Consider the following 55,361-nt stretch of genomic DNA (forward strand, 5'->3'; position numbering starts at 1 on the left):
CATTGAGCTCTCTGACGCGATCATGGTTGCGCGTGGCGATCTCGGCGTTGAAATGCCGCTGGAAAGCGTTCCCGGCATTCAGAAGCAGATGATCCGCAAGGCACGCCGCGCTGGTAAGCCAGTTGTGGTTGCCACGCAGATGCTTGAATCGATGATAACTGCACCGGTTCCGACACGCGCTGAAGTATCGGACGTTGCGACCGCAGTGTTTGAAGGTGCTGACGCTGTCATGCTTTCGGCAGAATCTGCTTCCGGTCAGTATCCGGTTGAAGCTGTCGCAACCATGAACCGCATCGCGGAAAAGGTCGAACGTGAGCCGACCTATCCGGGCATTCTCGATGCACAGCGCGCAATCCCAGAACCAACCGGTTCTGACGCGATTGCCCTTGCTGCTCGTCAGATCGCTGAAACGCTTAACCTGTCGGCTATCGTCACCTATACGGCTTCGGGTGCAACGGGTCTGCGCGCTGCGCGAGAACGCCCACGCACGTCAATCATCGCACTGTCGCCGATTGTTGAAACCGCACGCCGTCTTTCGGTTGTCTGGGGTCTGCATTGTGTTGTGACTGAAGATGCACACGATCTGGAAGACATGGTCGACCATGCTTGTCAGGTCGCCTTCAAGGAAGAGTTCGGCAAGGCTGGTGATCGTCTGATCGTCACCGCAGGCGTACCATTCGGAACGCCAGGTGCCACCAACCTCCTACGCATCGCCTATATCGGCGCCGACGGTCAGTCTTCCACTGACTAAACTGTCGGTATTCGGTTTTTAGAGCGCCGTGCGTCCTATTGGACGCACAAAGGACGCTCTAAATTATTGAAACTACGCATCGTGCTTTCCAAAAATCATTTCCGATTTTTGGGTCGATGCTGGATTGGCCTGCAAATGGCGTGATTTTTCGCTTCCGGTGCTCACGTACGTTAAGTACGCTGCGCGCCGGTTCTCAAATCCCACCATTTTCGGCTCACCATAATTCCGAATTCCATCCAGTTTTGTGTGGGCTTCATATAAAAGAAAAAACGCGCTCCTTTCGGGGCGCGTTTTTGTTTGGTCTGTCATGTGAGAATCAGGTGCGGGTGTCGCTTAGCTCTTCCGTGAGATCGAGCAAGCTCTTCTGAGCATCTCGCATCATAGGATTGATCTGCAGCGCCTGCTCATAGGCTTTCAAAGCCTGTTCCTTCAGCCCACGCGCGCGCAGGATCTCCGCCATGCCTGTCAGGGCACCGTAGTGGCGCGGCTCAAGCTCCAGAGTACGATTGATGTCGTACATGGCGTGCGCATAGTCGTTACGCAGGAAATAGACGGTGGCGCGACGGTTCCATGCTTCTGCATAGTCCGGATTGAGCGCAATGGCTTCATTCAGGAAATCGAGCGCCGATGTGTAACGCTTTTCCAGCATGGCAGCACTTGCCCACTGAATGAGAAGATCAATCGTCGCGCTGCCTGACTGCGACCAGATCTGATTAATCTGGACGGTGAGCCGACGTGCCTTGGTTTCGTCAGAGGTGCGCTTGAGATCGGCAAATAGCTTGTCGAGGCGCTCTTCCGGCGTTTGTTCGGCTTGATTTTGTTCTTTGGGAGCAGGCTTCTGGTCGCTGTCAGTGCCAACCTGCACCGGCGTAATCGGTGCTGTCAGGGAAGGCTTGGTTTCGGCATAGGTCGAAGACGCACTGATCAGGGCCGAAAGGCCAAGCGTAATCGGAAGCGAAGAATTGTTCAGATAAGCAAAAACGTTCCGCATGCGCATAATTTTCATTATACGCAGCGGAACGTCAAATGCAAAATCAGAAATAAGATTAGCCCTGACGTGCCTTGAAGCGCGGAGCAGTCTTATTGATGATGTAAACGCGGCCCTTGCGGCGAACGAGCTGGCAGTCACGATGACGGGCCTTGAGCGCCTTGAGCGAATTCTTGATCTTCATGTCAATCACCGGTCTTGGTTGGCCCATCGACATGACATGTCTCGGGGCTTCATAAAAACAGGCGCCCAAGGCGCCAATTGGTTACAGGCAGTATTCCTGCCCGAAGGGTTGGCCGAAATACACAATATTCCAGCCAAATGTCAACTCCTGCGCCGCAGATTCACGAAGTCAGGTTCGGAAAATCTTGGTCTCAGGGGCTGTTCAGGGAAGAATCTGACAGATTCCTCCGTGAAGTTTAGTTTGCACGGGGCTTTATGCGGGTTACATGACCCATCTTGCGGCCGGGGCGCGCTTCTTTCTTACCGTAGAGGTGCAGCACAGCATTCGATTCTGCGAGAATCGCTGGCACCTTTTCGACGTCATCGCCGATCAGATTCTCCATCACACAATCCGAATGGCGCACGGTGTCGCCCAGCGGGAGGCTTGCAACGGCGCGAATGTGCTGCTCGAACTGCGAGATCGCGCAAGCGGCTTCCGTCCAGTGGCCGGAATTGTGAACGCGTGGTGCAAATTCATTGGCAAGCAGTGTGCCATCTGCGAGGACGAAGAATTCGAGACCAAGCACACCGACATAATCAAGCGCATGCAGGAGCTTCTCAGCGGCTTTGCTGGCAGCTTCTGCTGTCTGAGCCGAGATGGCGGCTGGAACCGTCGAGGTTGCGAGAATGCCGTCCTTATGAACGTTCTCCGAAATATCGAAGATTGCGACATTGCCGTCGCGATCACGGGCTGCAATGACCGAGACTTCGCGCTCGAATGCGACAAAGCCTTCGAGAATTGCTGGTGCGTGCTTGATTGTCTCAAGTGCTGCATGCGCTTCATTCTCATCAAGCGACGTCAGGCGAACCTGCCCCTTGCCGTCATAGCCGAGACGGCGGGTTTTCAGAATGCCGCGTTCTCCCAAAGCACCGAGCGCTGCAATGAGCGTTTCTTCATCATCGACAAGGCGCCAGGGCGCAGTCTCAATACCGCTTTCATTGAGGAACTGCTTCTCGGTGAAGCGATCCTGCGAGATTTCAAGCGCTGCCGGTGGTGGGAAAACGAGCGCCGATTCTGCAAGCTTGTCTGCTGCCGATACCGGCACGTTCTCGAATTCATAGGTGATAACGTCGGAGGCCGCCGCAAGCTCAGCAAGAGCAGTGGGATCATCATAGGCTGCAATGATCTGGCGATTTGCCACCTGAGCCGCCGGGCAATCTGCCTGTGGCTCCAGAATGACCGTCTCATAGCCAAGGCGTGCGGCTGCCATGGCCAGCATACGACCCAACTGGCCGCCGCCGATAATGCCGATCGTTGATCCAGCCTTCAGTGCGGAATTTGCCATATCAGACCTCGTCCGATGGGCGTTCAGCGACGCTTTCGGTTTGCGCTGTGCGCCATTCGTCAAGACGGGCAGCCAGTGCATCGTCGTAAAGTGCGAGAACGGCTGCTGCAAGCAGAGCAGCATTGACGGCACCGGCGCGACCGATAGCGAGCGTGCCGACCGGAATACCTGCTGGCATCTGCACAATCGAAAGGAGAGAGTCCTGTCCGGAAAGTGCTTTTGACTGCACGGGCACACCAAAGACTGGAAGAGGGGTCATGGCTGCTGCCATGCCGGGAAGGTGAGCTGCGCCACCGGCGCCGGCGATCACGACCTTGAAGCCCTCAGCCTTTGCGCCTTTGGCGAAAGCGACGAGGCGGTCTGGTGTGCGATGCGCAGAGACGATGCGGGCGTCAAACGAAATGCCGAGAGCCTCCAGTGTGTCTGCTGCATGACGCATGGTTTCCCAATCGGACTGGCTGCCCATGATGATGGCGACGTCTGCACTCACGCTCATTGATCCTTCCTGCTCCGCTTCAATCGTTTGGTGGTTGGTATATTGAAAAACAAAGCCGGGCGAACCCCGGCTGTAAAACGTCTTTTGTCAGATGCTCAGGCGATGATGTCAGGGATGACCTGATCTTCCATTTCCTGCAGCTTGTCCTTGATAGCGAGTTTTTTCTTTTTCATGCGCTGAATGCGCAGCTGATCGCAGCCCACCTGCATCATGGCGTTTATGGCTGCATCGAAATCCGCGTGTTCCTGTTTCAGACGTGCTACGGCCAATCTGATTTCGGCCTGTTCCTGATCGGACATGCGGTTTGCCCCGTATTGTTCCAGAATGATATTACGGGCCGCACCAGATTGGGGCAGACCCGTTTCGAGCGAAGCCTTTATCACATTTTTCGTGATTGGAAAATGCTACCAAAACAAATTCGACTTTCCACCAAACTCATGCCACAGTGTCATTGTTCTGTCATGAACAACGGTTGCCGGAAGTTTCGACTGACAAACTGTTGAATGGCAGCCGGGACTGCGTAATTGGCCAGGATAACAGGAGGTGTACCGGGCGTTTGCGCAGGTGAGAGCGGATGGAGCCATTCTGTTGGCAAAACTGCTACATGGCTCTGTCCTTTGGGTAATCATTCAAAGGAGAATTGATGATGGCTATCGAGTCCCATCTTGCCACGCTTGAACAGAAGCACGGCGCTTTGGAAGAGGAAATCTCCGAGGCTTTAGCGTCACCGGCAATTGATGACCTGCATGTTACTTCTCTCAAGCGCAAGAAACTCGTTCTCAAGGAGCAGATCGAGAAACTTAAAACTCAGGTGACACGACATTAAACACAGGAGTTTTAAACGGTATTTCAATCGCCGTTGGTGATGATCAACAGGATGGTACTGTTACTGATATTGGCGGCTGTGCAACAGCCGCCGCACATCAGCTTTTAAAATCAAATGATTTTGCAAAGGTGCTCACCATAGAGCATTTCCTGTTTTTATCGCATTATCCCACGCAAAACCGCTTCGCAATTTTGCCGAAAATGCTTTAAAAGACACCGAAGAAAGCAGCGAATATTCGCTGCTTTTTTGTTGTCTATCTGAAGCGGGTGCTCAGCCCTCCGCTTCAGCCCTTGGATCAAGGTTCATGGCTTCAGGAGTTGCACTTTTCACAGACGGCATACTCTTGAACTGTTCCTTTTCAGCCTTTGGCACGGATGCCCTCTTGCGTGAGCGGAACAGCGCATAGGCTGTGATGGAAATATGCGAGAGCGCTGTGATGGCAAACAGCCCCGATGGCCAGAAGATATCCATGGCAGCGGCTGCAAGCAGCGGCCCCAGCATCGTGCCGAAGCCATAAAGCAACAGCAATCCGCTCGATACTTTCACAAAGCTTTCCGCCGAGGCATGGTCATTTGCGTGGGCGACGGCAACCGGGTAAAGCGCATAGGCCAGCGCGCCATAGCAGCCGGTCATAATGATGATGACCTTGCCATTGGACGGGCCGATGATGAAGGCCATAAGGCCGACAAAGGCTGCGAGAGAAGCTACACCGGCCAGAACATAACGCCGGTCTATCAGGTCGGAAATTCGCCCGACCGGGATTTGCATCAAGGCACCAGCTGCGATGGTTACGCTGACCATAAGCGCGATTTCGGTGGTTGAAATGCCCGATTTTGCGCCGAAAACAGCGCCAAGTGTACCCCAGGCACCATTCGCTATGCCAATCAGGATGCAGCCGACGAAGGCGGCAGGTGAATTGCGGTAAAGCGCCTTGAGATCAAGCTGTACTTCGGTCAGCGGTTTTGGGCTTACCGCTGTCGACATGGCGGTGGGGATCAGTGCCAGGCAGAAAAGAATGCCGGTGATCATGAACAGATGATCACTCCTGATATCGCCATTTGCCACCATCATTTGGCCGCTCATGGTGGCACCATAGTTGACCATCATATAGAGGCCGAAAATCTTGCCGCGGGACTCATTGGTGGCGCGCTCGTTCAGCCAGCTTTCGATCACCATGAAAGCGCCTGCCATCGAGAAGCCGGTGAAGGTTCGCAGAATGATCCATGAGATTGCATCGATATAGATGCCTGACAAAAGAGCGATGATGGCGGCGGAAGCTGCAAAACAGCCAAAAGCGCGGACATGGCCGACACGTCGCACCAGGCGCGGGGCGAAAATGCAGCCAGCGACAAAACCGCCCGCCCATGTCGTGCCCAGCATACCAAGTGAAGCAACGGAGAAGCCTTCAAGTCCGCCGCGCAACGGCAGCAACAGGCCATGCAGGCCAGAGGCCATCAAGAGAAAGGCTGTGCCGCAAAGCAGCGCCAGAACCTGAATGTAAATACGCAATATTACGTTCCCGGAATTTCATGAAGCCCTATTGAAGTGGCTTTGATTTATCTCTGATACTGAGGCGAAAACGTGCCGCCTCAGCGGAAAAGAGCTTCTGCCTCAGCGGAAAAGAGCTTCTGCGGCCGCGCGGCTGTCGCCCTTTCGGAGCCTTTCTGCTTTCAGACGTTCGATTTCGGATTGTAGCAAAGCGATACGCTGGTCGATTTCGATCACCGACAGCAGAGACAGCTCATCCTCGCTGAGAACGACGCTTTCGCGTGGCTTTTTGACCTCTTCATCAAAACCGCTCATGGCCTTCCTCCGGAGTCTATGGCGTGCTTATAAAGACAGAAAAGATTTACAGCGGTTTCAGTTAAGAAAGAATCGTTGGAACCGCTGTAACTGTTTGTTTTTACGCATTATCCGACGCAAAACCGCTTCGCACTTTTGCTGGAAATGCTATAACACCTTGAATCTTCGCATATATATTTCCAGAAATCGATGATGAATTCTCTGAAAATGAGCAGGATGTATTTGTGCAGTTGTGTGTGCGGTATTTCTGCGACGAGAGATTTGAACAGGAGCTTTGATCATGATGGCTGAATTGCCTTCCCAGATGACCGCAATCGAAATTTCCGAGCCGGGCGACGCCAATGTATTGCGTTCCGTACAGCGCTCGGTGCCCGAGCCGAAGGCAGGCGAGGTGCTGGTGCGGGTTCGGGCGGCAGGTGTGAACCGGCCAGATGTGTTGCAGCGTCAGGGCAGTTATGCGCCGCCACCCGGCGCGTCGGACATACCGGGGCTTGAAATTGCCGGTGACATCGTTGCGATCGGCGAGGGTGTGAAACGCTATCGCATCGGCGATCAGGTCGTGGCGCTGCTTGCCGGTGGCGGCTATGCAGAATATGCAACTGTGAATGAAACTACTGCGCTGCCTCTGCCGTCGGGCTATGGATATATTGAGGCCGCAGCCATCCCTGAGACCTTCTTCACGGTCTGGCATAATGTATTTGAACGCGGTGGCCTTAAAGAAGGTGAAACCCTGCTGATCCATGGCGGCTCGTCAGGGATTGGCACGACGGCTATTCAGCTTGGCAAAGCCTTTGGCACAAGCGTTATTGTAACGGCTGGCTCCCAAGCGAAGTGCGATGCCTGTTTAAAGCTTGGCGCCGATCGCGCGATTAATTATCGCGACGAAGATTTTGTCGCTGTCGTCAAAGAGATGACCGGCGGCAAGGGAGCCGATGTGATCCTCGATATGGTTGGTGGCGATTACGTCGACCGCAATTACAAGGCGGCAGCCGAAGATGGTCGCATCGTGCAGATCGCCTTCCTGAATGGGGCAAAGGCAACGGCTAACTTCGCAATCCTGATGACCAAGCGCCTGACCCATACCGGCTCGACATTGCGATCACGTTCGGTTGAGTTCAAGGCAGGCATCGCGCGCGAATTGGAAGCGAAAGTCTGGCCGCTTCTGGAACAGCGTCAGGTTGCCCCTGTGATGGATATGATCTTCCCGCTTAAAGATGCGTGGCGGGCGCATGATCGTATGGAAGGCAGCCAGCACATTGGCAAAATCGTGCTTGATGTCGCTTGACCTAATAGATTTGCGAGAGAACCTGGGATGTCATGGCAGCAGTTTCTTGCTCTGCGCACAAAAAAAATATATATAGACCGTGATTTCCCGGAATTTGTGGTTTTTCCCACGGCCCGCCCTACCGGAGCGGACGAACAAGAGGATTATATCTAATGGCCACCCAGCTTCTTATGCCGAAGGCAACGGCAGTCTGGCTCGTTGATAATACGGCTCTGTCCTTTGACCAGATCGCGGCTCTCTGCAAGCTGCATCCGCTCGAAGTAAAGGCTATTGCGGACGGTGAGGCCTCGCAGGGTATCAAGGGACTTGACCCGGTTATCACCGGCCAGCTTTCGCGCGAAGAAATCGCGAAGGGCGAAAAGGACCAGTATCATCGCCTGAAGCTTTCCGAGCCAAAGGTTCGCGTTCCAGAAGCCAAGCGCAAGGGCCCGCGTTATACGCCGCTGTCCAAGCGTCAGGATCGTCCGAATGCGATTCTCTGGCTGGTGCGCAATCATCCTGAACTCAAGGATGCACAGGTTTCGCGTCTGATCGGCACGACCAAGTCGACCATTGAGCAGATTCGCAATCGCACTCACTGGAACTCGGCAAGCCTGACTGCAATGGACCCTGTCACGCTCGGCCTTTGCTCGCAGATTGATCTCGACCTTGAAGTCGAGCGCGCAGCGCGCAACCGTCCAGTTGTTGAATCTGACAGCACATTGCTGCCAGCATCGGCGACTGAGAACTTCGACTATCGTGATGAGAAGCCTGAAGAAGAAGAGCTGGATGCGGACAAGGTTTTCGCAAAGCTCTCCTCGCTGAAGGGCTCGAACACCGACGAAGACGAAGAATAATATTTCTTCGACTGAACAAAAAACCCGCCGTTCTGGCGGGTTTTTTTATGTTGCTTGAGAAGGTAAGCGCGACCTTTGAGCGTCTGGCAAGACGCCCGGCGCTCTACAGCATAATTCCTTAAACTTGAATCAGTTTAAGGTAAAATTATGCTGTAAACATAAAGTGTTAGAGCGACCTTTGTGCGCCCAAAAGGGCGCACGGCGCTCTAGTCCTTGAATGCGTTGTACTCGCTCATTTCCATCAGCCGGTAAAAATCCGCCAGTGTTTTGCCGCGCTCGGAGCGGAACGTGCGGCCTGATTTGTCAGCAGCGATAATGCGGTCGGTACGAAACGTGCGGAAAGCATTGCGCAATTCACACCAGCCGATCACAGTCCAGACCTTGCCCCAGAACCACAGACCAAGCGGACGGATATCCCGCTCGCTCTCACGGGCTTCCAGATCGCGATACCGGATGTTGAGAACCGTGCCTTCATCAACTGCGCGCTCGACGGCATCGATGATACGGCGTTCGCTTACGCTGATTGATGCAGACGGTGCATGGATTTGCGTGCCGGTGATGCGCGCGCGTTCTTCTTTGGGCAGAACGGCTTCGATCTTGACCAGGGCTTCTTCTGCACCGCGCGCCATTGAAACGCCGCCCCATGCACGGATCAGTCGGGCGCCTGCAACAAGTGCCACGATTTCATCACGCGTAAACATCAGTGGCGGTAGTTCAAACCCCTGCCGCAGAATATAGCCAACACCGGCTTCACCATCGATAGGAACGCCTGTCGATTGCAGATCTGCAATGTCGCGATAGATCGTGCGTTCTGAAACTTCCAGCCGCTCGGCAAGCTGCCGTGCGGTGACAAGCCTGCCGCCGCGAAGATGCTGAACGATTTGAAAAAGGCGGTCTGCTCGACGCATGGTGATCTCAAGTATATTCGCGTGCGAAAAGCGCACGCATTTCGCCAATACGCTCCCGCTCGGTTGGAAACAGTGTTTCCAGAAAAGCGGCAGCGAAGGTGCCGGGCGCTGTACCCGGCGCCGAAACGATGCGCTTATCCGCAACAGCATCGGGCACGTCCTGATAGCGGCTGGCACCCGCATATTGCGGTGCGCGTTCTGCGATCCATTCGCGGCCATTGCTGGTGTGATTGACCCCATTGAAGAGGCCTGCGCGAGCCAGTGCAAGTGTTGCGCCGCAAATGCCACCAACCACACCGCATTTTTGTGCGATAGCGCGCAAGAGTGCAGTCAGATCGGGAGCCTCCGGCGTCGCCCAGATATCGGAGCCGATGACAGCAATAGCATCGAGATCAGTGTTTTCTTCGGGGTCCGTGCTGCGATCCGGCGTCAGCCGAAAGCCGCTGAGCGAACGGACTTCCGCACCTGCAGGAGCAAGTGAGACGGTGTTTACGCCGAACCATTCGCGTGCCGATGCCGATAAAAACCCATATTCCCAATCAGCAAAGCCTTCAACGAAGACGAAGCCGACCATTTTGGTTTCCGCCATGGTGTTATTTCCTCTCATCGGCAGCGTTACGGCGCTGTTCGAGATAACGGTCCGGCCAGCCCATATCCTTGCGCAGGTCGCTTGGGAGGTTGTCGAATGCGCGTTGCGTGCGCACGAAGCGCCGACGTTCGTCCTGTCTGCGCTTATATTCTTTCAGAATTGCGAGCAGTGGTGCGATTGCGAGTGCCATGGTGAATCCCTCATCTGTAAGAATGCACTATGACACAGGCCTCCTGACAGCTGTCTGTCAGGAGCAATGTTAATTATTATCTTCCTGATATACGCAAACGGCAACTATTTCATCAGGCCTTGAAAGGCGGTTCTGCGGTATAGCTCAGCGGTAAGCGTCCACCATCGGCATAGATCGTCTGGCCTGTCACATAGCTTGAATCACGCGATGCGAGAAATGAGGCTATTGCTGCAATTTCAGATGCTTGTCCGATTCTACCCAATGGCGTGCGCGCGAGTATCTTTTTGCGTGCCTCGGCATCGTTGTTCACGGCGGACAGCATGTCAGTGTCGATTGAGCCAGGGCCTATTGCATTGACGCGAATGCCCCATTTTGCCAGCGCTACCGCCATCGTGCGTGTCAGTTGGTTCATGCCACCCTTTGACACGGAATAGGCAAGCTGATTGGGCAGACCGAATATCGCGTTGATCGACGACATATTGATGATGCTGCCAGCCTCGCCGCCTGCTTCCACGCGCGCAACCATGCGTTTTGCGACAGCTTGACCGCAGAGAAAAGCGCCCTTGAGGTTGACGCGCATCACGCGGTCGAAGTCATCTTCTTTCAGGTCGAGAAACTCTGCCTGATGCACGATGCCTGCATTGTTGACGAGGATATCGATCTCACCAAGATTGGTCGTGGCATAGGTCAGCAGATTATGAATATCGAGTTTGTCGCCCACATCGCAGGCAATGGCGAGAACCCGGCCATATTGCTCCAGATCCCTGACTGCTTTTGTGGCGCCTGCGCCATCGACATCCGACAAAACCACACTTGCGCCATCCATCAAGAAGCGCTTGGCGATGGCATAGCCAATACCGCGGGCAGCACCCGTGACGATTGCCACCTTGCCTTCTAACTGCATTGATCATTCTCCGATTTTTGACGGAGAGTGGACCGGCGGCTTGCGCCGGTCAAGCGCTCTAGATGCGCGGTAATAAAAGGTCAGGCAAAGGCCAGGCCGATATGACGCTCGCGCAGAACTGTGCTGATTTCATCGAGAATCACCGGATCATCGATGGTGGCGGGCATTTTCCAGTCCTCACCATCAGCGATTTTCTGGATTGTTGAGCGCAGTATCTTTCCGGAACGGGTTTTTGGCAGACGTTTCACAGTCAGGGCGAGCCGGAAGGCGGCAATCGGTCCGATGGCGTCGCGAATCATGCTCACGCATTCCTTTTCAACCTCGTGCTCATCACGGTCGATGTTGGATTTCAGCACAAGGAAGCCGCAAGGCACCTGTCCCTTGACGGAATCGGAGATGCCAAGCACAGCGCATTCCGCAACATCGGGGTGGCTGGAAAGCACTTCCTCCATAGCCCCTGTCGACAAACGATGTCCTGCGACATTGATGATGTCGTCGGTGCGGCTCATGATGTAGAGATAGCCATCTTCATCCATGTAGCCCGCATCGGCGGTTTTATAGTAGCCGGGAAACTCGTTGAGATAGGCTTTGCGAAAGCGGTCATCGGCGTTCCACAGGGTTGGCAGACAACCGGGTGGCAATGGCAGCTTGATGAGGATATTTCCAAGTTGGCCACGTTCGACTTCATAGCCGGCATCGTCGAGCACGCGGATGTCATAGCCGGGCAGACAGACGGCAGGCGAGCCGTATTTGGTTTCAAGCAGTCCAAGGCCAAGTGGATTGGCGACCATCGGCCAGCCGCTTTCTGTCTGCCACCAATGATCGATCACCGGACAACCGAGCAGATTTTCCGCCCAGTGGATCGTGTCGGGATCGGCACGTTCGCCCGCCAGATAAAGCGCGCGGAATTTTGAAAGATCGTATCGGCGCACGAAATTGCCGTCGGCATCTTCTTTCTTGATCGCACGCAAGGCAGTGGGGGCTGTGAACATCACTTCCACACCGTGCTCGGCGATGATGCGCCAATAGCTGCCTGCATCGGGCGTACCGACGGGTTTGCCCTCAAAGAGGATGCTGGTGGCACCGGCAATGAGCGGAGCATAGACAATATAGGAATGGCCGACCACCCAGCCGACATCGGATGCCGCCCAGAACACCTGTCCCGGCTCGATGCCGAACACATGCTTCAGCGACCATGCAAGAGCCACCATATGCCCGCCATTGTCGCGCACGACACCTTTGGGTTCACCGGTAGTACCCGATGTGTAAAGCACATAAAGCGGATCGGTGGCAGCAACGGGCGTGCAAGGGACATGACGGCCGCGCGCCGCATCCACAGCGGTACGATAGTCGATATCGCGGCCTTCAACCGGCTTATGCGGATGCTGCTCGCGTTGCAGGATAATGCAGTGCCTGACCGTGTGGCGGGCAGTGGCAATCGCCTTGTCGAGCATTGCCTGATAGGGCACAACGCGGGTTGGTTCGATGCCGCATGAACCGGCAATGATCATCACCGGCTTTGCATCATCTATACGCGTTGCAAGTTCATTGGCGGCAAAACCGCCAAACACCACCGAATGCACCGCGCCAATGCGGGCTGAGGCCAGCATGGCGACAGCAGCTTCCGGCACCATGGGCATATAGATAAGAACGCGGTCGCCTTTGCTCACACCATTGTCGAGCATGACCGCCGAGAGGGCTTCCACCTCTTCAAGCAATTCGCGATAGGTGAATTTGCGTACAGAGCCTGTTACCGGGCTTTCGTAAATGAGCGCAACCTGATCGCCGCGCCCATTGGCAACATGGCGGTCGAGTGCATTGTAACAGGTGTTGCATTCAGCACCTTTAAACCAGCGACCATAAACTCCTTCATCGCTTGCGAGAACCTGATCCCATGGCTTGAACCAGTCTATGGCCCCGGCTGCTTCGGCCCAGAAGCCTTCAGGGTCTTGCTGCCATGCGGCATAGGTTTCGGCATAGTTTGATGTCATGCTGTTCCTCCCAGAAGCACGCGCTTAATCGGATCAGATGATCCGTTAAAGCATCGTGATAGAGTGGTTTTAGCCAATGCTGAGTCATTGAAACCGCTCTATCTATTTGTTTTTAAGCATTTCCGGACGCAAAACCGGTTCCCACTTTTGCTGGAAATGCTCGAACACGCTGGATGAAAGCGCAAGACAGGGCTGATTAGCCTGGTCTCCTCCACGCGCTTTTCATCTCCTCCGGGGTTAAGTCTACGCCCAAGATCAAAGCTTCGTCCATGAAACTTAAGATGAATAAGTGTATCACAAACACAGCATAAATTGATGAGGCTTGCAGGATGCTGATTGCTGGGCCAAAAAGATGGGTGAGAGGTGTTTTGTGTTCAAAGTCCTGCCTGTGCTGCTTATGGCCCTGATGGGCTTGCACATCATCAAGCCACTTGGCTGGCCGGGATTGAAGAAGCGTGGCGATTTTTGGAAGATCGCGGCGTTTGCGATCTTTGCCATGGCGATGGCGGTCGGTTTTCATTTCACTGAAAACTAAAAAGCCCGGTCGGATCATGCGCTAAACCGGGCCTTTTATTATGCAGCATCGTTCAGGCTGCTTGTTCGAGGTCTTTCTTCCAGCCGCCAGTTGCAGCAAGGCCGTTCATCTTGGCGCGATGCGCAAAGGCACGCTGGCCAGCGGCAACGTTCTCATCCTTGCCGCCCCAGGCTTCCAGAGAGGCTGCCTGCAGCGCACGGCCATAGGAGAAGGTCATTTTCCACGGCATATCGAAGCTGGCATTCATTGCCGACAAATGCGCGGTTGCTTCTTCGCCGGTCTGGCCTCCGGAAAGGAAGGCAATGCCCGGCACCGCGGCAGGGACTGTGTTGCGGAAGCAGCGAACAGTCTTTTCGGCCACTTCTTCGACAGAGGCTTTGCGCGCCTTCTTGCCGTCGATAACCATGTTCGGCTTCAGGATCATGCCTTCAAGCCTGACGCGCGCGTCGTAAAGTTCGGTGAAGACGGTCTTGAGCACCCATTCGGTGACTTCATAGCAACGGTCGATGGAATGATTGCCCGGCTTGCCATCCATCAGCACTTCCGGCTCAACGATCGGCACAATGCCTGCTTCCTGGCAGAGTGCTGCGTAACGGGCGAGGGCCTGCGCGTTTTGCTTGACCGCTCCCCATGTTGGAAGCCCATCAGAAATCGAGATTACGGCACGCCATTTCGCAAAGCGGGCACCGAAACCATAATACTCGTTGAGGCGCTCACGCAGACCGTCGAGACCTTCGGTGATTGTTTCACCCTCAAAACCTGCAAGCGGCTTGGCACCGGCATCCACCTTGATGCCCGGCACCGCACCTGCCTTGCGAATAAGATCGACAAGCGGTGTGCCGTCCTTGGCTTTCTGGCGGATGGTTTCATCGTAAAGAATGACGCCGGAAATGTAGTTCTTCATCGCTTCGTCAGAGCGGAACAGCATTTCGCGATAATCGCGGCGTGAATCCTCGGTCGAGGCGAGGCCGATGCTTTCAAAACGCTTTGCAATGGTGCCGGAGCTTTCGTCCGCAGCCAGAATTCCTTTGCCGCTTGCGACGAGTGCAATTGCAATATCTTCAAGACGTTCGGTCATGTGTTAGCTCCTTAAGTCCCCGCAAGGGGGCAATATTGGGAAGCTGGGCAAAGAGCCTCAGCCGCTCTCAAGACACATATTCATTTTCGATAGCAGAAGAGTTAGGCCAACAAAATGGCAGCACAAGTGGTTGAAACGATTGAAATTTTTTCAAACGATTTAGCCGGGACAAGTTTTCTTACCGGCTGTCAGAACTCTGCTCTAATTGGCGTGCAGAATGAATATTCCAGATTCGACAGACGAATATGCGATTTCAAACCCATTTGGTTTTGACATGACGCCTGAGAATCCCATCTAAAGGATATCAATTATAAGGAGGAGAGATGCGAAGTGCCCTACTAAGCCTGCCGTTCATTCTGGCTGCATCGATGATCGCCCTTCCGGCTCAGACCGCCTTTGCGGAGAGCATCAATGCAGGAAGCAGGGAGGCCACCACTGAATTGCCTTTCAATGTGGCAGCAGTGGCGGAATTTGACACACCATGGGCGATTGCATTTCTGCCGGGCGGCAAACTGATCCTCACCGAGAAGGGCGGCAAGATTTTCGTCGTAACCGAAAAGGGTGAGAAGACGGAAGTTGCAGGCGTACCGGAGGTTTTGTTCAGCGGCCAGAACGGTCTGCTGGATGTTGTTCCTGCGCCTGATTTTGCCAAGAGCAAGGCGATCTATTTCACGTATGTCATGCCGGAAAATGGTGGCGGCGCGCTCATATTGGCGCGTGCAACGCTGTCTGAAGGCAAGGGCAAGGCCGAGCTTAAGGATCTAAAGGCAATCTGGCAGCAGGCGACACCTGCCAAGGGAGGGCAACCCGGTGGCAAGATCGCGTTTGCGCCTGATAAGAAGCATTTGTTCCTGTCGGTTGGCGATCGCATGTCGCCCGCAACCGCACAGGATGACAATGCGCCGATGGGCAAGATCCTGCGTATGAACCTCGATGGTTCAACCCCAAAGGACAATCCGAAGGCTGAGGAAGGTGGCATCAAAGCGTTGACCTGGACGACGGGGCATCGCAATCCCTATGGTCTGGCATTCGCGCCGGACGGCAAGCTGTGGGAGCATGAAATGGGACCGCGCGGCGGCGATGAGTTCAATCTCATCAAGCCGGGTCTCAATTACGGTTGGCCGGTTGTCTCCAATGGCGACAATTATAGCGGCCGTCCGATCCCGCGCCACAGCACACGCCCTGAGTTTGAAGCGCCTATGCTGTTCTGGACGCCGGTGATCTCGCCGGGCGGCCTGGCATTCTACAAGGGCAAGATGTTTGCCGACTGGAATGGTTCTGCGTTGATCGCAGGCCTTTCGTCGATGGCGCTGATCCGTGTGACGATCAACAGCGATGGTCAGCCGAATGAAGCCGACCGTTTTGCGATGGAAAATCGTATCCGTGACGTAGCCGTCGGGCCAGATGGTGCGATCTGGGTGATCGAGGATGACAATCCTGGGCGTCTTCTAAAGCTGACACCGAAATCATAAAGCAAAAGCCCGGAGGAAACCCCGGGCTTTTTCGTTTTCTTACTTCTTCAGCACATCAACGCCGGGAAGTGGTTTGCCTTCCATCCATTCAAGGAAAGCGCCGCCAGCGGTCGAGATATAGGTGAAGTCGTCTGCAACGCCTGCATGGTTAAGCGCTGCAACGGTGTCGCCGCCGCCGCCGACCGATACCAACTTGCCAGCCTTGGTGCGGGCGGCAACATGCTTGGCGGTCTTGACGGTTGCTGTATCGAACGGACGCAGCTCAAATGCGCCGAGCGGGCCGTTCCAGACGAGCGTTGCGGCATCATCGATGGCTGATGCAATCAGGTCAGTCGAAAGCGCGCCTGCGTCGAGAATCATGCCGTCGCTTGGCACCGACTCCACGCCATAGGTCTGGTTTGGTGTATCGGCAGCAAAGTGCCAGCCCACGACCGCATCAACCGGCAGGATGATGGCGCATTTGGTCTTTTCAGCCTTGGCCATTATTTCGCGTGCGGTATGGGCAAGATCATGCTCGCAAAGCGACTTGCCGACATCGTGGCCCTGGGCTGCGAGGAAAGTGTTGGCCATGCCGCCGCCGATCACCAGTGCATCGACCTTTTCGATCAGGTTCGACAGGAGGTCGAGCTTGGTCGAAACCTTGGCGCCGCCAACGATTGCTACAACGGGACGGGCTGGTTGGCCGAGACCCTTTTCAAGCGCTTCAAGTTCTGCCTGCATGGCGCGGCCTGCATAGGCTGGCAGCACATGCGCCAGACCTTCGGTCGAAGCGTGTGCGCGGTGTGCCGCCGAGAAGGCGTCATTGACATAGATGTCGCCATTGGCTGCGAGTGCTGCCACGAATTCCGGATCGTTCTTTTCTTCGCCCTTGTGGAAGCGCGTGTTTTCGAGAAGCAGAACGTCACCGTCTTTCAGCGCATCGACTGCGGCCTTCGCCTTGTCGCCAATGCTGTCTTCAGCGAAGTGCACACCGTGCCCGAGCACTTTCGAAAGCGGCTTTACGACATGCTTCAGAGAGTTTTCATCGGACGCAACGCCTTTTGGTCGACCGAAATGGGCGAGCAGGATGACCTTGGCACCCTTTTTCGACAGTTCCGCAATGGTTGGAACAATACGTTCGATACGGGTGAGGTCGGTTACTTCGCCGTTTGCCATCGGCACGTTGAGATCAACACGAACCAGAACGCGCTTGGATTTGACGTCGGCATCATCGAGGGTACGGAAACTCATGATATTTCTCCCGGGGCTTTTTCCGGCGGCCTGCATGTTTTCGTCTTTTAGACAGGCAGGCGCTGGAACAGGGTTGGGTAATCAGTGACAAGCCCGTCTTCATCGACAGGCAATTCAGCGGTGAACGTGCGATCAGCGGCAGTGTAACGGTAAAGCTTGCCTTCCTTAAGACAAGTATATCGTTGGCTGTCTCGCAGCGGGCGGAAACTATTGAACGGTACATAAAGCATGTCGAGCTGTACCGTGCCGCTTTCGGGCGTCAGACCCAGACGGCGGATCGGCAGACTATTGGTGAAGGGTGTCCCTGCCAGATCAATGTCCATGCAACCATCAAACTCAGGTAATGCGTCTCCGGCCATGGTCGTCCAGTGCCCATTTCCATCGGATTTGAGTTCGAGCATTAAGCCGGATGTCGTTTCGATGAGGAAATGGAATACGCGCCAGTCGCTTGCGCAATCGATGCTATAACGTACACCGTAGGGAACATCGCCACGCTCGCCGATGATAACGCCAGTGGCGTTGAAAGTGTTACCGGCGGGCGTGATATTGAGATGTTCGAGCCCTTCTCCTTCCAGCGAACGCCAGCGCGCAACGGTGGGGAGAAGGGAGCGAAACATTGAAGCTGCTTAGATCAGCTTGCCGAAAGCGACTGCAGTGTCGCTCATGCGGCTCGAGAAGCCCCATTCATTGTCGTACCACGACAGGATGCGCACCATGGTGCCGTCCATGACCTTGGTCTGGTCGGTGTGGAAGATCGACGAATGCGAATCGTGATTGAAGTCGTGCGAAACGAGTGGCTCATCGGTGTAGCCGAGGATGCCCTTGAGGCGGCCATTGGCAGCTTCGCGGATCGCATTGTTGATTTCTTCAACAGTGGTCGAACGCTTGGCAACGAAGGTCAGGTCAACAACCGATACGTTCGGGGTTGGAACGCGGATTGCAACGCCGTCGAGCTTGCCCTTGAGTTCTGGCAGAACCAGACCAACAGCCTTTGCAGCACCCGTCGAAGTCGGGATCATGGAAAGAGCTGCTGCGCGTGCGCGGTAGAGATCCTTATGCATGGTGTCCAGCGTCGGCTGGTCGCCCGTGTAGGAGTGGATCGTGGTCATGAAGCCCTTTTCGATGCCGATTGCATCGTTGAGAACCTGAGCCACTGGCGCAAGGCAGTTGGTGGTGCAAGAAGCGTTGGAAATGACCTGATGGTCCTTCGTCAGCTTGTCGTGGTTGACGCCATAGACAACGGTAAGGTCAGCGCCATCGGCAGGAGCCGAAACGATAACGCGCTTTGCGCCAGCTTCAAGATGAAGAGCTGCCTTGTCGCGTGCGGTGAAGATGCCGGTGCATTCCAGAGCGATATCGACGCCTTCTTCCTTCCACGGCAGTTCAGCCGGGTTGCGAACAGCGTGAACCTTGATCGGTCCGTAGCCGACGTCGATGGTGTCGCCAGCGACTTTCACTTCCTTTGGAAAACGACCATGAACGCTGTCATAGCGCAGAAGATGCGCGTTTGTTTCCACTGGGCCCAGATCGTTGATCGCAACGACCTGAATGTCGGTGCGGCCCGACTCGACGATAGCGCGGAGGACATTACGGCCGATGCGGCCAAAACCGTTAATTGCGACGCGAACTGCCATTTTCTCTAAATCTCCCGAAAGGGTTCTGCATATGCAGTGGCTTGATAAAACAGTTGAACGCGTTTGGGAACGCCCACAACTGGAAAGGTAAACGCCGGCGTGTTTAACGCCGGCGTTTGATTATTATGCGGCGGCGTTGAGTTTCTTTTCCGCGGCTTCAGCAGCATGTTCAGCAGTAATGCCGAAATGCTTGTAGAGATCGTTGATCTCGCCCGAAGCGCCGAAGCCCTTCATGCCGATAAAGATGCCGTTTTCGCCGATGAAGCGTTCCCAGCCGAGTGCAAGAGCTGCTTCGATTGCAACCTTGACCGGTGCATCGCCGAGCGTTGCCTGCTTGTAAGCATCGCTCTGCTCTTCGAAGAGTTCAAAGCAAGGAACGGAAACAACGCGGGTGGCAATGCCCTTGGCTTCGAGAAGGTCACGAGCCTTGAGCGCGATTTCCACTTCCGAACCGGTTGCGAAGATCGAAACCTTTGCGTCACCTTTTGCAGCAGCGAGTTCGTAAGCGCCGAATGCGGAGAGGTTTTCTTCGCGATGTTCGGTACGCACAACTGGCAGGTTCTGGCGGGTCAGAGCGAGCGTCGAAGGAGTGCCCTTCGAATGCAGTGCAATCTGCCAGCATTCAGCAACTTCCACAGCGTCTGCCGGACGGAAGACATTGTGGTTTGGAATGGCGCGCAGAGCTGCAAGATGCTCAACCGGCTGGTGGGTTGGGCCGTCTTCGCCAAGACCAATCGAATCATGGGTCATGACGTAAACAACGCGGATGCCCATCAGCGACGACAGACGCATGGCCGGACGGCAATAATCCGAGAAGCACATGAAAGTGCCCGAGTAAGGGATCAGACCGCCATGCAGCGTGATGCCGTTCATGGCAGCAGCCATGCCGTGTTCACGGATACCGTAGTGGATGTAACGACCACCGTAGTTTTCTGGCGTAACAGCCTTGGTCTGGCTGGTCTTGGTGTTGTTGGAACCGGTCAGGTCGGCAGAGCCGCCGAGCGTTTCAGGCACAACGCCGTTGATCACTTCCAGAGCCATTTCGGACGACTTGCGGGTCGCAACCTTTGGTTTTTCTGCGGAAAGCTTCTTCTTGTATTCGTTGATCGCGTCATCGAAGTTTGCAGGCAGGTCGCCACGCATACGACGTTCGAATTCAGCGCGGGTTTCTGCGTTAGCCGCAGCAAGACGCTTTTCCCATTCCAGACGCTTCTTCGCAGCATTGAGGCCAGCAACGCGCCATGCGTCGAGAACTTCAGCAGGAACGACGAAAGGTTCAGAAGTCCAGCCGAGTGCCTTGCGCGTTGCAGCGATTTCTTCTGCACCGAGTGGCGAACCGTGGACTTTGTTGGTGCCAGCGCGGTTTGGCGAACCAAAACCAATGGTGGTCTTGCAGGCGATGAAGGTCGGCTTGTCTGAAACCTTGGCAAGTTCAATTGCCTTGGCAATCGCGTCCTGATCATGACCGTCAACAGCAAGCGTGTTCCAGCCGGAAGCGGCGAAACGTGCAGGCTGGTCGGTGTTGTCGGACAGCGAGATCGGGCCGTCGATGGAGATGTTGTTGTCATCCCAAAGAACGATCAGCTTATTGAGCTTCAGGTGACCTGCCAGCGACAGGGCTTCCTGGCTGATGCCTTCCATGAGGCAGCCGTCACCAACGATCGCATAGGTGTAGTGGTCAACGAGGCTGTCACCGAACTGTGCATTCAGGACGCGTTCGGAAAGCGCCATGCCAACAGCATTGGCAATGCCTTGTCCAAGTGGACCAGTTGTGGTTTCGATACCAGCGGCATGACCGTATTCAGGATGACCTGCGGTGCGTGCGCCGAGCTGGCGGAAATTCTTGATTTCATCAAGGGTGATGTCTTCGTAGCCCGAGAGGAAGAGCAGCGAATAAAGAAGCATCGAGCCGTGACCTGCAGAAAGCACGAAACGGTCGCGGTCCGGCCAATGCGGATTCTGCGGGTCGTGCGACAGGAAACGGGTGTAAAGAGTCGTTGCTATGTCGGCTGCGCCCATAGGCAGGCCTGGGTGGCCTGAATTAGCCTTCTCGACCGCGTCGATCGAGAGAAAGCGGATGGCGTTGGCCAGCTGGTTTTGCTTGTCGGAATTCGTCATTGTCTCAGCCGTCTTTCCAGAGTGGTTTTAACGGGGTTGCGGCGATGCCTCGGGACTGAAGCACGAGCTCCTTATACTAAACGATTTAATCAATTTAAACCGATTAAATTCTGTAGATGCTCGCGCGACAGAAGGCTTTGGGACACATAGCACCTGCTACCGAGGAGTCAACAAAACGATGGCTTATCGGCAATAAACAGTCTGCGATTGATTGGGTAACGTGGGCAATTTATGGGCTGACAATCACTGAAAAGCCTTTTTTGCGCTGATAACGGTGCATGAACGGCCAGTCTGGCTCGTCATTTGTTGCTTATCGGGTGGTCGATTATTACAGTCTTTTCAAAGATGCCCGTCCGGCAGGCGCGATTCGATGTCTGTGATCTGGCATTGGAAAGGATATGGATGGCACCCGAAACGACCCTCAGGCAGGTCCTCGAACGGCTGGAAAAGGCACTCAGTACGCTTGAACAAGCGGTGGACCTGCGGCTGGACAAGGAAGGCGATTTCGCCGAAGCCGAGGAAGAGGTACAGCGCATGAATGCTGACCGCAGCCGTCTAGCCCAGGAACTCGACCAGTCAGAAGCCCGTGCCGAGCGGCTTGAAGCCGCAAACCGCGAAGTTTCGCGACGTCTGGTGACGGCGATGGAAACCATTCGCGCCGTGCTGGATCGATAGGAGAAGGGATCTATGGCGACTGTAACCGTTACCATTGATGGCAAAGCATATCGCATGGCTTGCGACGAAGGGCAGGAAGAACATCTTTCCGGGCTTGCCGATCGCTTTGACCAATATGTTACCCATCTCAAATCATCTTTCGGCGAAATAGGCGATCTGCGCCTCACAGTGATGGCCGGTATCATGGTGATGGATGAGCTTGCGGAAACGCAAAAGCGCATCAAGGGTCATGAAAACGAGATCGAGACCCTGCGCCGCTCTCGCGACGAAGCGCTGACCAGTGCCGATCAGAATGACGCTGCCCTTACTGGTGTGCTTTCTGATTTGGCCGAACGTATCGAGCAGATTGCAAAGCGTATCGCTCCCCGTCCGGGCGCTGTCTGATCTACGAAAAGATTTCTGTATCTCGGGCTGACGCCTCTGGCGCTAAGGTCTGACTGCGCCTATATAGGTTCTCGGCGTACTGCGCTTCCCGACAGGTGTAACAGCATCCCCGGGGCCTTATTGATCTCTAAGGGAGCTGTCCCTGTGAAGGCCTGTGGGCTTTCGCATATGGCGCCCACCTACGTTGTAGGTTCCCGGGATCAAACACTACCATCGGTCGTCGTGGTCGCCACTTTTCAAGCTCTTGCTATAAAGTAAGCAAAGCTATTTGTTATTTAAGACAAAAATGTTCTAAAACGCCTTATCCTTCAAAGATATGTGCGTTTTAAATGACATCCTCTCCCCCAAATTCTCCTGGCTTTTCCGAACGTTTACGTGTCGCAGTTCCAGTGGCTGTGGCTTACGGGCTTACGCTCTATGTCCTTATCTGGGTGAACTCGGCGCGGGAATGGATGCCGTTTATCGCGGGGCTTATGCTTTTGCCTATGGCGATATCGAGCCTTGCTTCGAGCCTAAGCGACCCGCGCGCCGAGAAGGGTCTCTGGCGCCATGTGAGAATGAGCTGGATGATTATCGGCGGTCTCATTGTTGTGAGCATGGCTTTGTTCCGGGAGGGCGGCATCTGCGTGATCATGGCTGCGCCGTTTTTCGGCGTTTTCTCCGCAGTGGGCTCCTGGCTGACGCTTTCGCTGATCCGCCGCTTCCGCACACCACGCTCCACAATGCTGGTGATCGCACTGCCATTGATGTTCTATCCGTTTGAACCGCTGCTGCAATATGAGCCGCATGAAGGAGCGGTTACGACCGTCATTGATATTGCAGCCTCGCCTGAAGTCGTCTGGCAGCAGACCACAGAAATCCGCCATGTTCGTCCGGATGAACTGTCATGGACATTCAGCCACGGGATTGTCGGTGTGCCACAGCCTGTCGATGCACGCCTTGAGGGCGAGGGTGTCGGCGCTGTACGCCAGCTTGAATGGACACGCGGCGTCAAATTTCAGGAGATTGTGACACGCTGGGAAGAAAACCGGCTGCTGTCCTGGGATTTTAGGTTTGGCACCGATTCCATCCCCGCGGCCGTCGAAGCCCATATCAATGTGGACAGCTCTTACCTGAAGCTCACGAATGGTGATTATCACCTCGAAGCGCTGCCAAATGGTCATACACGTCTCACGCTCACCACACGCTACCGGATTGCAACGCCGATCAATTTCTACTGCGATCTGTGGGGCAAGGTTTTCCTGAATGATTTCCATGGCGTTGTGCTGAAAGTCATTCGTGATCGTTCGCAACGGATTGCAGCTGCTTCTTGACGGATGCCGCCATTCCGGGTCCACTAGCAGCAATTGGTGGAGGCGTTTGATGAATGACAATGGACAGCCGCGAGGCGATGACAAGCAGGCGTTGAGGCGAGAGGTGCTTTCGCGTCGCGATGCACTTGATCCGCGCTTTCGGTTTGAGGCGTCATTGGCTGCAGCAAAAAAGGCTGAAACCGCGATATTGATTCCCAAGGAAACGATGGTCGCAGGCTATTGGCCGATCCGCTCGGAGATTGATCCACGTCCGCTTCTGTCAGCCATGCGCGACAAGGGTGCGCGTCTATGCCTGCCGGTGGTTCTCGATAAGGAAACAATCGCATTTCGTGAATTTCTGCCGGATGCGGAACTGGTTCAGACGGGTTTCGGCACTATGGGGCCGGACAAGACCGCACCGCTGGTTGATCCTGCCATCCTGTTTATGCCGCTTGCCGGTTTCGACAAGCGCGGTCATCGTCTGGGTTATGGTGCCGGTCATTATGATCGGGCGCTGGCGCGCTTTGCCGAGCGCGGTCTGGAGCCGCTGTTGATCGGCATGGCATTTGATTGTCAGGAAGTGCCATATGTGCCCAATGAGCCGCATGACATTGCTCTTCACCAGATACTGACCGAGACCGGCTTGCACTTATTCGATCAGGGCTGATAAAGACGCATTTATGAGATTACTTTTTCTTGGTGACATGGTGGGCCGGTCGGGGCGCACGGCGGTTTATGAAAAGCTGCCGGGGCTGATTTCTGATTTGAAGCTGGATTTCGTGATCGTCAACGGCGAGAACGCCGCTGGCGGCTTTGGTATTACCGAAGAGATTTTTCACGACACAATCCGCGCGGGCGCGGATGTGGTGACAACCGGCAATCACGTATGGGATCAACGCGAGGCGCTGGATTTCTCCAAGCGCGAAGACCGTTTCCTGCGTCCTGCAAATTTTCCGAAAGGAACGGCAGGCAAGGGCGAGGGGCTTTACATCGCCAAGAATGGTGCCCGCGTGCTGGTATCCAATGTGATGGGCCGCGTGTTCATGCATCCGGATCTGGATGACCCATTCATTGCGGCCGAGAAAATTCTCGAAGCTTGCCCGCTTGGCGAGCAGGCAGATGCCGTGTTCTTCGATTTCCATGCGGAAGCTACCAGCGAAAAGCAGTGCTTTGGCCATTTTGTCGATGGTCGCGCCAGTGCTGTCGTTGGAACGCATACGCATGTGCCGACCGCCGATTGCCAGATTTTGCGCAATGGCACAGCCTATATGTCGGACGCCGGCATGTGCGGCGACTATGATTCTTCGCTTGGCATGGACAAGGAAGAGCCTTTGAACCGCTTCCTGTCGAAAGTGCCAAAGGGTCGCTTTGAGGCTGCCAGTGGTCCGGCAACCCTTTGTGGCGTGGGGATCGAGATTTCTGATCGTACCGGCCTTGCTGAAAAGGCTGCTCCTTTGCGCATTGGCGCACGACTGGAAGAAACTATCCCTGCATTCTGGCGATAGGCCTTTATAAATTTATCTGAACGCCCGCATAATCGTCTTTGACGGCGATGCGGGTACAAAGCTCTGACCATTCGCAAGATTTGCACGCTTTGCGGATGCTGCCATCGGCAAAAGCGGCCCGCATCCGGCCAAGCTGCATGGCATCGAGCGACAATCGTGATCCAGCCGAGATCACCAGGTCAAATAGCCTCGATATGGCTTCCATAGCCAATCTGTCCCGAACAGCTACGCTTGCATTAAAACAGTGGCAATCACTTTCACAGAGCAGCGGCTGGCAGATGTCGTCTGGACCATCGACGATCTCGATGTCTTCACCATTCGACAAATGCCCGGCAATCGCGTCGTAATTTTCCACGAAAGCCGGGCTGTAGCCCTTGCCGATATAGGTCAGCATACAATGAAGATGATGACCGCGCAGGCGAACTGTCATCAATCGTTTATCGCGCTGCTGCTTTGAGAATTGCAGCGCCGAGTGCCGACTTGATCAGAGCGCCGATGAGGAATGGTGTCACACCGAAGGTTACTGCTTTTTCAACGCCGATCAGCGCTGAAAGCCAAATTGCACCAAGGGCGAGGCAAAGCAGGTTGGCTACGCCGAACGATACAAAAGCAAGCACCAGGTTTTTGCCGTTCCAGCCGCGTTCCGCGAGATAGCCGGTGAGTGCTGCGATAATCGGAAACGAGACGAGATATCCAGCGGTTGGTCCGGCAAAATGCTGGATCCCACCTGCGCCGCCAGCGAGAACCGGCAGGCCAATTATGGCTTCGCCTAGCCAGGCAAGCACGGTGATGAAGCCAAGTCGCCAGCCATAGAGTGCGCCGATCAGCGGCACAATGAGGGTTTGAAGCGTGATCGGAACCGGTATCATAGGGACTGCAATCTGCGATGAGATTGCCAATACCAGAGTACCGAAGGCTACCGCAGCAATGCGTAGGGCTGGTGAGCGGGATTCGAGATCAAGTGGGCTGAAAGATACACGCTTCTGGGTGATGTAAGCCATGGCTTCCTCAAATTATAGATAAAATTACGATTCGATCTATTTAAAATCATCGGATTGATGGTGTTTGGCAAGTGAGAAATAGATAAAATATATAAAAATTGGGAGAGGCTTACAGTGGCTCCAGTTAAGGCTGAATCGTTGGAACCGCTGTAACTATTTGTTTGTACGCATTATCCGACGCATCGCAGCAGGAAAAGAAATCAGTCCGGCGAACTGATTTCCCTGCGGAGGCGGTTCCCACTTTTGCTGGAAATGCTTTAAAATCAAAGCAGCCGCAAGCGCGCGAGCTGCATGTGCGGCAGCTCGCATGGTCATCTTAAGAACTGGAAGGTCTGGGTGGCTGCTTAGCCGACGATGGCGAAAGAATCGCGGGTCTTGCCTGATGCGGTTTTGACGGGGCGATGCCCTATCCACTGCACATGGCGCGCAAGGATGGTGGTCGCCGTCTCAATGTCGTCCTGACGGAGTGCGGTCAGAATCGCGCGGTGATCGTGATCGGTACGGGTTTCCCATTCCGAACGCCAGGTGGCAAACAGAAAGCGCGCGCTTGCTGCATGAAGATCATCAATAGCCGCCAGCAGGCGCGGCATGTTGCATGGCTCCAGAATCAATCGATGAAAGCGACGATTGGCGTCTTCCCAGCTTCGCACATCGCGTGACTTGTCGCCTTCGAGGGTTGCCTGTTCGGCAGCGTCCAGCGTGGCGCGGCTGATATGGGGCGCTGCATGACGCAGGGCCAGCACTTCAAGTGCTGCGCGCATTTCCGCCACTTCGCGGATTTCGCTGATATCGAAGGACGCAACGCGCACGCCACGACGGGGTTCGGAAACCACAAGTCCTTGCGCTTCCAATCGGCGAAAGGCTTCGCGCACGGGCACATGGCTTGTTTCGAACTCTTCGGCGATATGATCCTGACGGAGTTTGATGCCCGGCTCGATCTCGCCCGCAATAATACGGTCGGCGAGAATACGGCTGATGCGGGCGGCAATGGTTTCGCCGGGAGTGTCATTTGAGCGCTGATTCATGGTTTTATAGATAATATTGTTTGGTGGTCCGCGTCGAGGCCTGTCAACTTTATCGACAAGTGATTGCGTGATCGCGCTTTTGCTGGACGAATGCGGCTCAATTCCTTATAACGCGGCCATTCAGCACGGAAAGCGCGGTGGCCGACCTGTCTGCGGCCAGACCCATTCTTATGTGACGCTTTCTCCGTGCGCATCATATGAACAGAACAGGGGTGCCATGGCTGGCCATTCACAGTTTAAGAATATCATGCACCGCAAAGGCCGTCAGGATGCCGTGCGGTCGAAAATGTTTTCCAAGCTTGGTCGAGAAATCACCGTGGCTGCAAAGCAGGGTCTGCCTGACCCGTTGATGAACCCGCGCCTGCGTCTGGCCATCCAGAACGCCAAGGCGCAGTCGATGCCGAAAGATAACATCGAGCGCGCCATCAAGAAGGCGGCAGGCAACGACGGTGAAAACTATGATGAAGTGCGCTACGAGGGCCGCGGCCCGGGCGGCGTGATGGTCATCGTTGAAGCGCTGACCGACAACCGTAACCGTACCGCATCCAATGTGCGTGCAGCTTTCACCAAGTCGGGTGGCGCTCTGGGTGAAACCGGTTCTGCAGCCTTCATGTTCGATCGCGTTGGCGAAATCGTTTACAAGATTTCTGTTGGCGATGCCGACAAGGTCATGGAAGCGGCTATTGAAGCCGGTGCCGACGACGTCCAGTCGGGCGAAGAAGAGCATGTGATCCTCTGCGCCTTTGAAGACATTGGTGAAGTATCGAAGGCGTTGGAAACGGCGCTCGGTGAAGCCGAATCGATCAAGACGATCTGGAAGCCACAGACCAACACGGAACTCGATGAAGAAAAGGCACGCTCCGTGCTCAAGCTTCTCAATGTTCTTGAAGATGATGATGACGTTCAGAACGTCTATTCGAACTTCGAAGTCAGCGACGAAGTGATGGAAAAGCTGAGCGCCTGAGTTTAGGCTTCAGTTCCGATTACGAAAACTCCCGGCTTGTCCGGGAGTTTTTTATTTCTCGGAGTTATTGGATGCCTGTTGCAATAACTGCTCGTAGAACTGGTTCAGTTCCATCATATCTGCCGCATTCACCAATCTTATTTGATTGCTTAGCGCAGATGCCTTCAGTTCTGAATTGTCCCGGAGTGAGCGCTCGATAAACTTATCGATGATGTACCGAAGGCTGCTATCAACGTGATCGTAACCTGCCTCGCTGCGCATTCTGCTGAGCAAAAAATCATCGTCGGCATAAAGGCAGACGCATTCGGTTGAAGCGGTGTTCAATGTCGCCAGATATTCTGGACGCAACGCCGACCCTTCGCAGATAAATTGTCGCCCTTCATGGATGTGGCCCTCAATTTTCTCTCGAATGAGAGGCCATATGTTTTCATGATGCACCTTTAGAAACCAATGAATGGTTTCAGGTGAAAGGCTTGAATAAAACTCGGCGACGGCGGGGCGGACGGTAGGCCAGGGGCGCCCTGGGTGCCGGGCAAGACTATCCGTTGAAATCAGGCTCCACCCGAGGGCTTTTGTCAGTCGCGCGGCAAATGTCGATTTCCCGACATGCGAACTTCCGGCGGTCAATATGCCAGACATTGCTCGCTTCATTTTGCCGACCTCCAGCCGTTATACCAAGGCGTGAAGATGCTGACGCATCACGCCTTGAAAAAGTTCAATCGCCACTCGGGCTTAACCAAAACTCCATGAGTCATACTCATGGGGTTTTGGTATTAGAGCATTTCGCATTTAGAGCGGTTCCAGTTAAGGCCGAATCGTTGGAGCCGCTCTATCTGTTTTTTTACGCATGTCGTTGCCCAAAATTGGTTTCCATTTTTGGATGGCAAGCTGCAGAGCGCGATTATAGCGCCCTTTTGCGCAGAGAGGCAGGCAACAAAAAACCTCGCCGAAGCGAGGTTTTTCGTAAGTTCATCAATGTCAGTATTAGATACCGAGATTGCCGAAACGGTTTTTGAACTTCGTTACGCGACCGCCGCGATCGAGCAGGGTCTGCGAACCACCGGTCCAAGCTGGGTGCGTGGTAGGATCGATATCGAGGTTCATCGTATCGCCTTCCTTGCCCCAGGTCGAGCGGGTCATGTATTCAGTGCCATCGGTCATCACGACCTTGATGGTGTGGTAGTCGGGATGGATGCTGGCTTTCATCTTCTCAATCCTGAAAGTCTGGGGTGAAAATCCCAGTTTCTTGTTTAAAACTGCGGCACTTTCGCCCAATGGCAGATATGAAGACCCGTTACCGACGGCAACGGCTTCCAAAAGGGTTGGCGAGCCTATACATCAGGCGCACGCTAATAACAAGGGCGCAATCTCAAGAATGGCCAGCAGAGACAGTCAAATTCGCATGAATCCAGAATTGAATGCCCAAGAGGGGGCTGGGGAGGGTGCTAAGGAAGGGCGTAAGCGCCGTTCATTGAAGCCACTGAGGCGGATGCTTCCTTTCCTCTCGCGCTACAAGCCTCTGGTTATTGGAGCGCTGTTCTCGCTGGTTCTTGCTGCTGTGACGACTCTTGCTGTCCCGGTTGCCGTACGCCGTATGATCGATCATGGCTTCACCGGCGCCAATGCGGTCTTCGTCAATAACTATTTCGGTATGCTGGTGGCGCTGGCGCTGGTTCTGGCGCTCGCATCGGGCCTGCGCTATTTCTTCGTCATATCGCTGGGCGAGCGCGTGGTGGCAGATCTGCGCAATGCTGTCTTTTCCCATGTGACCAGCCTGTCGCCGGAATTCTTTGATCGGTCGCAGTCGGGCGAGATCGTCTCGCGTCTTTCGGTCGATACCACACAGATCAAGTCGGTTGTAGGGGCTACGGCCTCTGTAGCGCTGCGCAATGTGATTCTGGGTATTGGCGCGCTCATCATGATGGTTGTCACCAGCCCCAAGCTTTCCGCACTTGTGATTGCGGCTATTCCGCTGATCGTGATTCCGTTGATCGCTTTTGGTCGTTCTGTGCGTCGTCGCTCACGCATGACGCAGGATATGCTGGCACATGCCAATGCCTATGCCAGTGAGCAGATCGGGGCGATGCGCACGCTGCAGGCCTTCACCAACGAAAATATGGTGGTGGGGCGTTTTGCCAATGCCGTCGAGAAGGCCTATCAGGCGGCACGTTCCTCCATCAAAGCACGCGCCATTCTGACAGGCTTTGCGATTTTCCTGATCTTCTCCAGCGTGGTTGCCGTCCTCTGGTTCGGCTCGCGTGATGTGCTTTCCGGCACAATGACAGCAGGAACGCTGGGCCAGTTCGTTCTTTATGCAGTCTTTGCAGCCAGCGCTTTTGGCGCGCTTTCGGAAGTGGGCGGTGAACTTGCGCAGGCCGCGGGTGCCACCGAACGGCTTGCAGAAATTCTCGATGAAAACCCCGGCATTTCCGCCCCTGTAAATCCCATTGCCTTGCCACAACCGCCGCGTGGCGAGATCAGCTTCGATCAGGTGCATTTCTCCTATCCAACGCGTCCGGACGCACCGTCTCTGAATGGTGTCAGCTTCGCTGTAAAGCCCGGTGAGACGGTTGCGATTGTCGGCCCATCCGGTGCTGGCAAAAGCACGATCTTCTCGCTGGTGATGCGCTATTACGATCCGCAATCCGGTCGTGTGTTGATGGATGGTGTGGCCTTGCCTGAAGCCGATCCTGCCAAGGTGCGTGAACGCATTGCCGTGGTGCCACAGGATGTTGCGATCTTTGCCACCAGCATTCGCGAGAATATCGGCTTCGGTAAACCCGGTGCAAGCGATGCTGAAATCGAGGCCGCAGCAAGGGCAGCCCTCGCACATGACTTCATTATGGCGCTGGACAAGGGCTATAACACCGAAGTCGGCGAACGCGGCGTTACGCTTTCAGGCGGTCAGCGCCAGCGCATTGCCATTGCGCGTGCGATCCTGCGTGCGGCACCCGTTCTGCTGCTGGATGAAGCCACCTCGGCGCTTGATGCAGAAAGTGAAATGCTGGTGCAAAAGGCGCTTGATAGCCTCATGGATAATCGCACGACGCTCGTTGTGGCGCATCGCTTGGCAACGGTTCTGAAAGCCGACCGCATTCTCGTTCTCGACAAGGGCCAGATTGTCGAAGAGGGTACGCATCAGACGCTGGTTGAGAAGGGCGGCATTTATGCCCGCCTCGCCAAGCTGCAATTTGAAGCAGGCGCAGGCGTTTTCGGTAAATAAAAATGGGGGCTCATGGGCCCCTTACAGCGGTTCCAGTTAAGAAAGAATCGTTGGAACCGCTGTAACTTCTTGTTTTTACGGATTATCTGACGCAAAACCGCTTCGCACTTTTGCTGGAAATGCTAAAATTTTTGTTCATCTCTCCGTCAGCTTCAGCTCGATGCGGCGATTTCTTGCGCGGGCATCGGGTGCATCGGAACTATCGAGCGGCTGATACTCGCCAAAACCTGCTGCAACCAGACGGTTGGCTGGTACGCCATTGGCGATCAGATATTTGACCACTGCCGTTGCGCGTGCTGACGAAAGCTCCCAGTTGTCGCGGAAGCGACCCGTGCCTGCCAGCGGCACATTGTCGGTATGTCCATCTACCCGCAGAACCCAGTTGATGTCATCCGGAATTTCCTGATTGAGCGTGATGACCGCATCAGCGAGTTTCTTCATCTCTTCCTGACCGGCAGGATTGAGATCGGAAGAGCCCGTTGGGAAAAGAACTTCCGACTGGAACACGAAACGGTCGCCGACAATGCGGATATTTTCCTTGTCGGACAGGATCGCACGCAGGCGGCCAAAGAAGTCGGAACGGTAGCGGTTGAGTTCCTGCACCCGCTGTGCGAGCGCCACATTAAGACGACGACCGAGGTCAGCGATCTTGGCATTCGATTCGCGATCACGCGATTCGGAGGCATTGAGCGCATCTTCAAGGGCTGCAATCTGGCGGCGCAGCGCTGAAATCTGCTGGTTCAGCAATTCCACCTGCGAGAGCGCCTGCGCACTGACCTGTTTTTCCGCATCAAGGCTTTGGTTCAGTTCACCTGCGCGTTTTTCGGCGGCAGCACCCGCGCCGCTGCCTTCATTGAGAAGGGCTTGCAAGCGCGAGCGTTCGCTCTCCGCTCCTGACAACGAGGCTTGCAGATTGGCAATCGTGTCCTGCATGTCCTGCGAATTGCTTTTCTCAAGCGATAGAAGCTGTGTGAGTTCCTGTATCTGGCTGTTGAGACGTGCCAGAGCGCTGTCTTTGGTGTCGACATCGCGGCTCAGCAGAAACTGCCCCAGCACGAAGACTGTGAGCAGAAACATGATGGCGAGCAGCAATGTCGTCAGTGCATCGACGAAGCCGGGCCAGTAATCGACATGACGCTGCGGGCGGCGGTTGCGGGCTAGAGCCATGGTGCTTACTCCGGCCGTGTGCGGTCGTTCGGACGTTCGCCAGAGGATTTTGCGCCAATCACCTTGTTCAGACGGTCGAGCGTTTCGCGGATGGCTTTTTGCTCATCTGCCTGTTTCTCGACCCAGTCGCGCATCATCTGCTGTTCGCTGCGCATACTCTTAACCAGCCCCTGAATGCCTTCGGCGAGGTTGGCGAGAGCAGCTGATGTGCGCTGGCTCGATGCGTCACCGCCTTGCAGGTTCTGTACGCGCTCAGCAAGGTTGCGGACACCATTGAGACTTTCATCGGTGCTAAGATCGGAGCCGAGGTCTGTGACCGAGGAAAGCCAGTTTTCAAGCTCGGTATAGAAGCGGTTTTGCGCGCGGCCAGCCTGAAGATCGAGGAAGCCGAGAATCAGCGATCCCGAAAGACCAAACAGCGAGGAGGAGAAAGCCGTGCCCATGCCCGAAAGCGGTGCCTGAAGCCCTGCTTTGAGCGAATCGAGCACATCTGTTGTGCTGCCCGAGCTTGGATCGAGCGACTGGATGGTCTGACCGATAGAGCCAACCGTTTCAAGCAAGCCCCAGAAGGTGCCAAGCAGGCCGAGAAAGACCAGAAGGCCGATGAGATAGCGCGAAATATCGCGGCTTTCATCAAGGCGCGTGGCAATCGAATCGAGAATGGATCGGGTCGATGTGGTTGTTAGTGCCATCGACTGTCTGCGACCGATCAAGGCTCGCATGGGTGCAAGGAGCACGGGCGGGCGGGTGGTGCCGTCGCGTTCGCCATCGCGGAACGAATTGACCCAGCGGATTTCCGGGAGCAGCCGCAGCACCTGCCCGAAGGCAAGCAGGATGCCGACGAGCAGCACGCCAAAGATCAGGCCGTTAAGACCCGGATTGGTGACGAAGAATGTATGGATCTGCCGCATCAGGACTGTCGCCAGAAACGCGACAATGATTAGAAAGATTACCATAGAGAGAATGACAATTCTCGGGCTGCTCAGGCGGTAAGGATCATAGTCCCGTGCATCGTCAAGGCGTTCCCGTGAAAGTCTCAAATCGCTCATGCGTCCTGCTCCATGGTCGGGTGTTCGGACAGAATCCTACTTCATTCGTTAGCGAAGCGGAATCACCTGAAACGAGAAAATTGCACAGCTTTATGAAGATTATTGCCTGAACTGCGACAGAGCATAAACTCGTAAATGAGCGGTATTATTTGTTCGCGCTGCCATATCCTATTTTAGGATCGGCTGATTTTATTGTTTATAATTGTTAATATGAATTATTTTAAATATTGTTATTTTTATATTTCAGAAATTTGATAATTTTAAATTGTAAATTCAACTTTATTTGAGGGGACTGCCATGCATTGGTGGAATATTCTTGGAAATATACTTGAGGCTGTCGGTAAATTTCTCGGTCAGTGGTAATCGCTTTATTGATACTAAAGCTTTAAATTAAATAGAGAAGGCCGGTCCATCACTGGATCGGCCTTCTCGTCGATTCTTCAAAAGTTGACCCAGATGCAAATAAAACCGGATCAACAGCGTTACGAAGCTTCTTAAATCGGTTTGTTGACCGTCTTGAGCAATGCCGTCTGAATGATTTCATTGCCAGCAACGATGGTCTTGGTGCCGAAAATGTCCTGGCCGCCCTTTTTGTCGGATACAAAGCCACCGGCTTCGCGGATCATCAACATGCCTGCGCCGAGATCCCAAGGGTGCATACCGTCTTCCCAGAAGCCGTCGAGACGGCCAGCAGCAACATAAGCGAGATCGAGAGCAACCGCACCCATACGGCGAATGCCAGCGGTTTCACCCATGACGTTGCGCAGTTCGACGAGGTAATGGCCGTGGCCGGGGCGACCCAGATGCGGGATGCCGGTGCCGATAACGCAATCGACGAGTTTGTTACGGGCTGCGACGCGCAGACGGCGATCGTTGAGGAATGCGCCACCGCCACGTTCAGCGGTATAAAGTTCGTCCATTGCCGGATTGTAGATAACGCCAGCAACGATCTGCCCCTGACGCTCAAGAGCGATGGAGACTGCAAAAATTGGAATACCGTGGAGGAAGTTGGTGGTGCCATCCAGTGGATCGACCAGCCAGCGATGCTGTCCATCCTTGGATTCAACCTCACCCGATTCTTCCATCAGGAAGCCAAAATCCGGGCGGGCGCGGCTCAGTTCGGTGTAGATGACTTTTTCCGCTTTGCGGTCGGCCTGGCTGACGTAATCGCCTGGACCTTTGAGAGAGACCTGAAGGTTCTGCACTTCGCCGAAATCGCGCGCAAGGCCACGTCCGGCCTTCATAGCGGCCTGAACCATTACATTGAGAAGGGCTGAACGCGCCATCTGATCATCCTTTTTAGAAGCGCATCCCGAAACCTGTGAGCCGGTTTTCGGAAAAGATGCGCGTTTATAAACCTGAGAGCGCCGATCTGATCGGGTCAGATCGAATGGCACTCAAAACTGAGCAATCTGAGAAAGAACTGTCACGGTCTTATCGAGAGACCGGACTGCGGCGCCAGACAAGCAGGCGCCGCTGAATTTTGGTTAAGTGGATTATGCGCGGCTGATGTAGGTCAGTTCGCTGGTGTCAACGATCACGCGTTCACCCGATTCAATGAATGGTGGAACGAGGATGCGGATGCCGTTTTCGAGGATCGCTGGCTTGTAGGAAGAAGCAGCCGTCTGGCCCTTGACGACCGGGTCAGCTTCAACGATTGCAAGCGTAACCTGCTCTGGAAGACGGATGCCGATTGGTTTTTCTTCGTAAAGTTCGACCGTGACCATCATGCCATCCTGAAGGAAGGCTGCGCGGTCGCCAACGAAATCCTTGAGCAGTTCGAGCTGTTCGTAGGATTCTGTATCCATGAATACCAGAGCTTCACCCTGTTCATAGAGGAACGAGAAGTCCTTCTGCTCCAGACGAACGCGTTCAACGGTTTCTGCAGCGCGGAAACGTTCGTTGAGCTTGGTGCCGGTGATGAGGTTCTTCAGTTCGACCTGATTGTAGGCGCCGCCTTTACCTGGCTTGACCGCATTGGTCTTAACCGCAGCCCACAGACCGCCATCATGCTCGATGACATTGCCTGGGCGGATTTCGTTACCATTGATCTTCATGAGCTTAATCCGGGAATAAAAAGTGAAAACTGTTGCGGCCCGGCGCATCACGACAGAAAGGCAATCGCCCACGTTAAATTGGGGGATTGCGTCCATCTTTTAACTCGAACCACGATAATCGGGTTTCCAAGACCATAAAATGGCGCTTTGTGCAAGCCTGAGAGCTCATTCTCGGTATCATTGAATGCGAAATTTGGCGTGTAAGGCATCATCTCAAGCATAAATTTTTCTGTCTGAAGATGCGGAACATCGGAAACAGCTTTGCAGAGCCAGCTCAGCTTAATCGCAATTTCTTGTGGTCTGACACAAAAATCTGCCCTATGTCCGACTACAGCACAATTCCTCAAGCTTGAATTCGTTTAACGTAGAATTATGCTGAACGTATAGAGTGTTAGAGCGATCTTTGTGCCCCAAAAAGGGCGCAGGACGCTCTAGGATTTTCTGTGTGAGACCTCTCATTCGAGTATGTTCACGACTTTATACCCGAGGCGCAATCTTATCGCTCCGTGTTTTCTTCCGGTTCGATGATGCTCAAGAATTTCTGGAGAGAGTTATGAAAACCGCAGCGAAGGCAATCCCCGGCATCCGTCAAAAGTTTTTCCACTCAGCCGCAGCAGGCCTGCTGCTCTCGACTATCGCAGCTGTTTGCGTTCCAACCATCGCTTCAGCCGCATCTCCAGCTGTTAATGCTCACCAGCATGATGCCGCCGCCGCCGCACCTGATGCGGGGGCAGTTCTGGAAGCAATCTACAAGGTAGACGGTGACGGCTCTGATTCCTACGATGTTGGAAAAGGAGTAACGGCGACCTATTGGCTGGGTCATCAGTTTGAGCTGGAAGGAAAGCAATATTTCACCGGCTTTGCATGGGAAACGCCGGCGCAAAAAGAGGGGGCTGAGGGCGGAGAGGCCGGCCCGGAGGCTCAGGTCAGTCTCTCGGAAGCAACCTTTGTGCTGGTGGATGGATCATGGACGCTTGCCCATGCTGCGCGTGATATCGGTTCGATGGGCTCTTACGAGAAACCCGACGAAGTCGATACGAACCGCAAGGTTGCAGAATATCGCACGCCGTCAGGGAAAATTGTGTTGGCCGTTCCTATTGCCGGTTTCGATAACGGTTCGTCCTACAATGGCTTTGACATATTCGCCTTCAACAAATCATGGACCCATGTCGGCTATCTGTTGGCGGGTGAAGATAATGGCGCTGCCTGCTCTGACGGCGAAGTGATGCCCTGTGTGTCGAGCCAGGGCGAGGTGGCTTTTGCTCCGGATGAAAAGTCGGATATGCCAAAGCTGGTGGTAAATTTTACGGGTACGACGATCTCTGCTCCGGGCGAGACGCGTGAGCTCGGCGCTGATGATGCGGCGACCTATGTTTATGATGCGAGCAAAAAGGCTTACGAAAGCCAGTAATACCAAGGCGGCTCAAGATACTAACGCATCACGCCTTGAAAAAAGGTTCAATCGCCACTCGGGCTTAACCAAAACCCCATGAGCCATACTCATGGAGTTTTTGTATAAGGCTCCGGCCAAAGCCGCAAATAAACAGCGGCACATTTAGAGCGCTGTGCGCCCTCTTGGACCCACAAAGGCCGCACTAACACTTTATGCTATAGGTGCGCGCTTTGGGATCTATAGGCTTTGATGAAGGCTGTTATTATCGAACCCGCAGGTCGTTTGCTGTCTGGATTGCTTGTTTGAGCTGATCGTCTGCAAGACCATCCATCATGTCATTCAAATCCGGCGAGCGGAAACCGGCTCTCTGGGCAATGATGTACCAGGCGGCTGACTTAACAAGATCGCCATCTGTTCCAATGCCATCGCGATAAAGGCGGGCAAGCCATGCCTGCGCCATCACCATTCCACGTTGCGCAGCAATCTGCATCCAGCCAAAGCCCTGCTCGTAATTGCGGTCGCCACCACGCCCTTCGATCAGCCAGCGGCCAAGATCGAATTGCGCTGTATCATAGCCTTTGCGCGCGGCGCGCAGCAGATATTCACGCGCTTTTGGTTCGTCGCGTGCAATCTTGTCGGTGCCATTGGCGTAAATCTGGCTGATCGCATATTCGCCATCGGCAAGCTTGGCATCGGCCGCTTTTTCAAACCACGGGAATGCCTGATCAAGACCAGCTTTACCCGGTGTTTTCATGAGCAGCATTTGCCCATAATTGAACTGCGCCATGGCATTGCCGCCTTCGGCAGCCTTCTGCATCAGCTCTGTGGCCTTGGCTGTATTCTTCGCAATGTATTTGCCCTGAAGAAGCAAGGCCGCATAACGGAACTGCGCTTCATTAACGCCTTGCACAGCTGCTTTCGCATACCATTCAGCGGCTTGCTTCTGATCGGCAGGTACACCGAGACCACGCGCATAAATCTCTGCGATCAGCGTTTGTGATGCTGGGTCGCCTTTTTCAGCCTGCGGTTTGGCGAGGTTGAATGCAGTCAGGTAAAGCCCACGCTGATACGCACCGAAAGCCTCATCCGCAGGCTTATCGCCAAACCGGCTTGGATCGATCGCCGGAAGCGTTCTGGTTGATGCCGGTTGCGGCAGCATTTTGGGCTTTTCCGCAGGCTTGTCGCCCTTGCTGTCATGGTTTGTTTGTGCGCCTGTCGGTTCACCCGCAGACATTGCAGCGGGGGCAGATGCAACAAAGATCAAAGCCGTAGCGAGAAGAATTCTGCTCTTCATGGGGGCGTACAAAACCTTGGCGGATTTAATTTTCAAAGCGGGGTGCATTTTCATCGAGAAGCCTGTTGGCTTCAGCGACAGCCTTTGCAGGATCTTCGGCCTCGAAGACTGCGCGGCCGAGGGCCACGAAATCAGCGCCGGTTTGTGCTGCTTCAACGACACTTTCAATCGTATTGCCGGCCTGTGCAATACTTGGAATTTCGACCATTTCAGCCCACCATTCAGCCAGCGCAAGATTGCGAGGATGAGCATCGGACTTATTGTCTGCGCCAATTTTGCCAAAGAAAACATAATCAGGCTGCAGTTCGCCGATCTCCATCGCGCCGTGACGATCACGAAGATTGCCCGTGCCAACGATAAACTTTGGCGTGTGCTTTTCGATGGCTTCAGCAAGTTCACTGGCTTTGCCTTCGATATGTATGCCGTCGGCACCGACGCGACCTGCAATGCGGGTGTCATTGAGAATGATAGCCGCCGCACCATTTTCCTGAATGATGGAAACGGCTTTCTGGGCTGATGCCTGAAAAGCGGCTTCATCCAGATCGCCACCGTCGAGAATCACGCTCGCAACATCGCCACCTGAGAGCGCTGCAGACAAAAGCTTTGCCAGCGCATCACCATCGGCAAGCGGTGGTGCGACCAGCAAGAGGCGGCAGCGTTCATTTTCCTGTGAAGTATTGGGCGTGTTCATAAACCAAACCTAGCGAAAGATGTTGATGGAATTCGGGCATAAAGTAAGAGGACTTCGTTGAACAGTCCTTTTGCATTGGCACGCCTTTGTTGAAGGGCCGGAAGGTCGTGTTCTGGCATTATGTTATCCACTGGAACGAAAGTTGATTGGAACCAACCGGGTTCCGCCCGAATTACCAGCTATATAGGCGGCAATGAGTGCTGCGCTATTGCAGACGGAAAAACAAACGGCAGGCAGGTGAAATGACGAGTGAAACGGCGAAAATAGTGCCAAAGGTTCGCGATACACGTATCGACGTGTTCCGCGCGCTGGCACTGCTTACGATTTTCATCAATCATGTACCCGGAACGATTTTCGAGCACTTCACGCACAAGAATCTCGGCTTCTCTGATTCCGCTGAAGCTTTTGTTCTGATTTCAGGCATGGCGGTGGCTTTGGCCTATGGCGGCAAGTTTGCGCCGGGTAATCGTCTCGTGCTGACCTTGAAAATGTGGCGTCGCGCCTGTGTGCTTTATACTGCGCACATCATGACGACGCTTGCGACGATCGGTATTTTTGCTGCCGCCGCCATTTTCCTCAAGCATCGTGAGCTGCTCACGCAGATCAATATCGGCCCGCTGGTCAAGCAGCCGGTTGAAGCTCTGCTTGGTCTGGTCACGCTTGGACATCAGCTCGGCTACAACAATATTTTGTCGATGTATGCCGTCATGCTTCTGATGACGCCATTGCTGCTGCTGCTTGCACGCATCAGCCTTTCGCTGATGGTTGCTGTGTCGGGTACAGTCTGGCTTCTGTCGGGTCTATATGGTGTTGCACCGATCAACTACCCGACTGGCGGCGTCTGGTTCCTGAACCCACTGTCCTGGCAGTTCCTGTTTGCGATCGGTATTGCCGGTGTCATGTATGTGCGTCGCGGTGATAAAATCCCGGCACATCCTGCGCTGATTGCAGTTGCTGTCGGTTATCTGGTTCTGTCGCTGGCCTGGGTTCGCATTCCGCTCTGGGGCATTGATGCCTCAATGGGAATGCCTGCGGTCCTGACGGGCTTTGACAAGACCTTCCTTTCGGCTCCGCGTCTACTGCATGTGCTGGCGATGGCTTATCTGATCGCGGTTGTGCCGACGTTGAACAGTATTGCGCGCACGTCTTCTGATAATCCGCTTGCCATTCTGGGTAAGCATTCGCTGCCTGTGTTTATTGCTGGTACGCTGCTGGCAATGGTTGCGCAGGTGATGAAGCTCGTTAATCCGGGTGGTCTGCCATATGATGCGCTGTTGATTGCAACGGGTGTGGTGATGCAATTCGCACTGGCTTATTATCTTGAGTGGCTGCCAACGATCGGTTGGGGAAAGAAGCCAGCGGCAAAGCCTGCAACCGCCGAAGGCACCAAGGTTCCGGCCGCATCAAACCCGAAACCTGCTTTGCAACGGGTATGATCGAGTAATTTTTAAAAGCCGCCTTCGGGCGGCTTTTTTATTTGGGCTTGCTGACAGGGCGCGGAAACTTCCACAGCTTGAGCCCAAAATTAACGCTTCATTAATCTTAACGGCGTTAAATGGTTTACATCCAGTTCGGCTGGATTCTTACCGAGTGGTTTAGCCACTCTGTTTGACGCCTCCCTGTTAAACTCCTGAGAGCCGCCTTTGCGGCTCTTTTTTTATGCTCTTCTTGCGGGCAGAGTTTTCAGAGCGTCATGCGTTTGATTGCGCCCGCTGCACGCTTATCTCTTTGTTTTCGCGCATATCGTTATCGGAAAGCCAGCTCCGGTCTTTCCGCGACTGGCTTTAGTCGTTTACCATCATTGAAAATCCTCCCAAAAATATTAACTCTTCATTAAACATATTCTTGCGCGACAGTGCATGAAGGTGCAGTTTGTCGTGGACTCATTAAAAGCGGCTGTTCCGTCTTCGCTCTCCCCATGATCGAACAGCGGTTCAAGAAATTCATTCGCATGCATTTGAGGTATGCGAGCAACAAAATGGACGCTGATGCGTTCATGTAAGGTGGCAGAGCAGTGATTAGCGAACAGGGACAGATGCCGGGCAATATGATCAGCCTCGCTGAGCGCATGGTTTTCTCGGATTCCTTTAAGCCGATTTACAGTGAAGGCATGGATATGGTTGAGGAAGCGGCCAGCTACCTCGATGGTGAAGGCCGTGAAGAAGCGCGCACTCTCTCGCGAGTTGCCGCAACCCTTTATGCTGCCGAATCGATGCGCCTGACCACCCGCCTGATGCAGGTTGCTTCATGGCTTCTGCTGCAGCGCGCTGCCCGCAATGGCGAAATGTCCCGTCAGCAGGTTGAATCCGAAAAGGCCAAGGTTCGTCTTGATACGCCATCGGCAGGCGATGTAGCGGCAGGCTGGAATGAACTTCCTTTTGCCTTCGTTGAACTTATCGAGCGTTCGATCCGCCTTCAGGCCCGCGTGCGCCGCATGGATCGCAATGTCTATGGCGAAGTCGTTTCGCTGCAGACCACACCACGCGGCAATCCGGTGTCGGATCAGATTGTGCTGCTCAAGACGGCTTTCGGCGCTTCCTGATATTTCTTTGATGTGCGCATCCCGGCGCGCATGTTTCTCTTTTGTTCACATTTATGCTGTCAAGTGAACCTGTCTGAGGATAGGGTTCACTTATGAAAGAAACGATTCGCATCATTGGTATTGATCCGGGGCTCCGCCGTACCGGCTGGGGCATTGTCGAATCGCTTGGAAATTCCCTGCATTTTATCGGCTCCGGCACGGTGACGTCGAATGCCGAGATGGATCTCGCTTCACGGCTTTGCCAGCTGCATGAGGGGCTCGCAAAGGTCCTGCATGAATTCATGCCGCATGAAGCCGCCGTCGAACATACATTCGTCAACAAGGATGCAACTGCTACGCTCAAGCTCGGTCAGGCGCGCGGTATTGCACTTCTGGCGCCTGCTCAGGCCGGGCTTCCTGTTGCGGAATATGCGCCCAACGCCGTCAAGAAGGCGGTGATTGGCGTGGGCCATGGTGAAAAGCAGCAAATTCATATGATGGTGAAGGTTCTGATGCCGCGCGCAACGTTCGATACGAGCGATGCTGCCGATGCGCTCGCCATTGCCATCTGCCATGCACATCACCGTCAGAGCATTGTCAGCGCACGCAGATTGCAGGCGCTTCTAAGTTAACGCGCATCTTGTTCCGAAAACCGTTACACATTTTTCGGGATGCGCTTTTAGCAGGATAGGTATCAAATGATCGGCAAGCTCAAGGGCGTGATCGATGAAATCGCTGAGGATCATGCTGTCATCGACGTGCATGGCGTTGGCTATGTTGCTTTTTGTTCGGCCCGTACGCTTGGTAATCTTGGCGGGGCAGGGGAAGCGGCTGTTCTGTTTATCGAGACCTATGTGCGCGAGGACATGATCCGCCTTTATGGTTTCGCATCGCAGCTTGAGCGCGAATGGTTCCGCCTGTTGCAGAATGTACAGGGCGTTGGTGCCAAGGTCGCGCTTGCCGTTCTGGGTACATTGACGGTGCCGGAACTCGCCAATGCGATTGCGTTGCGCGATATCAATATGGTGTCGCGTGCGCCGGGCGTTGGCAAGAAGGTGGCCGAACGTATCGTTACCGAGTTGAAGAACAAGGCACCGGCGTTTGCAGGGGAAGCCAGCGGCACGATCGGGCTTAAGCAGGAAATCGGCGCGGGTGCGGCTTCGGCACCAGTGAGCGATGCGGTTTCAGCGCTATCCAATCTGGGCTATTCACGCGATCAGGCGGCCAATGCGGTGGCTGCAGCACTTAGAGAAGCCGGAGAAGATGCAGATTCGGCCAAGCTCATTCGTCTTGGTTTGAAGGAGCTGTCGCGGTGAGATACTTGTCTCAGGTTAATGTTCATGCGAGAGGACTGGCATGAGCGACCGCAACCCTCTTATTGATGCTGATATCAGCGCTGAAGATGCCGATAGCACCCTACGCCCGCAAACGCTTAATGATTTTGTGGGGCAGGCGGCTGCGCGCGCTAATCTAAAAGTCTTTATTGAAGCTGCAAAAGTGCGCGGCGAAGCACTGGACCATGTGCTGTTTGTCGGGCCTCCAGGACTTGGCAAGACCACACTTGCGCAGATCATGGCCAAAGAACTTGGCGTTAATTTCCGCTCGACCTCTGGTCCGGTGATTGCCAAGGCCGGTGATCTCGCAGCACTTCTGACCAATCTCGAAGATCGGGATGTTCTGTTCATCGATGAAATTCATCGTTTGAGCCCGGCCGTCGAAGAAATTCTCTATCCGGCGATGGAAGATTTTCAGCTCGATCTCATCATTGGTGAAGGTCCGGCAGCGCGTTCGGTGAAGATTGATCTTGCGAAATTTACGCTGGTTGCAGCGACCACCCGTCTTGGGCTGCTGACCACGCCCTTGCGGGATCGTTTCGGTATTCCGGTCAGGCTCAATTTCTATACGGTCGAAGAGCTTGAATATATCGTGCGCCGTGGCGCGCGCATCATGCAGATGGGCATTTCGCCTGATGGTGCGCTGGAAGTCGCACGTCGTTCTCGCGGCACACCACGTATTGCAGGCCGTTTGTTGCGCCGGGTGCGCGATTTCGCGCTGGTCGCAGGTGCCGATGTGATTGATCGCAAGATCGCCGATGAAGCGCTTTCACGGCTTGAGGTTGATAATCGCGGGTTTGATCAGCTTGACCGGCGTTATCTCGATATGATCGCACGCAATTTTGGCGGTGGTCCGGTCGGTATCGAAACAATTGCAGCGGGATTGTCTGAACCGCGAGACGCAATCGAAGACATCATCGAACCCTATATGATCCAGCAGGGCTTTTTGCAGCGTACCCCACGAGGACGTGTTTTGACGGCACTTGCCTGGCAACATATGGGACTGGCCGCGCCTGCTGAGGTGACACAACAGTCGCAGTTCGGCCTTTTCATGGAAGACGAATAGTTATGGATCATGCGCAGGTTGCGGGCGAACTGAAAGACGGGACCCATCATCTCTATGCCCGCATCTATTATGCCGATACGGATTTCTCGGGCTTCGTTTATCACGGTCGCTATCTCGAATTTTACGAGCGCGGCCGCACCGATTTCCTGCGTCTTCAGGATGTTCACCATATCGAGCTTGCTGAAGGTTCGCTTGGTGAGGAAATGGTCTGGGTCGTTCGCCGCATGGAGATCGACTATAAATCGCCTGCAAAGATGGACGACCTCATCCTGATCGAAACCCGTGTCAGCGAAATTCGCGGGGCACGGGTCATTATGGCGCAGAAGATCACCTGTGATGGACGATTGCTGTCAGAAGCCAAGGTCGAGGCGGTGATGATCACCAAGGAAGGACATCCGCGCCGAATTCCCGATGAATGGCGTGAAGCTTTCACGAAAGCTGACTACAGCGTAACTCCCTAAACTTGGATCAGTTTAAGGTAAAATTATGCTGTAAAGATAGAGTGTTAGAGCGACCTTTGTGTACCCAAGAGGGTGCAAGGCGCTCTAATAGTTTCAGAAACGCCCGCAATAATTAACGGGTACATGGCGCTTCTCTTTAAATGATAACGCATCCTTAACCATAATATTCCATTAATCATGCTGACGGAATCGGTTGAGAGGCTGGGTTGAAGTGCAGCGCCTTCCTTTCACCAAAATTAACCGTAACAAGCGCTGTGAGGATTTAAAGTTGAAATCCGATATGGCGGTTGTGGCGCAGAGCGTCAGCATATCCGTCAGGGTGTGCAAAAAGCTCGTTAGATAAAGCTGCGCAGGTTGGGGCGTTCGGAAACGGACGTTTCTAGAAGAATTTGCGATGCCGCCCGGTTATGACGCCGGGCGTTTGGATTCGAGGACGGTAGATCGATGGAAAATGTTGCGCTTGCGGCCCCTGCCGCCGATATTACCCTCTGGGGCCTGTTCATGCAGGCAGGCTGGGTCGTTAAGCTTGTTATGCTTGGTCTGATCGTTGCATCGGTTTGGACCTGGGCGATCATCGTAGACAAGATTGTCGCTTACGGTCGCGCACGCCGCGCAATTGATCGCTTCGAGCAGGCTTTCTGGTCCGGTCAGTCGCTGGAAGAGCTCTACCGCAATCTCAATGATCGTCGCACAACGGGCATGGCCTCCATCTTCATGGCTGCCATGCGTGAGTGGAAAAAGTCGTTTGAGAAGGGTGCGCGGTCTCCGATTGCACTTCAGATGCGTATCGACAAGGCGATGGATGTGGCACTGGCGCGTGAAAGCGAAAAGCTGGAATCGCGGCTCGGCTTCCTTGCAACGATTGGTTCAGCGGCACCCTTTATCGGTCTGTTCGGTACGGTTGTCGGTATTATGACCTCGTTCCAGGCAATTGCAGCATCCAAAAACACCAATCTCGCCGTCGTGGCGCCGGGTATTGCGGAAGCGCTGCTTGCAACTGCTATCGGTCTTCTGGCCGCTATCCCTGCAGTTATTGCCTACAACAAGCTGTCGAGTGACGCGGGTAAGGTCAATGGCAGGCTCGAAGGCTTTGCGGATGAGTTCTCTGCCATACTGTCGCGCCAAATTGATGAGAAGCTGACGCCGCGCAGCTAAAGCATGTCGCGGAAAAGTGGGATCCGTTTTTCCGATAACGACAAGCGTGAAAACAAAATAGAGCGTTCCGGCATCTAAGCTAAATCGAGCCTTCGGGAATATTGAAATGGGCATGTCAGTTGGAAATCAGGGAATGCAATCGGGCGGACGCCGCAGGCGTGGTCGCAAGAAGGCATTGATGAGCGAAATCAACGTTACGCCATTCGTGGACGTGATGCTGGTGCTGCTTATCATCTTCATGGTCTCTGCTCCGCTTCTGACGGTTGGCGTGCCTATCGATCTGCCGGATACGCAGGCGAAAGCCATGAATGCCGACACGCAGCCGATCACTGTATCGGTCAGCAATGACGGCAAGATCTATCTGCAGGAAACTGAAATTCCGCTCGATGAAGTTGTTGCCAAACTTCAGGCGATTGCCAAGACCGGTTACGAAGAGCGCATTTTCGTGCGCGGTGACAAGGCTGCCGATTACGGCACCGTCATGAAGGTCATGGCTCGCATTTCCGCCGCCGGTTTCAAGAATATCGGCCTTGTGACACTCCAGGAGCAGGATAGCTGACGCCATCATGAAGGCTGGCCTGACATCTTCTGTAGCCCTCCATACCGTCGTTATCGCGTTGGGGCTTTTCTCCTTCTCCTCGCCGAAGGCTTTCGACGTGCAGGATTCGGAGTCGTTTCCGGTCGACATCGTGCCGATCGAATCGATTACCCAGATCCAGCAGGGCGATAAGACTGCGCCGATGAAGGAAAAGTCGGCGCCTGTTCCGACGAAAAAGCCGAATGTCGTTCCCGATGCTCAAAACGTCGGCGACAACGACGTCGATCTTCAGACGCCTCCAAAGCCTGATAACAAGGCGAAGCCCATTGAAGCGGCTGAGGAACCAAAAGCACAGCCGGAGCCGGTGAAAAAGCCGGAACCGAAGCCAGATCCAAAACCTGAACCCAAGCCGCAGGAACAGCCGACACCGGTGCCTGCGACCGAAGTTCAGACCAAGCCTGAAGAAAAGCAGGAAGTGAAGCCGGATCCGGTTGCGGAAGCAATCGAGAAGCAGGCGGAAGCACCTGATCAGACGGCTCCAAAATTGCCGGATAATGTTCCGGCACCACAGGCAAAGCCTAAACCTCCGCAGGCGCAGACGGCTAAGACGCCTGATCGCAAGCCGACGGAAGAAAAGAAGCCTACGCAGTCCGCCTCGCAGACTTCGCAGTCGAAGAATGATGCCATTGCTGATGAAGTGGCAGCACTCCTCAACAAGCAGAAGGCATCGGGCGGCGGCGCAAAGCGTTCGACCGATCAGGCATCGTTGGGCGGCAAGAAGAATACAGGCGGCTCGAAGCTGAGCCAGAATGAAATGGATGCCCTTCGTGGTGCGATTTCCAAGTGCTGGAATGTGCCTGCCGGTGTGGCAGACGCTCCAGGTCTGGTCGTGACGGTGAAGATGCGTCTTAATCAGGACGGCTCTATCCAGGGTTCTCCTGAGGTAACATCTGGTGGCGGTGGTGACGGTGTGGGCCGTGCGGCAGCTGAAAGCGCCAAGCGCGCTGTGGCTCGTTGCGCACCATACAATCTGCCAGCAGACAAATATGATTCATGGTCGGAAGTGATCGTCAACTTCGACCCGAGCGAAATGTTCTGATCGGATTTCCGGTCGCAAACAAGTTGAATGCCAAGGACAAAAGAGGTCCCAGAAGATATGAAAATAGGCATCATGAAAACAAAGATCCGCGCAGCCTTGTCGGCTTTCGCCTGTGTGATCGCTGCAAGTCTTGTTTCCACCATGCCTGCTCGCGCGGTGGTGGAAATCAACATCAACAAGGGTGTGGTCGAGCCACTGCCAATTGCTATCACCGACTTCCTGTCGGCAGATCAGCTTGGACCGAACATCACTTCTGTCATTGCTGCGGATCTTGAGCGCTCTGGCCTTTTTGCGCCAATCAACAAAGGCGCGTTCATCGAAAAGATTTCCAATCCCGATGCATCGCCGCGTTTTGAAGACTGGAAAGTTATCAACGCGCAGGCACTGGTGACGGGCCGCATTACCAAGCAGCCAGATGGCCGTTTGAAGGCTGAGTTCCGCCTGTGGGATACGTTTGGCGGTCAGCAGATGATCGGCCAGCAGTTTTTCACCACGCCGGATAACTGGCGTCGTGTTGCGCACATCATCGCCGATGCGATTTATGAGCGCCTGACCGGTGAAAAGGGCTATTTCGATACACGTATCGTGTTTGTCGATGAATCCGGCCCGGCACAGAAGCGCGTCAAGCGCCTTGCGATCATGGATCAGGACGGCGCGAATGTGCGCTATCTTTCCGATGGCCGTGACATTGCTCTGACGCCACGCTTCTCGCCGAACCGCCAGGAAGTCACTTATATGTCGTTCGCTGGTGGTCAGCCGCGCGTTTATCTGCTGCAGCTTGAAACCGGTCAGCGCGAACTTGTCGGCAACTTCCCCGGCATGTCGATTGCGCCACGCTTCTCGCCAGATGGTCAGAAAGTTGTAATGAGCCTGCTGCAGGACGATGGCAGTGCGAACGTCTACACGATGGACCTGCGTAATCGCTCGACAACCCGTCTCACCAGCAGTCAGGCAATCGACACGAGTGCGTCTTATTCGCCTGATGGTTCGCAGATCGTCTTCTCGTCCGACCGTGGTGGCCGTCCGCAGCTTTATGTCATGGGCGCCGATGGCTCCAATCCACGCCGTATCTCGGCGGGTGATGGCAGCTACTCGACCCCTGTCTGGTCGCCACGCGGTGATCTGATCGCCTTCACCAAGCAGTCGCAGGGCCAGTTCTCGATCGGTGTCATGAAGACCGATGGTACAGGTGAACGTCTGCTGACTTCTGGCTTCCACAATGAAGGTCCGACCTGGGCTCCAAACGGTCGCGTCCTGATGTTCTTCCGCAAAGCTGCAGGCGCTGGTGGACCAAAGCTGTTCACGATTGATCTGACCGGTCGTAACGAGCGCCAGATCCAGACGCCGAACTTCGGTTCCGATCCGGCATGGTCGCCACTGCTCGAATAGTGCCGTAAGCTGCATTGATATTTAACAAGGCGCGAAACTTCTGTTTCGTGCCTTTTATTTTGCACGACCAATACAGAGCTACAGGCGAATTAGGAGCGAACAGAGCTCTAGATTGGCCGATTATGCTCAAATTGCCACAATCTTAGCCTTTGGGCCGTGTTTCTGCCGCATTTAGCCATCAAGGGCTAGAAACAGAATTGCTGCCGGAAAAACCGGTTTGCATTTGGCCGAAAGAAATCGTTAACCATACTTCTTGAGCCTGCCTTAACCTAAATATGATTATTGGTTGGTTACGCAGGAACATCAAATCTTAAGGAGCTCCGGCCCATGCGCCGTTTCCAGTCGATTGCACGTAGCCCTATCGCTATTGCCCTTTTCATGACGCTCGCCGTTGCTGGTTGTGCGTCCAAGAAGAACCTTCCAAACAATGCCGGTGATCTTGGCCTTGCTGGTGGCGCTGCTACGCCCGGCTCGTCGCAGGATTTCACTGTGAATGTTGGCGACCGCATTCTGTTCGATCTCGATTCTTCGCTGATCCGTGCCGATGCACAGCAGACTTTGTCGAAGCAGGCTCAGTGGCTGCAGCGCTACCCACAGTACTCGATCACTGTTGAAGGTCATGCCGACGAACGCGGTACACGCGAATACAACCTGGCACTCGGCCAGCGTCGTGCAGCTGCAACCCGTGACTTCCTTGCAGCTCGTGGCGTTCCAACCAGCCGTATGCGTACCGTTTCCTACGGTAATGAACGTCCAATCGCTGTTTGCGATAGCGACTCGTGCTGGTCTCAGAACCGTCGTGCCGTTACCGTTCTTAACGGTGCTGGCAGCTAATAAACAGATTGAGGTGTTGAACACCTCATCTCGTTTGATTGCGTTCGCGCCTTCACTGGATATGCGATATCGCAACACTCATACGGAAAAGGCGGCCTTTTGGCCGCTTTTTTCGTTTTGGCAGGCGCATATTAGCCGCTTCGACAAATTTTGGCCGAAGTCGCCTGTGTCATAGGGAAAGCATCTTTGCTTTTTATGGATTTTCTCTAAAAGCTGAGAAGAGCCGTGAGAAATCGGGTGTTCAGATAATATTCAGGCGCGATACCTGAACATCGGGAACATGACGATATTTATCGCGGCCATAATTTCAGGGCACCATCATTTTTCGGAAATGAGCGATAGGGGCAAAAGGGAATGAGGAAACCAATGAGGAAAGTGACACTGGCTTTTGCCATGTTGCCGCTTTTGGCAAGTGCTCCGGTTCTGGCGGCATCTGTTTCTTCGCAGCAGGGGCAAATCCAGCTGGCGCAGGCGGGTAATCCCGGCGGTGACCAGTTCGCGCAGCAGGTATGTAATCTTGCGCACCAGAATGCGCAGTCTTATGCACGCATTCTGCAGTTGCGCGACAAGATGCTTAAAATTCAGCGCGACAATGAAACCCGCTTTCAGGCACTCGAAAAGGGCCGAGGCGGCGCACAGAATCATGTGAGCATCGGCTCAACGGCTATTCTTGACGACGCGATGCGCGATAATGGTGCTGGCGGTCAGGGTGGCTATCAGCAAAGTCCCGGCTTGCAGCAGGAAGTGATCCGCAATCTCACCGGTAAGGTAGAGGATGTGGATGCTCAGATTTCGTTCACCAACGAACAGCTGCAGAAGACGCAGGACGACAACCAGTTCCGCTTTGAAGAGCTGGAAAAGAAAAAGGGCGGCTCGGCACCCGCGCAGGCAAGCGCCGGTCAGGATGCTCCCGTTACGCCGCCGCCGGGCAGCGATCTTTGCGCACAGGGTATGCCAAATCCTACAGCTATTGCCGATACGCTTGGCGCTCGCGCTGAAGCCATGAACTTCCAGGTTCTCGAATTGCAGGACCAGATGCAGAAGATGCAGGAAGAAAATGAACGCCGTTTCCAGGCGCTGGAAAATGGTGGTCGTGCGGATGCCGTTGGTGCGCCGACAGATGGCAACAACGGTACATCGCTGGCTGATGCAGCTCCGGCTGGAAACCCCGATAACGGGGTTTCAGGCGGTGCTTCGTCAGATGGTAATTTCGGCTCTTCTTCTCAAACGGCGGCGAACAATCCATCGGGCGCCGATTCCACTGCTATTGGTTCTGGCGCAGCTCCTCAGGACGGCCCGCAGCGTGGGGAGCCGCCACAGTCGCTCGGCTCCATTCGTTTCGATAACAATGGCAATGTAATCGGCGAAACGATCAATGCTCAGCCGCGCCCGATTGAACATGGCGCAGCACTTCCTGCAGGACAGGCTGTCGCTTCTCTGCCGACCGACGATAATCCGAACTCGCTCTATCAGGCTGCCTATCAGTATCTGATGTCGGGCGATTACAAGGCCGCCGAGACTGGTTTCCGTGAGCATATCAAACGCTACCCTGCGGACCCCACGACAGCTGAGGCGCGTTATTGGCTGGGTGAATCGCTTTACGGTCAATCACGTTTCCCGGAAGCTGCGACGGTATTCATCGATACGCAGCGCGATTATCCGGATTCAAAACGCGCGCCGGAGAATATGTTCAAGCTCGGCATGACGCTTGAGAAAATGGATAATCACGATGTTGCATGCGCGACGTTCAAGCAGATTCCGGACCGCTATCCGAATGCAGCGCCGGCAGTTTTGAAGCGGGTCACGGACGAGCGCACGCGTATTAAATGCTGATTTTGGAGACTATGAGTGGGGCTTTCCCCGATCAAAATTTTTGAACCCTTCGGACTTGAGCGTGCAAAAGGAATTGTTGCTGCTGTTTCAGGTGGCAGCGATTCTCTTGCGCTCCTTTTCCTCCTCAAAGATCATCTGGCGACATTGGAAAATCCGCCGCCACTGACAGCTGTTACCATCGACCATCGCCTGCGCGCTGAATCCGCCGATGAAGCGGAAAATGTCGGCAAACTGTGCCATGCCTACGGCATTGCACATCGCGTTTTTGCCTGGGAAGAAGCCAAGCCCAAGACCGGCATTGCGGCAGCAGCGCGGTCGGCGCGCTACCGCTTGCTGGTTCAGGCCGCACAGGAAGTGGGCGCTGATTTTATCGCGACAGGTCATACGCGCGACGATCAGATCGAGACATTTCTGATGCGTCAGGAGCGAAGCTCTCATTCGGAAGCGCGTGGACTTGCCGCCATGGCTTCCCGTTCGTGGCTGGAGAGCTCTGTTGAGTTGATCCGCCCCTTGCTTGATCAGTCGCGCATGACGTTGCGTGATGAACTGACGAAGAAGGGTATCAGCTGGATTGATGATCCAAGCAACGTGAACACCAGCTATGAGCGTCCGCGGGTAAGGCTCACTTCCGCTGCAGAAGCAGATCCGGAAACGATCCTCGCACAGATCGCTTTGGCTGGTGCTGCACGTAAACGCGACAACGCGGCGCTGATGTCAGCGCTGGCTGATCCAGACTGTGTGAAGATGAGCCCTCTCGGCACGATCTCGGTCGACGCGGAAATTTATGCAGCATTGCCAGAAAATGTTCGACGTCTGTTTTCAGGCCTGCTTGCATCTATTGCAGGCGGACGACGTTTTCTCCCCGGCGATGCCGAGCGATCACGCATAGAGAGAGTTTTGTCCGGGAATGAAAAAACTGATCGTATGACGGTCTTTGGAGCGCTTGTTGAACTCGGGCGAAGAGGATTGCCGCACCGGTTTCGTCGTGAGAGGCGCAACCTGTCGATTATGCGGCTTGAGACAGGTCAGCGGATTATCTGGGACGGGCGGTTTCGTTTCACAAATGAGGGCAACCGCACGCTGGAGATACGGAGCCCGGATCGCCAAGAGCTGGCAGATTTCATAGAGCTGTCCGAACTCGACGTCGATTCCGTTCAAAGAGACGCTTTGCTGGTTTTGCCTGCTATCTATGAAAACGGCAAACTATTGCAACTTCCAGCAGTTAACGGGCAGCAGCTGCCTGCAGGAATCACTGTCGAGAAACACTTCGCAATCTTCGATCATGTGCTTCCGGGCTATGATTTTGGGCTGGCAAATGCCGTTGAAAAGCGGTTTGGCCGTGAATGTCCTAATTTTTATAAACCAGATTGACAAGAATCGAAGGTGAGGGGGCTCTCGCGCCTTGGCAAGGCCTTCCTTCGATCCTATGTTAAGCCGAAACATCGTACCGCCCTTTTCTCGGGTGGCCGTGGTATCGATTGGACCCGATATGAATCCGAACTATCGCAACTTCGCCCTCTGGGCGATCATTGCTCTACTTTTGATAGCGCTGTTCAACCTGTTCCAGAGTCCTGGCCAGCGCACGAATTCCCGTGAAGTTTCTTACTCCCAATTTATCGATGACGTTTCAAACGGACGCGTGAAAGCGGTCACCATCACTGGTGAACGGATCAGCGGTACGTTTGCCGATAATGGATCGACCTTCCAGACCTATTCGCCGGGTGATACCGGACTGGTTTCTCGTCTTGAAGAGAAGGGCGTTGCAATCACCGCTCGTCCTGAAAGCGACGGCTCCAGCTCGCTCCTTGGCATTCTGCTTTCATGGTTGCCGATGATCCTTATTCTCGGCGTGTGGATTTTCTTCATGCGTCAGATGCAGGGTGGCTCGCGCGGTGCGATGGGCTTTGGTAAGTCGAAGGCCAAGCTTCTGACCGAAGCGCATGGTCGTGTGACGTTCCAGGACGTTGCAGGCGTTGAAGAAGCCAAGCAGGATCTCGAAGAAATCGTCGAATTCCTGCGCGATCCGCAGAAGTTCCAGCGTCTGGGCGGTAAGATCCCACGCGGCGTTCTGCTCGTAGGCCCTCCCGGAACCGGTAAGACTTTGCTCGCGCGCTCTGTTGCAGGCGAAGCCAATGTTCCGTTCTTCACGATCTCTGGTTCTGACTTCGTTGAAATGTTTGTCGGTGTTGGTGCAAGCCGCGTCCGCGACATGTTCGAACAGGCCAAGAAGAATGCGCCTTGCATTATCTTCATCGACGAAATCGATGCTGTCGGTCGTCATCGTGGTGCCGGTCTCGGCGGTGGTAACGACGAACGCGAACAGACCCTCAACCAGCTCCTGGTTGAGATGGATGGCTTTGAAGCAAACGAATCAATCATTCTGATTGCTGCAACCAACCGTCCTGACGTTCTTGATCCGGCGCTCCTGCGTCCGGGCCGTTTCGACCGTCAGGTTGTGGTTCCGAACCCGGATATCGTTGGTCGTGAGCAGATCCTCAAAGTGCATGTGCGCAATGTGCCACTTGCACCCAATGTTGATCTCAAGGTTGTAGCACGCGGTACGCCGGGCTTCTCCGGTGCCGATCTTGCAAACCTCGTCAATGAATCTGCTCTTATGGCTGCGCGTCGCAACAAGCGTCTCGTGACCATGCAGGAATTCGAAGACGCCAAGGACAAGATCATGATGGGTGCGGAACGCCGTTCCGCCATGACGCCACAGGAAAAGGCCAATACGGCCTATCATGAGGCAGGTCACGCCATCGTTGCGATCAACGTACCGAGCACTGACCCTGTTCATAAGGCGACAATCATTCCGCGCGGTCGTGCGCTGGGTATGGTGATGCAGCTTCCTGAAGGCGACCGTTATTCGGCAACCTATACCTGGATGGTATCGCGCCTTGCGATCCTGATGGGCGGTCGCGTCGCGGAAGAGCTGAAATTCGGCAAAGAAAACATCACGTCCGGTGCATCCTCCGACATTCAGCAGGCAACCAAGCTTGCGCGCTCGATGGTCACGCAGTGGGGTTATTCCGACAAGCTCGGTCGCGTTGCCTATGGCGACAATCAGGAAGAAGTGTTCCTGGGCCATTCGGTTTCGCGCACGCAGAATATCTCGGAAGCAACCGCGCAGATCATTGATGGTGAAGTGCGTCGTCTGGTTGATGAAGCCTATGCCGAAGCAACCCGCATCCTGACTGAAAAGCGCGAGGACTGGATTGCTCTGGCTGAAGGTCTGCTCGAATACGAAACGCTGAGCGGCGATGAAATCAAGGAACTGATTGCTGGCAACAAGCCATCGCGCGATCAGGGCAATGATACGCCGTCACGCGGTTCGGGTGTGCCGAAAGCCGGTAGCCCGCGCAAGCGTAAGGGTGAGGAACCAGGTGGTGAACCTGGCATCGAACCAAACCCGCAGCCGCAATAAGCATCTGCAAAACTTACGAAAAGCCGGGCAGTCTGTCCGGCTTTTCTGCTTTTTTGGCAGACCAGATGAGAAAGGCTCGGTTAATGATTTCGGCGCATCATGGGAAAGATTTGGAGTTTCACGCTTTAAAGTAGATTGTTTCTCCGAAAGGCGAAATTGCAATGACGGGTGGTTTTGCGGTAATAACGCAGACAATCGATTACCGGGCTAACAATCCCGGATGCCATTGCCGTCTCACGGATTAACAGCGACTGTATTTGATTGGTTCGAGACAGCTCTATGGCGCAACGCAAGGCTAAGAATATGACACGTAAATATTTTGGAACCGACGGCATTCGCGGCAAGGCCAACAGCTTTCCGATGACGCCTGATATTGCCATGAAAGTTGGTATGGCTGTCGGGCATATTTTCCGCCGCAAAGGCCAGGCCTCGCGCGTCGTGATCGGCAAGGATACGCGCCGTTCCGGCTATATGCTGGAAAATGCACTGGTTGCAGGTTTCACCGCTGCTGGAATGGACGTGTTTCTGCTCGGTCCAATTCCAACGCCTGCGGTCGCCATGCTCTGCCGTTCCTTGCGTGCAGATATTGGCGTGATGATCTCGGCTTCGCATAATCCTTTCTATGATAATGGCATCAAGCTGTTTGGCCCCGATGGCTTCAAGCTGTCCGATGAGATCGAGTTACAGATTGAAAGCTTGATCGACAGCGATCTGTCCGCGTATCTCGCAAGCCACGGTGAAGTGGGCAAGGCCAAGCGCGTCGACGGCGATATCTATCGCTATATCGAATTTGCGAAGCGCACGCTGCCGCGCAATATCTCGCTCAATGGTCTGCGCGTTGTGGT

At 54.5% G+C, this 55,361-nt stretch carries 58 protein-coding genes and 1 other RNA gene (2 of these 59 running past the window's edge); 30 read left to right on the forward strand and 29 right to left on the reverse strand.

Annotation, left to right across the window (positions count from 1 at the left end; genetic code table 11):
- Positions 1-751 carry the 3' portion of a pyruvate kinase gene (gene pyk, locus QSJ70_RS19565; protein WP_064321066.1) on the forward strand. Its footprint begins 689 nt before the window's first position, so the window shows 751 of its 1,440 coding nt (coding positions 690-1,440); its start codon lies beyond the left edge, outside the window; the stop codon is at positions 749-751.
- A gap of 72 nt (positions 752-823) precedes the next feature.
- Here pyk and QSJ70_RS19570 read toward each other — a convergent pair whose 3' ends face one another.
- The 6 genes from QSJ70_RS19570 to QSJ70_RS19595 all read right to left on the reverse strand — a co-directional run bounded on the left by QSJ70_RS19570 (position 824) and on the right by QSJ70_RS19595 (position 4,042).
- On the reverse strand, positions 824-1,060 hold the full coding sequence (locus QSJ70_RS19570) for a hypothetical protein (protein ID WP_285538902.1): 237 nt from the start codon (positions 1,058-1,060) through the stop codon (positions 824-826).
- A gap of 7 nt (positions 1,061-1,067) precedes the next feature.
- Entirely contained in the window at positions 1,068-1,748 is a 681-nt protein-coding gene (locus tag QSJ70_RS19575; protein WP_502871700.1) for a tetratricopeptide repeat protein, read from the reverse strand.
- A gap of 49 nt (positions 1,749-1,797) precedes the next feature.
- Complete coding sequence (gene ykgO / locus QSJ70_RS19580) at positions 1,798-1,923, reverse strand: type B 50S ribosomal protein L36 (RefSeq protein ID WP_002967908.1); 126 nt, start codon at positions 1,921-1,923, stop codon at positions 1,798-1,800.
- A gap of 235 nt (positions 1,924-2,158) precedes the next feature.
- Entirely contained in the window at positions 2,159-3,247 is a 1,089-nt protein-coding gene (locus QSJ70_RS19585; protein ID WP_285538904.1) for a 5-(carboxyamino)imidazole ribonucleotide synthase, read from the reverse strand.
- A 1-nt stretch (position 3,248) separates the two neighbouring features.
- Positions 3,249-3,737 carry a 5-(carboxyamino)imidazole ribonucleotide mutase gene (purE, locus tag QSJ70_RS19590; RefSeq protein WP_007876693.1) on the reverse strand — a complete coding sequence of 163 codons (489 nt, stop codon included), beginning with the start codon at positions 3,735-3,737 and terminating at the stop codon, positions 3,249-3,251.
- Positions 3,738-3,838: 101 nt separating this feature from the next.
- A complete protein-coding gene (locus tag QSJ70_RS19595; protein WP_007876691.1) occupies positions 3,839-4,042 on the reverse strand; it encodes a YdcH family protein in 204 nt (67 codons plus the stop codon).
- Positions 4,043-4,386: 344 nt separating this feature from the next.
- Here QSJ70_RS19595 and QSJ70_RS19600 point away from each other — a divergent pair, with 344 nt between their 5' ends.
- Complete coding sequence (locus QSJ70_RS19600; protein WP_171380027.1) at positions 4,387-4,569, forward strand: YdcH family protein; 183 nt, start codon at positions 4,387-4,389, stop codon at positions 4,567-4,569.
- 270 nt (positions 4,570-4,839) lie between these two features.
- On the opposite strand, the gene QSJ70_RS19605 is transcribed toward QSJ70_RS19600, so the two are convergent.
- Both QSJ70_RS19605 and QSJ70_RS19610 read right to left on the reverse strand, forming a co-directional pair.
- Entirely contained in the window at positions 4,840-6,078 is a 1,239-nt protein-coding gene (locus tag QSJ70_RS19605) for an MFS transporter (RefSeq protein ID WP_007876686.1), read from the reverse strand.
- A gap of 102 nt (positions 6,079-6,180) precedes the next feature.
- A complete protein-coding gene (locus QSJ70_RS19610; protein ID WP_007876684.1) occupies positions 6,181-6,372 on the reverse strand; it encodes a DUF1192 domain-containing protein in 192 nt (63 codons plus the stop codon).
- A 280-nt stretch (positions 6,373-6,652) separates the two neighbouring features.
- Between QSJ70_RS19610 and QSJ70_RS19615 the strand changes: the two genes are divergently transcribed.
- Complete coding sequence (locus QSJ70_RS19615; RefSeq protein ID WP_285538908.1) at positions 6,653-7,657, forward strand: NAD(P)H-quinone oxidoreductase; 1,005 nt, start codon at positions 6,653-6,655, stop codon at positions 7,655-7,657.
- A 152-nt stretch (positions 7,658-7,809) separates the two neighbouring features.
- Positions 7,810-8,493 carry a DUF1013 domain-containing protein gene (locus QSJ70_RS19620; RefSeq protein WP_007876680.1) on the forward strand — a complete coding sequence of 228 codons (684 nt, stop codon included), beginning with the start codon at positions 7,810-7,812 and terminating at the stop codon, positions 8,491-8,493.
- Positions 8,494-8,699: 206 nt separating this feature from the next.
- Here QSJ70_RS19620 and QSJ70_RS19625 read toward each other — a convergent pair whose 3' ends face one another.
- The 5 genes from QSJ70_RS19625 to QSJ70_RS19645 form a co-directional block, all read right to left on the reverse strand.
- Positions 8,700-9,401 (reverse strand): helix-turn-helix transcriptional regulator, encoded by a 702-nt coding sequence (locus tag QSJ70_RS19625; RefSeq protein ID WP_007876678.1) that lies wholly within the window; start codon positions 9,399-9,401, stop codon positions 8,700-8,702.
- 7 nt (positions 9,402-9,408) lie between these two features.
- Positions 9,409-9,990: a DJ-1/PfpI family protein gene (locus tag QSJ70_RS19630; RefSeq protein ID WP_113158627.1), complete on the reverse strand. Its 582-nt coding sequence runs from the start codon at positions 9,988-9,990 to the stop codon at positions 9,409-9,411.
- A gap of 4 nt (positions 9,991-9,994) precedes the next feature.
- Positions 9,995-10,180 carry a hypothetical protein gene (locus QSJ70_RS19635; RefSeq protein WP_007876675.1) on the reverse strand — a complete coding sequence of 62 codons (186 nt, stop codon included), beginning with the start codon at positions 10,178-10,180 and terminating at the stop codon, positions 9,995-9,997.
- Between the two features lie 112 nt (positions 10,181-10,292).
- The gene (locus QSJ70_RS19640; protein WP_112804473.1) at positions 10,293-11,084 is read right to left on the reverse strand and encodes an SDR family NAD(P)-dependent oxidoreductase; all 792 of its coding nucleotides are present in this window, start codon (positions 11,082-11,084) and stop codon (positions 10,293-10,295) included.
- An 80-nt stretch (positions 11,085-11,164) separates the two neighbouring features.
- The gene (locus tag QSJ70_RS19645; RefSeq protein WP_285538913.1) at positions 11,165-13,075 is read right to left on the reverse strand and encodes a propionyl-CoA synthetase; all 1,911 of its coding nucleotides are present in this window, start codon (positions 13,073-13,075) and stop codon (positions 11,165-11,167) included.
- Between the two features lie 352 nt (positions 13,076-13,427).
- On the opposite strand from QSJ70_RS19645, the gene QSJ70_RS27785 reads away from it, so the two are divergent.
- Positions 13,428-13,610 carry a hypothetical protein gene (locus QSJ70_RS27785; RefSeq protein WP_502871696.1) on the forward strand — a complete coding sequence of 61 codons (183 nt, stop codon included), beginning with the start codon at positions 13,428-13,430 and terminating at the stop codon, positions 13,608-13,610.
- A 52-nt stretch (positions 13,611-13,662) separates the two neighbouring features.
- Here QSJ70_RS27785 and QSJ70_RS19655 read toward each other — a convergent pair whose 3' ends face one another.
- A complete protein-coding gene (locus tag QSJ70_RS19655) occupies positions 13,663-14,688 on the reverse strand; it encodes a class I fructose-bisphosphate aldolase (RefSeq protein WP_285538915.1) in 1,026 nt (341 codons plus the stop codon).
- A gap of 323 nt (positions 14,689-15,011) precedes the next feature.
- Here QSJ70_RS19655 and QSJ70_RS19660 point away from each other — a divergent pair, with 323 nt between their 5' ends.
- Positions 15,012-16,160: a PQQ-dependent sugar dehydrogenase gene (locus tag QSJ70_RS19660; protein ID WP_064321059.1), complete on the forward strand. Its 1,149-nt coding sequence runs from the start codon at positions 15,012-15,014 to the stop codon at positions 16,158-16,160.
- Between the two features lie 39 nt (positions 16,161-16,199).
- Here QSJ70_RS19660 and QSJ70_RS19665 read toward each other — a convergent pair whose 3' ends face one another.
- The 4 genes from QSJ70_RS19665 to tkt all read right to left on the reverse strand — a co-directional run bounded on the left by QSJ70_RS19665 (position 16,200) and on the right by tkt (position 21,142).
- The gene (locus QSJ70_RS19665) at positions 16,200-17,390 is read right to left on the reverse strand and encodes a phosphoglycerate kinase (protein ID WP_007876648.1); all 1,191 of its coding nucleotides are present in this window, start codon (positions 17,388-17,390) and stop codon (positions 16,200-16,202) included.
- A gap of 47 nt (positions 17,391-17,437) precedes the next feature.
- Entirely contained in the window at positions 17,438-18,007 is a 570-nt protein-coding gene (locus tag QSJ70_RS19670; protein WP_007876647.1) for a putative glycolipid-binding domain-containing protein, read from the reverse strand.
- A 9-nt stretch (positions 18,008-18,016) separates the two neighbouring features.
- Positions 18,017-19,024 (reverse strand): type I glyceraldehyde-3-phosphate dehydrogenase, encoded by a 1,008-nt coding sequence (gene gap / locus QSJ70_RS19675; protein WP_007876646.1) that lies wholly within the window; start codon positions 19,022-19,024, stop codon positions 18,017-18,019.
- A 123-nt stretch (positions 19,025-19,147) separates the two neighbouring features.
- The gene (gene tkt / locus QSJ70_RS19680; RefSeq protein WP_194780443.1) at positions 19,148-21,142 is read right to left on the reverse strand and encodes a transketolase; all 1,995 of its coding nucleotides are present in this window, start codon (positions 21,140-21,142) and stop codon (positions 19,148-19,150) included.
- Between the two features lie 402 nt (positions 21,143-21,544).
- Between tkt and QSJ70_RS19685 the strand changes: the two genes are divergently transcribed.
- The 6 genes from QSJ70_RS19685 (at position 21,545) to QSJ70_RS19710 (ending at position 24,998) form a co-directional block, all read left to right on the forward strand.
- A complete protein-coding gene (locus QSJ70_RS19685; protein ID WP_007876644.1) occupies positions 21,545-21,817 on the forward strand; it encodes a DUF4164 domain-containing protein in 273 nt (90 codons plus the stop codon).
- Between the two features lie 12 nt (positions 21,818-21,829).
- Positions 21,830-22,201, forward strand: coding sequence for a cell division protein ZapA (locus tag QSJ70_RS19690; RefSeq protein WP_007876643.1), 372 nt, complete (start codon positions 21,830-21,832; stop codon positions 22,199-22,201).
- 73 nt (positions 22,202-22,274) lie between these two features.
- Positions 22,275-22,433, forward strand: a non-coding RNA gene (gene ssrS / locus QSJ70_RS19695) — 6S RNA.
- Between the two features lie 97 nt (positions 22,434-22,530).
- On the forward strand, positions 22,531-23,514 hold the full coding sequence (locus QSJ70_RS19700) for an SRPBCC family protein (protein ID WP_285538926.1): 984 nt from the start codon (positions 22,531-22,533) through the stop codon (positions 23,512-23,514).
- Positions 23,515-23,563: 49 nt separating this feature from the next.
- Entirely contained in the window at positions 23,564-24,160 is a 597-nt protein-coding gene (locus QSJ70_RS19705) for a 5-formyltetrahydrofolate cyclo-ligase (protein WP_285538928.1), read from the forward strand.
- Positions 24,161-24,173: 13 nt separating this feature from the next.
- Positions 24,174-24,998 carry a TIGR00282 family metallophosphoesterase gene (locus tag QSJ70_RS19710; RefSeq protein ID WP_285538930.1) on the forward strand — a complete coding sequence of 275 codons (825 nt, stop codon included), beginning with the start codon at positions 24,174-24,176 and terminating at the stop codon, positions 24,996-24,998.
- 4 nt (positions 24,999-25,002) lie between these two features.
- Here the strand turns inward: QSJ70_RS19710 and QSJ70_RS19715 are convergent, their stop codons facing one another.
- The 3 genes from QSJ70_RS19715 to QSJ70_RS19725 all read right to left on the reverse strand — a co-directional run bounded on the left by QSJ70_RS19715 (position 25,003) and on the right by QSJ70_RS19725 (position 27,024).
- A complete protein-coding gene (locus QSJ70_RS19715; RefSeq protein WP_285538932.1) occupies positions 25,003-25,428 on the reverse strand; it encodes a DUF1284 domain-containing protein in 426 nt (141 codons plus the stop codon).
- Between the two features lie 7 nt (positions 25,429-25,435).
- Positions 25,436-25,999, reverse strand: a complete 564-nt coding sequence (locus QSJ70_RS19720) for a biotin transporter BioY (RefSeq protein ID WP_285538934.1) — start codon at positions 25,997-25,999, stop codon at positions 25,436-25,438.
- Positions 26,000-26,343: 344 nt separating this feature from the next.
- Positions 26,344-27,024: a GntR family transcriptional regulator gene (locus tag QSJ70_RS19725; protein ID WP_079212269.1), complete on the reverse strand. Its 681-nt coding sequence runs from the start codon at positions 27,022-27,024 to the stop codon at positions 26,344-26,346.
- Between the two features lie 217 nt (positions 27,025-27,241).
- Between QSJ70_RS19725 and QSJ70_RS19730 the strand changes: the two genes are divergently transcribed.
- On the forward strand, positions 27,242-27,988 hold the full coding sequence (locus QSJ70_RS19730) for a YebC/PmpR family DNA-binding transcriptional regulator (protein ID WP_039860161.1): 747 nt from the start codon (positions 27,242-27,244) through the stop codon (positions 27,986-27,988).
- 51 nt (positions 27,989-28,039) lie between these two features.
- On the opposite strand, the gene QSJ70_RS19735 is transcribed toward QSJ70_RS19730, so the two are convergent.
- A complete protein-coding gene (locus QSJ70_RS19735) occupies positions 28,040-28,639 on the reverse strand; it encodes a hypothetical protein (RefSeq protein WP_285538936.1) in 600 nt (199 codons plus the stop codon).
- A gap of 333 nt (positions 28,640-28,972) precedes the next feature.
- Positions 28,973-29,194 carry a 50S ribosomal protein L31 gene (gene rpmE / locus QSJ70_RS19740; RefSeq protein WP_007876617.1) on the reverse strand — a complete coding sequence of 74 codons (222 nt, stop codon included), beginning with the start codon at positions 29,192-29,194 and terminating at the stop codon, positions 28,973-28,975.
- A 196-nt stretch (positions 29,195-29,390) separates the two neighbouring features.
- Here rpmE and QSJ70_RS19745 point away from each other — a divergent pair, with 196 nt between their 5' ends.
- A complete protein-coding gene (locus QSJ70_RS19745; RefSeq protein ID WP_285538938.1) occupies positions 29,391-31,211 on the forward strand; it encodes an ABC transporter transmembrane domain-containing protein in 1,821 nt (606 codons plus the stop codon).
- 135 nt (positions 31,212-31,346) lie between these two features.
- Here the strand turns inward: QSJ70_RS19745 and QSJ70_RS19750 are convergent, their stop codons facing one another.
- The 4 genes from QSJ70_RS19750 to efp form a co-directional block, all read right to left on the reverse strand.
- Complete coding sequence (locus tag QSJ70_RS19750; protein ID WP_113158620.1) at positions 31,347-32,378, reverse strand: peptidoglycan -binding protein; 1,032 nt, start codon at positions 32,376-32,378, stop codon at positions 31,347-31,349.
- Between the two features lie 5 nt (positions 32,379-32,383).
- A complete protein-coding gene (locus tag QSJ70_RS19755; RefSeq protein WP_285538942.1) occupies positions 32,384-33,427 on the reverse strand; it encodes a flagellar motor protein MotA in 1,044 nt (347 codons plus the stop codon).
- Positions 33,428-33,921: 494 nt separating this feature from the next.
- Positions 33,922-34,713 (reverse strand): inositol monophosphatase family protein, encoded by a 792-nt coding sequence (locus tag QSJ70_RS19760; protein WP_285538944.1) that lies wholly within the window; start codon positions 34,711-34,713, stop codon positions 33,922-33,924.
- 210 nt (positions 34,714-34,923) lie between these two features.
- A complete protein-coding gene (gene efp / locus QSJ70_RS19765) occupies positions 34,924-35,484 on the reverse strand; it encodes an elongation factor P (RefSeq protein ID WP_007876600.1) in 561 nt (186 codons plus the stop codon).
- Positions 35,485-36,037: 553 nt separating this feature from the next.
- On the opposite strand from efp, the gene QSJ70_RS19770 reads away from it, so the two are divergent.
- The gene (locus tag QSJ70_RS19770; RefSeq protein ID WP_285538947.1) at positions 36,038-36,895 is read left to right on the forward strand and encodes a hypothetical protein; all 858 of its coding nucleotides are present in this window, start codon (positions 36,038-36,040) and stop codon (positions 36,893-36,895) included.
- Positions 36,896-37,139: 244 nt separating this feature from the next.
- On the opposite strand, the gene QSJ70_RS19775 is transcribed toward QSJ70_RS19770, so the two are convergent.
- Positions 37,140-38,171 (reverse strand): tetratricopeptide repeat protein, encoded by a 1,032-nt coding sequence (locus QSJ70_RS19775; RefSeq protein ID WP_502871697.1) that lies wholly within the window; start codon positions 38,169-38,171, stop codon positions 37,140-37,142.
- A 25-nt stretch (positions 38,172-38,196) separates the two neighbouring features.
- The gene (locus QSJ70_RS19780; protein WP_285538950.1) at positions 38,197-38,862 is read right to left on the reverse strand and encodes a thiamine phosphate synthase; all 666 of its coding nucleotides are present in this window, start codon (positions 38,860-38,862) and stop codon (positions 38,197-38,199) included.
- A gap of 242 nt (positions 38,863-39,104) precedes the next feature.
- Between QSJ70_RS19780 and QSJ70_RS19785 the strand changes: the two genes are divergently transcribed.
- The 15 genes from QSJ70_RS19785 to glmM form a co-directional block, all read left to right on the forward strand.
- Positions 39,105-40,298: an OpgC family protein gene (locus QSJ70_RS19785; RefSeq protein WP_079212266.1), complete on the forward strand. Its 1,194-nt coding sequence runs from the start codon at positions 39,105-39,107 to the stop codon at positions 40,296-40,298.
- Positions 40,299-40,897: 599 nt separating this feature from the next.
- Positions 40,898-41,404 (forward strand): protease adaptor protein RcdA, encoded by a 507-nt coding sequence (rcdA, locus tag QSJ70_RS19790; RefSeq protein ID WP_007876590.1) that lies wholly within the window; start codon positions 40,898-40,900, stop codon positions 41,402-41,404.
- A 92-nt stretch (positions 41,405-41,496) separates the two neighbouring features.
- Positions 41,497-42,015, forward strand: a complete 519-nt coding sequence (gene ruvC / locus QSJ70_RS19795; protein WP_007876587.1) for a crossover junction endodeoxyribonuclease RuvC — start codon at positions 41,497-41,499, stop codon at positions 42,013-42,015.
- 66 nt (positions 42,016-42,081) lie between these two features.
- Positions 42,082-42,699, forward strand: a complete 618-nt coding sequence (gene ruvA, locus QSJ70_RS19800) for a Holliday junction branch migration protein RuvA (RefSeq protein WP_064321046.1) — start codon at positions 42,082-42,084, stop codon at positions 42,697-42,699.
- Positions 42,700-42,739: 40 nt separating this feature from the next.
- Positions 42,740-43,783, forward strand: a complete 1,044-nt coding sequence (ruvB, locus tag QSJ70_RS19805) for a Holliday junction branch migration DNA helicase RuvB (RefSeq protein ID WP_007876583.1) — start codon at positions 42,740-42,742, stop codon at positions 43,781-43,783.
- Positions 43,784-43,785: 2 nt separating this feature from the next.
- Positions 43,786-44,244, forward strand: coding sequence for a YbgC/FadM family acyl-CoA thioesterase (locus QSJ70_RS19810; protein ID WP_007876581.1), 459 nt, complete (start codon positions 43,786-43,788; stop codon positions 44,242-44,244).
- A gap of 444 nt (positions 44,245-44,688) precedes the next feature.
- The gene (tolQ, locus tag QSJ70_RS19815; RefSeq protein ID WP_007876578.1) at positions 44,689-45,399 is read left to right on the forward strand and encodes a protein TolQ; all 711 of its coding nucleotides are present in this window, start codon (positions 44,689-44,691) and stop codon (positions 45,397-45,399) included.
- Between the two features lie 106 nt (positions 45,400-45,505).
- The gene (tolR, locus tag QSJ70_RS19820; RefSeq protein ID WP_007876576.1) at positions 45,506-45,958 is read left to right on the forward strand and encodes a protein TolR; all 453 of its coding nucleotides are present in this window, start codon (positions 45,506-45,508) and stop codon (positions 45,956-45,958) included.
- A 7-nt stretch (positions 45,959-45,965) separates the two neighbouring features.
- Complete coding sequence (tolA, locus tag QSJ70_RS19825) at positions 45,966-47,036, forward strand: cell envelope integrity protein TolA (protein ID WP_064321043.1); 1,071 nt, start codon at positions 45,966-45,968, stop codon at positions 47,034-47,036.
- Positions 47,037-47,093: 57 nt separating this feature from the next.
- Positions 47,094-48,425 (forward strand): Tol-Pal system beta propeller repeat protein TolB, encoded by a 1,332-nt coding sequence (gene tolB / locus QSJ70_RS19830; RefSeq protein WP_007876573.1) that lies wholly within the window; start codon positions 47,094-47,096, stop codon positions 48,423-48,425.
- Between the two features lie 327 nt (positions 48,426-48,752).
- Positions 48,753-49,259, forward strand: a complete 507-nt coding sequence (pal, locus tag QSJ70_RS19835) for a peptidoglycan-associated lipoprotein Pal (RefSeq protein ID WP_007876572.1) — start codon at positions 48,753-48,755, stop codon at positions 49,257-49,259.
- Between the two features lie 354 nt (positions 49,260-49,613).
- Positions 49,614-51,092: a tol-pal system protein YbgF gene (gene ybgF / locus QSJ70_RS19840; RefSeq protein WP_285538957.1), complete on the forward strand. Its 1,479-nt coding sequence runs from the start codon at positions 49,614-49,616 to the stop codon at positions 51,090-51,092.
- Between the two features lie 15 nt (positions 51,093-51,107).
- Positions 51,108-52,463 carry a tRNA lysidine(34) synthetase TilS gene (tilS, locus tag QSJ70_RS19845; protein WP_285538959.1) on the forward strand — a complete coding sequence of 452 codons (1,356 nt, stop codon included), beginning with the start codon at positions 51,108-51,110 and terminating at the stop codon, positions 52,461-52,463.
- A gap of 118 nt (positions 52,464-52,581) precedes the next feature.
- Positions 52,582-54,516: an ATP-dependent zinc metalloprotease FtsH gene (gene ftsH / locus QSJ70_RS19850; protein WP_007876567.1), complete on the forward strand. Its 1,935-nt coding sequence runs from the start codon at positions 52,582-52,584 to the stop codon at positions 54,514-54,516.
- 303 nt (positions 54,517-54,819) lie between these two features.
- Positions 54,820-55,361: the beginning of a phosphoglucosamine mutase gene (gene glmM, locus QSJ70_RS19855; protein ID WP_285538961.1), read on the forward strand. 811 nt of this gene lie beyond the right edge of the window; 542 of the gene's 1,353 nt are visible here — the first part of the coding sequence; its start codon is at positions 54,820-54,822; its stop codon lies off the right edge, out of view.

It is taken from the genome of Brucella sp. NBRC 12950 (assembly GCF_030268145.1).
In the GTDB taxonomy this organism is placed as follows: domain Bacteria; phylum Pseudomonadota; class Alphaproteobacteria; order Rhizobiales; family Rhizobiaceae; genus Brucella.

Excerpts from the sequence above, each read along its gene's own strand:
- QSJ70_RS19570 (WP_285538902.1), bottom strand. The coding sequence starts at position 1,060 with ATGACAGACCAAACAAAAACGCGCCCCGAAAGGAGCGCGTTTTTTCTT.
- QSJ70_RS19575 (WP_502871700.1), bottom strand. The coding sequence starts at position 1,748 with ATGCGCATGCGGAACGTTTTTGCTTATCTGAACAATTCTTCGCTTCCG.
- ykgO (WP_002967908.1), bottom strand. The coding sequence starts at position 1,923 with ATGAAGATCAAGAATTCGCTCAAGGCGCTCAAGGCCCGTCATCGTGAC.
- QSJ70_RS19585 (WP_285538904.1), bottom strand. The coding sequence starts at position 3,247 with ATGGCAAATTCCGCACTGAAGGCTGGATCAACGATCGGCATTATCGGC.
- QSJ70_RS19595 (WP_007876691.1), bottom strand. The coding sequence starts at position 4,042 with ATGTCCGATCAGGAACAGGCCGAAATCAGATTGGCCGTAGCACGTCTG.
- QSJ70_RS19600 (WP_171380027.1), top strand. The coding sequence starts at position 4,387 with ATGATGGCTATCGAGTCCCATCTTGCCACGCTTGAACAGAAGCACGGC.
- QSJ70_RS19610 (WP_007876684.1), bottom strand. The coding sequence starts at position 6,372 with ATGAGCGGTTTTGATGAAGAGGTCAAAAAGCCACGCGAAAGCGTCGTT.
- QSJ70_RS19615 (WP_285538908.1), top strand. The coding sequence starts at position 6,653 with ATGATGGCTGAATTGCCTTCCCAGATGACCGCAATCGAAATTTCCGAG.
- QSJ70_RS19620 (WP_007876680.1), top strand. The coding sequence starts at position 7,810 with ATGGCCACCCAGCTTCTTATGCCGAAGGCAACGGCAGTCTGGCTCGTT.
- QSJ70_RS19625 (WP_007876678.1), bottom strand. The coding sequence starts at position 9,401 with ATGCGTCGAGCAGACCGCCTTTTTCAAATCGTTCAGCATCTTCGCGGC.
- QSJ70_RS19630 (WP_113158627.1), bottom strand. The coding sequence starts at position 9,990 with ATGGCGGAAACCAAAATGGTCGGCTTCGTCTTCGTTGAAGGCTTTGCT.
- QSJ70_RS19635 (WP_007876675.1), bottom strand. The coding sequence starts at position 10,180 with ATGGCACTCGCAATCGCACCACTGCTCGCAATTCTGAAAGAATATAAG.
- QSJ70_RS19640 (WP_112804473.1), bottom strand. The coding sequence starts at position 11,084 with ATGCAGTTAGAAGGCAAGGTGGCAATCGTCACGGGTGCTGCCCGCGGT.
- QSJ70_RS19645 (WP_285538913.1), bottom strand. The coding sequence starts at position 13,075 with ATGACATCAAACTATGCCGAAACCTATGCCGCATGGCAGCAAGACCCT.
- QSJ70_RS27785 (WP_502871696.1), top strand. The coding sequence starts at position 13,428 with ATGGGTGAGAGGTGTTTTGTGTTCAAAGTCCTGCCTGTGCTGCTTATG.
- QSJ70_RS19655 (WP_285538915.1), bottom strand. The coding sequence starts at position 14,688 with ATGACCGAACGTCTTGAAGATATTGCAATTGCACTCGTCGCAAGCGGC.
- QSJ70_RS19660 (WP_064321059.1), top strand. The coding sequence starts at position 15,012 with ATGCGAAGTGCCCTACTAAGCCTGCCGTTCATTCTGGCTGCATCGATG.
- QSJ70_RS19665 (WP_007876648.1), bottom strand. The coding sequence starts at position 17,390 with ATGAGTTTCCGTACCCTCGATGATGCCGACGTCAAATCCAAGCGCGTT.
- QSJ70_RS19670 (WP_007876647.1), bottom strand. The coding sequence starts at position 18,007 with ATGTTTCGCTCCCTTCTCCCCACCGTTGCGCGCTGGCGTTCGCTGGAA.
- gap (WP_007876646.1), bottom strand. The coding sequence starts at position 19,024 with ATGGCAGTTCGCGTCGCAATTAACGGTTTTGGCCGCATCGGCCGTAAT.
- tkt (WP_194780443.1), bottom strand. The coding sequence starts at position 21,142 with ATGACGAATTCCGACAAGCAAAACCAGCTGGCCAACGCCATCCGCTTT.
- QSJ70_RS19685 (WP_007876644.1), top strand. The coding sequence starts at position 21,545 with ATGGCACCCGAAACGACCCTCAGGCAGGTCCTCGAACGGCTGGAAAAG.
- QSJ70_RS19690 (WP_007876643.1), top strand. The coding sequence starts at position 21,830 with ATGGCGACTGTAACCGTTACCATTGATGGCAAAGCATATCGCATGGCT.
- QSJ70_RS19700 (WP_285538926.1), top strand. The coding sequence starts at position 22,531 with ATGACATCCTCTCCCCCAAATTCTCCTGGCTTTTCCGAACGTTTACGT.
- QSJ70_RS19705 (WP_285538928.1), top strand. The coding sequence starts at position 23,564 with ATGAATGACAATGGACAGCCGCGAGGCGATGACAAGCAGGCGTTGAGG.
- QSJ70_RS19710 (WP_285538930.1), top strand. The coding sequence starts at position 24,174 with ATGAGATTACTTTTTCTTGGTGACATGGTGGGCCGGTCGGGGCGCACG.
- QSJ70_RS19715 (WP_285538932.1), bottom strand. The coding sequence starts at position 25,428 with ATGACAGTTCGCCTGCGCGGTCATCATCTTCATTGTATGCTGACCTAT.
- QSJ70_RS19720 (WP_285538934.1), bottom strand. The coding sequence starts at position 25,999 with ATGGCTTACATCACCCAGAAGCGTGTATCTTTCAGCCCACTTGATCTC.
- QSJ70_RS19725 (WP_079212269.1), bottom strand. The coding sequence starts at position 27,024 with ATGAATCAGCGCTCAAATGACACTCCCGGCGAAACCATTGCCGCCCGC.
- QSJ70_RS19730 (WP_039860161.1), top strand. The coding sequence starts at position 27,242 with ATGGCTGGCCATTCACAGTTTAAGAATATCATGCACCGCAAAGGCCGT.
- QSJ70_RS19735 (WP_285538936.1), bottom strand. The coding sequence starts at position 28,639 with ATGAAGCGAGCAATGTCTGGCATATTGACCGCCGGAAGTTCGCATGTC.
- rpmE (WP_007876617.1), bottom strand. The coding sequence starts at position 29,194 with ATGAAAGCCAGCATCCATCCCGACTACCACACCATCAAGGTCGTGATG.
- QSJ70_RS19745 (WP_285538938.1), top strand. The coding sequence starts at position 29,391 with ATGAATCCAGAATTGAATGCCCAAGAGGGGGCTGGGGAGGGTGCTAAG.
- QSJ70_RS19750 (WP_113158620.1), bottom strand. The coding sequence starts at position 32,378 with ATGGCTCTAGCCCGCAACCGCCGCCCGCAGCGTCATGTCGATTACTGG.
- QSJ70_RS19755 (WP_285538942.1), bottom strand. The coding sequence starts at position 33,427 with ATGAGCGATTTGAGACTTTCACGGGAACGCCTTGACGATGCACGGGAC.
- QSJ70_RS19760 (WP_285538944.1), bottom strand. The coding sequence starts at position 34,713 with ATGGCGCGTTCAGCCCTTCTCAATGTAATGGTTCAGGCCGCTATGAAG.
- efp (WP_007876600.1), bottom strand. The coding sequence starts at position 35,484 with ATGAAGATCAATGGTAACGAAATCCGCCCAGGCAATGTCATCGAGCAT.
- QSJ70_RS19770 (WP_285538947.1), top strand. The coding sequence starts at position 36,038 with ATGAAAACCGCAGCGAAGGCAATCCCCGGCATCCGTCAAAAGTTTTTC.
- QSJ70_RS19775 (WP_502871697.1), bottom strand. The coding sequence starts at position 38,171 with ATGAAGAGCAGAATTCTTCTCGCTACGGCTTTGATCTTTGTTGCATCT.
- QSJ70_RS19780 (WP_285538950.1), bottom strand. The coding sequence starts at position 38,862 with ATGAACACGCCCAATACTTCACAGGAAAATGAACGCTGCCGCCTCTTG.
- QSJ70_RS19785 (WP_079212266.1), top strand. The coding sequence starts at position 39,105 with ATGACGAGTGAAACGGCGAAAATAGTGCCAAAGGTTCGCGATACACGT.
- rcdA (WP_007876590.1), top strand. The coding sequence starts at position 40,898 with ATGCCGGGCAATATGATCAGCCTCGCTGAGCGCATGGTTTTCTCGGAT.
- ruvC (WP_007876587.1), top strand. The coding sequence starts at position 41,497 with ATGAAAGAAACGATTCGCATCATTGGTATTGATCCGGGGCTCCGCCGT.
- ruvA (WP_064321046.1), top strand. The coding sequence starts at position 42,082 with ATGATCGGCAAGCTCAAGGGCGTGATCGATGAAATCGCTGAGGATCAT.
- ruvB (WP_007876583.1), top strand. The coding sequence starts at position 42,740 with ATGAGCGACCGCAACCCTCTTATTGATGCTGATATCAGCGCTGAAGAT.
- QSJ70_RS19810 (WP_007876581.1), top strand. The coding sequence starts at position 43,786 with ATGGATCATGCGCAGGTTGCGGGCGAACTGAAAGACGGGACCCATCAT.
- tolQ (WP_007876578.1), top strand. The coding sequence starts at position 44,689 with ATGGAAAATGTTGCGCTTGCGGCCCCTGCCGCCGATATTACCCTCTGG.
- tolR (WP_007876576.1), top strand. The coding sequence starts at position 45,506 with ATGGGCATGTCAGTTGGAAATCAGGGAATGCAATCGGGCGGACGCCGC.
- tolA (WP_064321043.1), top strand. The coding sequence starts at position 45,966 with ATGAAGGCTGGCCTGACATCTTCTGTAGCCCTCCATACCGTCGTTATC.
- tolB (WP_007876573.1), top strand. The coding sequence starts at position 47,094 with ATGAAAATAGGCATCATGAAAACAAAGATCCGCGCAGCCTTGTCGGCT.
- pal (WP_007876572.1), top strand. The coding sequence starts at position 48,753 with ATGCGCCGTTTCCAGTCGATTGCACGTAGCCCTATCGCTATTGCCCTT.
- ybgF (WP_285538957.1), top strand. The coding sequence starts at position 49,614 with ATGAGGAAACCAATGAGGAAAGTGACACTGGCTTTTGCCATGTTGCCG.
- ftsH (WP_007876567.1), top strand. The coding sequence starts at position 52,582 with ATGAATCCGAACTATCGCAACTTCGCCCTCTGGGCGATCATTGCTCTA.